56 protein-coding genes, 1 riboswitch and 2 other annotated features (1 of these 59 running past the window's edge) are annotated in these 57,671 nt (G+C 28.9%); of the genes, 19 read left to right on the top strand and 37 right to left on the bottom strand.

What is annotated here, in order from left to right; translation table 11 throughout:
- From Q0W06_RS08420 to purR, 6 genes are all read right to left on the bottom strand, one after another.
- On the bottom strand, positions 1-724 hold the 5' portion of the coding sequence (locus tag Q0W06_RS08420; RefSeq protein WP_297633791.1) for a S1C family serine protease. It extends 341 nt beyond the left edge of the window; the window shows 724 of its 1,065 coding nt (coding positions 1-724); it begins with the start codon at positions 722-724; its stop codon lies beyond the left edge, outside the window.
- 16 nt (positions 725-740) lie between these two features.
- Entirely contained in the window at positions 741-2,159 is a 1,419-nt protein-coding gene (locus tag Q0W06_RS08415; protein ID WP_297633789.1) for a HAMP domain-containing sensor histidine kinase, read from the bottom strand.
- A gap of 2 nt (positions 2,160-2,161) precedes the next feature.
- Positions 2,162-2,848: a response regulator transcription factor gene (locus Q0W06_RS08410; protein WP_297633786.1), complete on the bottom strand. Its 687-nt coding sequence runs from the start codon at positions 2,846-2,848 to the stop codon at positions 2,162-2,164.
- Positions 2,849-3,073: 225 nt separating this feature from the next.
- Complete coding sequence (locus tag Q0W06_RS08405) at positions 3,074-4,033, bottom strand: ribose-phosphate diphosphokinase (protein ID WP_297633784.1); 960 nt, start codon at positions 4,031-4,033, stop codon at positions 3,074-3,076.
- A gap of 30 nt (positions 4,034-4,063) precedes the next feature.
- Entirely contained in the window at positions 4,064-5,434 is a 1,371-nt protein-coding gene (glmU, locus tag Q0W06_RS08400; protein ID WP_297633782.1) for a bifunctional UDP-N-acetylglucosamine diphosphorylase/glucosamine-1-phosphate N-acetyltransferase GlmU, read from the bottom strand.
- 218 nt (positions 5,435-5,652) lie between these two features.
- The gene (gene purR, locus Q0W06_RS08395) at positions 5,653-6,468 is read right to left on the bottom strand and encodes a pur operon repressor (protein ID WP_297633780.1); all 816 of its coding nucleotides are present in this window, start codon (positions 6,466-6,468) and stop codon (positions 5,653-5,655) included.
- A gap of 268 nt (positions 6,469-6,736) precedes the next feature.
- Here purR and murC point away from each other — a divergent pair, with 268 nt between their 5' ends.
- From murC to Q0W06_RS08380, 3 genes are all read left to right on the top strand, one after another.
- Entirely contained in the window at positions 6,737-8,113 is a 1,377-nt protein-coding gene (gene murC, locus Q0W06_RS08390) for a UDP-N-acetylmuramate--L-alanine ligase (RefSeq protein ID WP_297633778.1), read from the top strand.
- A 317-nt stretch (positions 8,114-8,430) separates the two neighbouring features.
- Positions 8,431-9,669: a NupC/NupG family nucleoside CNT transporter gene (locus Q0W06_RS08385; protein WP_297633776.1), complete on the top strand. Its 1,239-nt coding sequence runs from the start codon at positions 8,431-8,433 to the stop codon at positions 9,667-9,669.
- Positions 9,670-9,885: 216 nt separating this feature from the next.
- Entirely contained in the window at positions 9,886-11,535 is a 1,650-nt protein-coding gene (locus Q0W06_RS08380; RefSeq protein WP_297633774.1) for an alpha-keto acid decarboxylase family protein, read from the top strand.
- A gap of 86 nt (positions 11,536-11,621) precedes the next feature.
- On the opposite strand, the gene Q0W06_RS08375 is transcribed toward Q0W06_RS08380, so the two are convergent.
- The 4 genes from Q0W06_RS08375 to Q0W06_RS08360 all read right to left on the bottom strand — a co-directional run bounded on the left by Q0W06_RS08375 (position 11,622) and on the right by Q0W06_RS08360 (position 14,817).
- Entirely contained in the window at positions 11,622-11,993 is a 372-nt protein-coding gene (locus Q0W06_RS08375) for a hypothetical protein (RefSeq protein ID WP_297633772.1), read from the bottom strand.
- Between the two features lie 89 nt (positions 11,994-12,082).
- Complete coding sequence (locus tag Q0W06_RS08370) at positions 12,083-13,084, bottom strand: DUF4179 domain-containing protein (protein WP_297633770.1); 1,002 nt, start codon at positions 13,082-13,084, stop codon at positions 12,083-12,085.
- Entirely contained in the window at positions 13,074-13,604 is a 531-nt protein-coding gene (locus Q0W06_RS08365; protein ID WP_297633768.1) for a sigma-70 family RNA polymerase sigma factor, read from the bottom strand. The genes Q0W06_RS08370 and Q0W06_RS08365 overlap by 11 nt, the downstream gene beginning before the upstream one ends.
- Positions 13,605-13,737: 133 nt before the next feature.
- Positions 13,738-14,817 carry a Xaa-Pro peptidase family protein gene (locus Q0W06_RS08360; RefSeq protein WP_297633766.1) on the bottom strand — a complete coding sequence of 360 codons (1,080 nt, stop codon included), beginning with the start codon at positions 14,815-14,817 and terminating at the stop codon, positions 13,738-13,740.
- 130 nt (positions 14,818-14,947) lie between these two features.
- On the opposite strand from Q0W06_RS08360, the gene Q0W06_RS08355 reads away from it, so the two are divergent.
- On the top strand, positions 14,948-15,652 hold the full coding sequence (locus Q0W06_RS08355) for a metallophosphoesterase family protein (protein ID WP_297633764.1): 705 nt from the start codon (positions 14,948-14,950) through the stop codon (positions 15,650-15,652).
- Positions 15,653-15,749: 97 nt separating this feature from the next.
- Here Q0W06_RS08355 and Q0W06_RS08350 read toward each other — a convergent pair whose 3' ends face one another.
- Complete coding sequence (locus Q0W06_RS08350) at positions 15,750-16,145, bottom strand: cytochrome b5 domain-containing protein (protein ID WP_297633762.1); 396 nt, start codon at positions 16,143-16,145, stop codon at positions 15,750-15,752.
- A gap of 99 nt (positions 16,146-16,244) precedes the next feature.
- Positions 16,245-16,500, top strand: a binding site (T-box leader).
- Positions 16,501-16,557: 57 nt separating this feature from the next.
- Here Q0W06_RS08350 and asnS point away from each other — a divergent pair.
- On the top strand, positions 16,558-17,949 hold the full coding sequence (gene asnS / locus Q0W06_RS08345; protein ID WP_297633760.1) for an asparagine--tRNA ligase: 1,392 nt from the start codon (positions 16,558-16,560) through the stop codon (positions 17,947-17,949).
- Positions 17,950-18,095: 146 nt separating this feature from the next.
- The gene (locus tag Q0W06_RS08340; protein WP_297633758.1) at positions 18,096-18,656 is read left to right on the top strand and encodes a hypothetical protein; all 561 of its coding nucleotides are present in this window, start codon (positions 18,096-18,098) and stop codon (positions 18,654-18,656) included.
- A 72-nt stretch (positions 18,657-18,728) separates the two neighbouring features.
- Here Q0W06_RS08340 and Q0W06_RS08335 read toward each other — a convergent pair whose 3' ends face one another.
- A complete protein-coding gene (locus Q0W06_RS08335; RefSeq protein WP_297633755.1) occupies positions 18,729-20,213 on the bottom strand; it encodes a leucyl aminopeptidase in 1,485 nt (494 codons plus the stop codon).
- 318 nt (positions 20,214-20,531) lie between these two features.
- Here Q0W06_RS08335 and Q0W06_RS08330 point away from each other — a divergent pair, with 318 nt between their 5' ends.
- Positions 20,532-22,043 (top strand): amino acid permease, encoded by a 1,512-nt coding sequence (locus Q0W06_RS08330; RefSeq protein ID WP_297633754.1) that lies wholly within the window; start codon positions 20,532-20,534, stop codon positions 22,041-22,043.
- Between the two features lie 32 nt (positions 22,044-22,075).
- On the opposite strand, the gene nrdG is transcribed toward Q0W06_RS08330, so the two are convergent.
- Entirely contained in the window at positions 22,076-22,582 is a 507-nt protein-coding gene (nrdG, locus tag Q0W06_RS08325) for an anaerobic ribonucleoside-triphosphate reductase activating protein (protein ID WP_297633753.1), read from the bottom strand.
- Positions 22,583-22,774: 192 nt separating this feature from the next.
- Here nrdG and Q0W06_RS08320 point away from each other — a divergent pair, with 192 nt between their 5' ends.
- Entirely contained in the window at positions 22,775-23,944 is a 1,170-nt protein-coding gene (locus Q0W06_RS08320; protein ID WP_297633751.1) for an MFS transporter, read from the top strand.
- Positions 23,945-24,011: 67 nt separating this feature from the next.
- On the opposite strand, the gene Q0W06_RS08315 is transcribed toward Q0W06_RS08320, so the two are convergent.
- Both Q0W06_RS08315 and Q0W06_RS08310 read right to left on the bottom strand, forming a co-directional pair.
- Positions 24,012-24,482, bottom strand: a complete 471-nt coding sequence (locus tag Q0W06_RS08315) for a hypothetical protein (protein ID WP_297633749.1) — start codon at positions 24,480-24,482, stop codon at positions 24,012-24,014.
- Between the two features lie 8 nt (positions 24,483-24,490).
- Positions 24,491-25,150, bottom strand: a complete 660-nt coding sequence (locus tag Q0W06_RS08310) for a DUF975 family protein (protein ID WP_297633747.1) — start codon at positions 25,148-25,150, stop codon at positions 24,491-24,493.
- Between the two features lie 140 nt (positions 25,151-25,290).
- Here Q0W06_RS08310 and Q0W06_RS08305 point away from each other — a divergent pair, with 140 nt between their 5' ends.
- Both Q0W06_RS08305 and Q0W06_RS08300 read left to right on the top strand, forming a co-directional pair.
- Complete coding sequence (locus tag Q0W06_RS08305) at positions 25,291-25,734, top strand: EamA family transporter (protein WP_297633745.1); 444 nt, start codon at positions 25,291-25,293, stop codon at positions 25,732-25,734.
- Between the two features lie 61 nt (positions 25,735-25,795).
- On the top strand, positions 25,796-26,224 hold the full coding sequence (locus Q0W06_RS08300) for an EamA family transporter (RefSeq protein ID WP_297633743.1): 429 nt from the start codon (positions 25,796-25,798) through the stop codon (positions 26,222-26,224).
- An 82-nt stretch (positions 26,225-26,306) separates the two neighbouring features.
- Here Q0W06_RS08300 and Q0W06_RS08295 read toward each other — a convergent pair whose 3' ends face one another.
- From Q0W06_RS08295 to nrdD, 3 genes are all read right to left on the bottom strand, one after another.
- Positions 26,307-28,229 (bottom strand): aconitate hydratase, encoded by a 1,923-nt coding sequence (locus tag Q0W06_RS08295; RefSeq protein ID WP_297633742.1) that lies wholly within the window; start codon positions 28,227-28,229, stop codon positions 26,307-26,309.
- Between the two features lie 15 nt (positions 28,230-28,244).
- Positions 28,245-29,402 (bottom strand): homocitrate synthase, encoded by a 1,158-nt coding sequence (nifV, locus tag Q0W06_RS08290; protein ID WP_297633740.1) that lies wholly within the window; start codon positions 29,400-29,402, stop codon positions 28,245-28,247.
- A 252-nt stretch (positions 29,403-29,654) separates the two neighbouring features.
- Complete coding sequence (gene nrdD, locus Q0W06_RS08285; protein WP_297633737.1) at positions 29,655-31,772, bottom strand: anaerobic ribonucleoside-triphosphate reductase; 2,118 nt, start codon at positions 31,770-31,772, stop codon at positions 29,655-29,657.
- Positions 31,773-32,032: 260 nt separating this feature from the next.
- On the opposite strand from nrdD, the gene Q0W06_RS08280 reads away from it, so the two are divergent.
- A complete protein-coding gene (locus Q0W06_RS08280) occupies positions 32,033-33,028 on the top strand; it encodes a DUF3048 domain-containing protein (protein ID WP_297633735.1) in 996 nt (331 codons plus the stop codon).
- 45 nt (positions 33,029-33,073) lie between these two features.
- On the opposite strand, the gene Q0W06_RS08275 is transcribed toward Q0W06_RS08280, so the two are convergent.
- A complete protein-coding gene (locus Q0W06_RS08275) occupies positions 33,074-34,192 on the bottom strand; it encodes an NADH:flavin oxidoreductase (RefSeq protein ID WP_297633733.1) in 1,119 nt (372 codons plus the stop codon).
- Positions 34,193-34,364: 172 nt separating this feature from the next.
- Here Q0W06_RS08275 and Q0W06_RS08270 point away from each other — a divergent pair, with 172 nt between their 5' ends.
- The 4 genes from Q0W06_RS08270 (at position 34,365) to Q0W06_RS08255 (ending at position 36,380) form a co-directional block, all read left to right on the top strand.
- Positions 34,365-34,694, top strand: coding sequence for a helix-turn-helix domain-containing protein (locus Q0W06_RS08270; protein ID WP_297633731.1), 330 nt, complete (start codon positions 34,365-34,367; stop codon positions 34,692-34,694).
- A 98-nt stretch (positions 34,695-34,792) separates the two neighbouring features.
- A complete protein-coding gene (locus tag Q0W06_RS08265) occupies positions 34,793-35,641 on the top strand; it encodes a DegV family protein (protein WP_297633729.1) in 849 nt (282 codons plus the stop codon).
- Between the two features lies 1 nt (position 35,642).
- Positions 35,643-36,116 carry a PadR family transcriptional regulator gene (locus Q0W06_RS08260; protein ID WP_297633727.1) on the top strand — a complete coding sequence of 158 codons (474 nt, stop codon included), beginning with the start codon at positions 35,643-35,645 and terminating at the stop codon, positions 36,114-36,116.
- Positions 36,117-36,200: 84 nt separating this feature from the next.
- Positions 36,201-36,380 (top strand): hypothetical protein, encoded by a 180-nt coding sequence (locus tag Q0W06_RS08255; RefSeq protein WP_297633725.1) that lies wholly within the window; start codon positions 36,201-36,203, stop codon positions 36,378-36,380.
- 64 nt (positions 36,381-36,444) lie between these two features.
- Here the strand turns inward: Q0W06_RS08255 and Q0W06_RS08250 are convergent, their stop codons facing one another.
- From Q0W06_RS08250 to Q0W06_RS08215, 8 genes are all read right to left on the bottom strand, one after another.
- A complete protein-coding gene (locus Q0W06_RS08250) occupies positions 36,445-36,633 on the bottom strand; it encodes a ferredoxin (RefSeq protein WP_297633723.1) in 189 nt (62 codons plus the stop codon).
- Positions 36,634-36,664: 31 nt separating this feature from the next.
- On the bottom strand, positions 36,665-37,504 hold the full coding sequence (locus tag Q0W06_RS08245; protein WP_297633721.1) for an Mrp/NBP35 family ATP-binding protein: 840 nt from the start codon (positions 37,502-37,504) through the stop codon (positions 36,665-36,667).
- Positions 37,505-37,540: 36 nt separating this feature from the next.
- Positions 37,541-38,401 carry a hypothetical protein gene (locus tag Q0W06_RS08240; RefSeq protein WP_297633816.1) on the bottom strand — a complete coding sequence of 287 codons (861 nt, stop codon included), beginning with the start codon at positions 38,399-38,401 and terminating at the stop codon, positions 37,541-37,543.
- Positions 38,402-38,537: 136 nt separating this feature from the next.
- A complete protein-coding gene (locus Q0W06_RS08235; RefSeq protein ID WP_297633719.1) occupies positions 38,538-39,518 on the bottom strand; it encodes a hypothetical protein in 981 nt (326 codons plus the stop codon).
- Positions 39,519-39,586: 68 nt separating this feature from the next.
- Positions 39,587-40,438: a 16S rRNA (adenine(1518)-N(6)/adenine(1519)-N(6))-dimethyltransferase RsmA gene (gene rsmA, locus Q0W06_RS08230; RefSeq protein WP_297633717.1), complete on the bottom strand. Its 852-nt coding sequence runs from the start codon at positions 40,436-40,438 to the stop codon at positions 39,587-39,589.
- Positions 40,439-40,987 (bottom strand): ribonuclease M5, encoded by a 549-nt coding sequence (gene rnmV, locus Q0W06_RS08225; RefSeq protein ID WP_297633715.1) that lies wholly within the window; start codon positions 40,985-40,987, stop codon positions 40,439-40,441.
- A gap of 242 nt (positions 40,988-41,229) precedes the next feature.
- Positions 41,230-42,300, bottom strand: coding sequence for a G5 domain-containing protein (locus Q0W06_RS08220; protein WP_297633713.1), 1,071 nt, complete (start codon positions 42,298-42,300; stop codon positions 41,230-41,232).
- A 239-nt stretch (positions 42,301-42,539) separates the two neighbouring features.
- Positions 42,540-43,313, bottom strand: coding sequence for a TatD family hydrolase (locus tag Q0W06_RS08215; RefSeq protein ID WP_297633711.1), 774 nt, complete (start codon positions 43,311-43,313; stop codon positions 42,540-42,542).
- Between the two features lie 97 nt (positions 43,314-43,410).
- Here Q0W06_RS08215 and Q0W06_RS08210 point away from each other — a divergent pair, with 97 nt between their 5' ends.
- Entirely contained in the window at positions 43,411-44,082 is a 672-nt protein-coding gene (locus tag Q0W06_RS08210) for a Crp/Fnr family transcriptional regulator (protein ID WP_297633709.1), read from the top strand.
- A 179-nt stretch (positions 44,083-44,261) separates the two neighbouring features.
- Here the strand turns inward: Q0W06_RS08210 and Q0W06_RS08205 are convergent, their stop codons facing one another.
- The gene (locus Q0W06_RS08205; protein ID WP_297633707.1) at positions 44,262-45,629 is read right to left on the bottom strand and encodes a class I tRNA ligase family protein; all 1,368 of its coding nucleotides are present in this window, start codon (positions 45,627-45,629) and stop codon (positions 44,262-44,264) included.
- Between the two features lie 118 nt (positions 45,630-45,747).
- Positions 45,748-47,703: a methionine--tRNA ligase gene (gene metG / locus Q0W06_RS08200; protein WP_297633705.1), complete on the bottom strand. Its 1,956-nt coding sequence runs from the start codon at positions 47,701-47,703 to the stop codon at positions 45,748-45,750.
- 67 nt (positions 47,704-47,770) lie between these two features.
- Positions 47,771-48,006, bottom strand: a binding site (T-box leader).
- A 130-nt stretch (positions 48,007-48,136) separates the two neighbouring features.
- Between metG and Q0W06_RS08195 the strand changes: the two genes are divergently transcribed.
- Complete coding sequence (locus Q0W06_RS08195; RefSeq protein ID WP_297633703.1) at positions 48,137-48,682, top strand: aromatic acid exporter family protein; 546 nt, start codon at positions 48,137-48,139, stop codon at positions 48,680-48,682.
- 41 nt (positions 48,683-48,723) lie between these two features.
- Here the strand turns inward: Q0W06_RS08195 and Q0W06_RS08190 are convergent, their stop codons facing one another.
- The 8 genes from Q0W06_RS08190 to Q0W06_RS08155 all read right to left on the bottom strand — a co-directional run bounded on the left by Q0W06_RS08190 (position 48,724) and on the right by Q0W06_RS08155 (position 56,742).
- Entirely contained in the window at positions 48,724-49,164 is a 441-nt protein-coding gene (locus Q0W06_RS08190) for an Hsp20 family protein (RefSeq protein WP_297633701.1), read from the bottom strand.
- Between the two features lie 46 nt (positions 49,165-49,210).
- Positions 49,211-50,959 carry a Na+/H+ antiporter NhaC family protein gene (locus Q0W06_RS08185; RefSeq protein ID WP_297633699.1) on the bottom strand — a complete coding sequence of 583 codons (1,749 nt, stop codon included), beginning with the start codon at positions 50,957-50,959 and terminating at the stop codon, positions 49,211-49,213.
- Between the two features lie 129 nt (positions 50,960-51,088).
- A riboswitch (Lysine riboswitch) is annotated at positions 51,089-51,262 on the bottom strand.
- Between the two features lie 79 nt (positions 51,263-51,341).
- Entirely contained in the window at positions 51,342-52,589 is a 1,248-nt protein-coding gene (locus Q0W06_RS08180) for an aminopeptidase P family protein (protein WP_297633697.1), read from the bottom strand.
- 49 nt (positions 52,590-52,638) lie between these two features.
- Positions 52,639-53,079: an ACT domain-containing protein gene (locus Q0W06_RS08175; protein WP_297633695.1), complete on the bottom strand. Its 441-nt coding sequence runs from the start codon at positions 53,077-53,079 to the stop codon at positions 52,639-52,641.
- Positions 53,080-53,220: 141 nt separating this feature from the next.
- The gene (locus tag Q0W06_RS08170) at positions 53,221-54,798 is read right to left on the bottom strand and encodes a hypothetical protein (protein ID WP_297633693.1); all 1,578 of its coding nucleotides are present in this window, start codon (positions 54,796-54,798) and stop codon (positions 53,221-53,223) included.
- Entirely contained in the window at positions 54,791-55,513 is a 723-nt protein-coding gene (locus Q0W06_RS08165; RefSeq protein WP_297633691.1) for an ABC transporter ATP-binding protein, read from the bottom strand. Before Q0W06_RS08165 ends, Q0W06_RS08170 begins: the two co-directional genes overlap by 8 nt.
- A gap of 117 nt (positions 55,514-55,630) precedes the next feature.
- Positions 55,631-56,155 carry a nucleoside recognition domain-containing protein gene (locus tag Q0W06_RS08160; RefSeq protein ID WP_297633689.1) on the bottom strand — a complete coding sequence of 175 codons (525 nt, stop codon included), beginning with the start codon at positions 56,153-56,155 and terminating at the stop codon, positions 55,631-55,633.
- A gap of 11 nt (positions 56,156-56,166) precedes the next feature.
- Positions 56,167-56,742: a nucleoside recognition domain-containing protein gene (locus Q0W06_RS08155; RefSeq protein WP_297633687.1), complete on the bottom strand. Its 576-nt coding sequence runs from the start codon at positions 56,740-56,742 to the stop codon at positions 56,167-56,169.
- Between the two features lie 120 nt (positions 56,743-56,862).
- On the opposite strand from Q0W06_RS08155, the gene Q0W06_RS08150 reads away from it, so the two are divergent.
- Both Q0W06_RS08150 and Q0W06_RS08145 read left to right on the top strand, forming a co-directional pair.
- Entirely contained in the window at positions 56,863-57,048 is a 186-nt protein-coding gene (locus Q0W06_RS08150) for a hypothetical protein (RefSeq protein ID WP_297633685.1), read from the top strand.
- A 151-nt stretch (positions 57,049-57,199) separates the two neighbouring features.
- On the top strand, positions 57,200-57,671 hold a 472-nt coding region (locus tag Q0W06_RS08145), incomplete at its 3' end, for a hypothetical protein (RefSeq protein WP_297633683.1).

Genomic DNA, 57,671 nt, shown 5'->3' with positions numbered 1-57,671 from the left:
AATAAGAGCTACTAAACCCTATCATTTGTCCTGCTGAATTACATAAAATCCCACCAAAATTTTGATTGTTTAGTACTGCATTAGTTTGTATTACATTTTCTTTTTCACTACCTGCTGATATAGTGAAATTTGTTGATGTTACTATACCTGATGTAATTGTTCCAATATAACTAGAATTATCTGCATTCCCTATTGCAACAACTGTTACTCCCGGTTTCAACTCTAGATTGCTTGATATTTGTATAGGCGTTAAATTTTTACTGTTTATTTTAAGGACTGCTATTCCTGTGTTTTCATCAAATCCCAGAAGAGTAGCTTTTTGGGCTTTAACTCCTTTCGCAGGCAATTTAACATATATTTCTTTCATATTTTTTACTAAATCATAATTAGTAATTATTAAACCATCTTTGCTAATTATAGCTCCAGTTGTATTTTGCTGATTTATCTCTATTCGCTCTAAATCATTAGGCGATGGCCCAATAGTAACTAGAGACGGTCCAACATCTTTAATAATATTATCTATAACAGAATTACTTTGAGCTGAATTAATTGCAGTTCCAACTACATTATTTAACTTATTAGTTATATATTTAGTTGTTATAATTCCTGTTATTATAGCTGTTATTATTATTATTATAAATATATATAAATTGTTCCTCGTGAATAACGGAGTTTTATTTTTTATATTTATTTGTCCTTGCTTTTTTTCAGTCTTTTTTCCCATTTTTTACCACCATACATTACACTTTCTTTAATGTAAACGTAAATACAACGCCTTTGTCTTTGAAGTTTTCAACCCAAATATCTTCACCATGTTCAGTTAGTATAAGTCTAACTATTGGTAGACCTAACCCTGTACTTACTTTATTTGTTCTTGATATATCTGCTTTATAGAATCTATCCCAAATTTTAACTAATTGTTCTTGAGTAAGTGTTGGTCCTTCGTTATAAATACTAACGTATAACTTATCACCTTTTGATTTTGTATCTATCTTAATATGACCATTCTCATTACCATATTTTATAGCATTATCAATCAAGTTAGTTAACACTTGAATTATCTTATCATTGTCAGCGTAAACATATTGATGTGCCATTTCTAATGTTACATCCATGTCTACTCCTGCATCTTTTATCTTACCTTCAAATTTAGCTACACATAATTTTATTAAACTATTAATATCTAATTCTTGAATTGTAAGTTTTACTTTTCCAGCTTCCATACTTGATATATCCAACAAATCATTAATCAATCTAGATAATCTTTCTGTTTCATCATAAACTATTTTTAAATAGTATCCTTCTTTATCTCTTGGAATAACTCCATCTAAAATTCCTGAAATGAATCCCTTTATAGATGTTATTGGTGATCTTAATTCATGTGATACATTTGAAATAAACGCTCTCCGATTTTCGTCTACAGTTTTTAAGGATTCTGCCATAACATTAAATGAATTGGCTAATTCTCCAATTTCATCATTTCTTTCCATGTCAATTTTTTCATTAACTTCCCCACGAGCTAGTCTTCTAACCGCATTGTTAATCTTATCTAAAGGTTCAATCAACCTTCTTTTTCCATAGAAATAAACTATTATCGCACCTATTATTACTCCTATTATAGCTGTAGCCCAAATTGTTTCAATAGCTTTTATTAATGATGCATTAATACTATTCAACGGAGTTATCATTACTATTATCCCACTAAAGTAATTCCCTTTAAAAACAGGTTTCAAATATACATACTCATTTCCATTATTACCGGCTATATTATTATAAACGATAGATTTTCCAGATTTTAAAATATCCATTTCTTTTTGTGGTATATCTAAATTAGAAAATTTATAATCTTCATGAGTTATGCTTGATACAGCATATGTATATCCTATTTGGTCTGTTATTAGTATATCTGCATTTATAGATTTACTAACAAAATCCATTACATTTTTAAGAGTTGATAAGTGGGCATGAGTATCAGCAGCTAAATACGTTATTGCAGCATTTTCTATAATTGCACTTTGGCTATTAAATTGTTCCTTTTTTTGGTTGAAATAATAACCTTTAAACCATATAGATAAAGTACCTGCGACTAGTATGCTTATAGCGGCTAAAATTAAGGTAAATGTTATGATCAGCTTATATACTAAGCTATTTTTCTTCATAATTATTTCACCTCGAATTTATAACCTACCCCCCAAACAGTCTCTATTTGCCATGTATCTCCTGAATGAAGTTTTTCTCTTAATCTCTTTACATGAACGTCAACTGTTCTTGAATCTCCTGGGTAATCATATCCCCATACTTCACATAATAATTGTTCTCTAGTAAATACTCTATTTTTATTGCACGCTAAGTAATATAATAGTTCGAATTCCTTAGGTGGCATTTTTATTTCACTATTTTTATAAATTACTCTATATGAATTAGCATCAATTGTTAAATCATTATATTGAATAACTTCTTTATTAGTATTGTCTGCTGTATATCTTCTCATAACAGCTTTAACTCTTGCTAATAATTCCTTTGGTTCAAAAGGTTTTACTATGTAATCATCTGCTCCTAACTCTAAAGCTAAAACTTTATCAAAAGTATCACCTTTAGCAGTTAACATTATTACAGGAGTTGTTCCTTCTTTTCTTATCCATTTTAAAACATCTATTCCATCTATGCTTGGTATCATAACATCTAAAAGTACGATATCTGGTTTATATTCTAAGAATATTTCCTCAGCTTCCTTACCATTATTTGCAACTTTAGTGTCATACCCTGCGCTTTTTACATACATATTAATAACTTCGCAGATATTTTCATCATCATCTACGATTAGGACTTTTCCTAATACACCTTCCATAATTGGCACCTCCATCTATTTTTGTTAACATCATAATAATATTAAATTATTATTGTAAACTATCAATTATAAATTTATCACTTTTTGACTTTTATTAATATAGTCTTCTCTAATAAGTTACAAATTATTAACCTATCTCCAAATTTTTTTCTTATTTTTCAATCTAAACTAAAAATATATATATAAAAGTCATTACTTCTTTGTAATGACTTTTATTTATTTAATTTATACCTCAAATAATTTACTTAAAGGTTTATCATCATATATTCTTTTTATTGCTTCTGCAAAAAGTCCTGCTACAGATAAAGATTTAAACTTTTCTTTATCTATATCTTCTGGCAATTTAATAGTGTTAAGCATAACTAACTCTTCAATTGCTGAACTTTGAATCCTCTCAAAAGCTGGACCTGATAAAACTCCATGAGTACAGCATGCATAAACATTTTGTGCTCCTAAATCTTTTAAGGCATTTGCTGCATTTGTTATAGTTCCTGCTGTATCTATCATATCATCTAAAAGAATACATTTTTTCCCTTTTACATCACCAATGATATTCATTATTTCAGAAACATTTGCTTTTGGTCTTCTTTTATCTATTATAGCTATCGGTGCATGTAATTTGTCTGCAAACTTTCTAGCTCTTGTAACACTTCCTAAGTCTGGCGAAACTACAACTACATCTTCATCTTCATCTAATCCTTTATCAATAAAATATTGTGCTAGAATAGGTGAACCTACTAAGTGGTCTACAGGAATATTAAAATATCCTTGAATTTGTGAAGCATGTAAATCCATAGTTAAAACACGATTTGCTCCTGCTGTCGTTAAAAGATCTGCTACAAGCTTTGCTGTAATAGGATCTCTTGACTTTGCTTTTCTGTCTTGCCTTGCATACCCATAATAAGGAATAACTGCAGTTATTCTTCCTGCCGATGCTCTTTTAAATGCATCAATCATTATTAATAATTCCATCAAATTATTATTAACTGGTGAAGATGTTGATTGCACTATAAATACATCTGAGCCTCTAACCGTTTCATTTATATCTACTGATATTTCTCCATCACTAAAAGTTCCTACTTTTGATAATCCTATATCTAAGTTTAATAAATCCGCAATTTCTTTTGCTAATTCTGGATGAGAGTTCCCTGTAAATATTTTTATGTTATTTCCATGTGTTACCATTTATGAAGACCTCCTAACATTTAGCTTATTTTATTTTTTTAACCCTTTTTTTTCAACCCAACCTGGAATATTTCTTTGTTTTGCTCTAGCTACTGCTAAATCCCCTTCTGAAACTTCATTAGTTATAGTTGAACCTGCTGCAATATAAGTATTATCTCCAACTTTTACTGGTGAAACTAAATTTGTATTACATCCTATAAAGCTATGATTTCCAATTATAGTTTTATTTTTAGTTTTTCCATCATAGTTAACAACTACTGTTCCACAACCAAAATTACACTCTTCACCAACTTCAGCATCTCCAATGTAAGTTAAATGAGCTACTTTAGTTCCATTTCCAATGCTAGCTTTTTTGATTTCTACGAAATCTCCAATTTTAACATCATTTCCAATATTACTTTCTGGTCTGATGTAAGCAAATGGACCTACGTTTGTATTCTCTCCAACTTTACTCTCTAATATAACAGATGATTCTATACTTGCACCATTCTCTATTAAACTATCTTTGATTCTTGAATTTTGAAGTATTGTACATCTTTCTCCAATTTTAGTATTTCCTTCTAAAATAACATTTGGATATATTATTGTATCTTTTCCTATAATTACATCTGCTCCAATATAAGCTGATCTTGGATCTATTAATGTTACACCATTATCTAAATGGATTCTATTTATTCTACTTCTTAAAATTTCTTCCGCTTCTGCTAATTGTGCTCTTGAGTTAACTCCTATAGTATCCTCATAATCAGTAACTACTGCACCTACTCTTTTACCAGTAGCTTTAATTATTTCAATAGCATCTGTTAAATAGTACTCTCCTTGAACATTATCATTTGATATTTTATCTAACGCATCTAATAACGCTTCTATATCAAAACAATACATTGCTGCATTCATTTCATTTACTTTTAGTTCTTCTTCATTACAATCTTTATGTTCAACAATTTTTAAAACATCATTGTTCTCATCTCTAATAATTCTTCCATATCCTGTTGGATCTTCTACTAATGCACTTAATAAAGTTGCTGCATTTCCATTTCCTTCATGATACTCTATTAATTCTCTTATAGTGGCTTCTTTTGTTAATGGAGCATCTCCAGCAAATATTAATACAGTTCCTTTCTTTCCTTCTAAAAAGTTTACTGCACACTTAGCTGCATGCCCTGTTCCTAATTGCTCTTCTTGTACTGAGTATGAAACACTTCTTGAGTTTGTTTCATTTTTAACTAGTTCTGCGCCTTTTCCAATGATTACATTGACATCCTCTATACTAGCCTTTCTCATATTATCTATAACATGATTAACCATTTCTTTTCCACAAACTTTGTGTAAAACCTTTGGCATGTCAGATTTTATTCTTGTTCCTTGTCCTGCCGCTAGTATTAACGCACATCTATACATTTTACCACCTCTATTAAATATTATTTTCCGAATTGAAATATCTAACTACTTCTATATCTCTATAATTATATTTCATCAATGTCCCTATTTCAACCTTACTATATCTTAATTTAGCATTAATAAATAAGGTATTTTATTTTAATATAAAAGAACTCGCTTTTATACGAGTTCTTACTACAAATTTCAACGTTTTTCTAAAGCTTTATATCTCTTATAATTTATTGAAACATTTGTGATGGTCTTATATCTGATATTATTGATTCTTCTACTGAATGAAGTTCTACTATTGAGATATATTCATCCACTAATTTTTTATTAGTTTCTTTGCTATCTACTAAAACTCCAATTCCTATAAGCTCACTATCAAATTCTTTTAAAAGATCTTTTATTCCAAGTGCAGTTCCTCCACCCTTCATAAAATCATCTATAAACACACATCTTGAATTACTTTTCATAGCTTTTTTAGAAAGAGACATCTGCTGTAATCTCTTACTTGTTCCTGATACATAATTTATAGTCATAGTTGGTCCTTCTGTAACTAAACTATCTCTTCTCGCTATTACTAGTTGAATTCCTAAATTTCTAGCAACTTCATATGCTAAAGGAATTCCCTTTGTTTCAACCGTTATAATATAATCAACTTCTTTATCATCAAACCATGCTGAAATTATTGTTCCTGCTCTACTTATTATTTCAGGATTATACATAAGATCTGTCATATAAATTCTATTTCCCGGAATAACTCTATCCTCATCTTTTAGTATTTCACATAAATTCTGTGCAAATTCTTTTGCCATAGCTGTTCCTATTATAGGAATATATTTTATTCCACCTGACGCTCCTGCAATAGTTTCGACTTTTCCCATCTCTAATTTATTTAATATTTCTCTAACAATAACTATATCTTCACTTATTGTAGATTTTGCTGCATTTAATAACTCCGAAAATCTATTTAATCCTATAATTTTATTTGGGTTTTCTGTTAATATCTTAGTAATAGCTACAACTCTGCTATTTCTACTTAATTTCTCCATAAAAAAATCACCTTCATTTTTATATTTATACGAATTATTCTTCACATTTTACCGTTTAATATTCATATTTTATTCTATATTCTTTTTTTTATCAAGGTTTTAATATATTATTTATATTAAATTCCTTTATTTTTCCCATTCTTTTATAAACTAATCCGTGGAATTTCTATAAATAAAGGAAATTTTTTTAAATAATCTTATTTTTGTTGTGTTCAATTTTAAAAAAATGTATATAATTATAAATGAATTAATAAGGAGAGGTGATTTTATGTCATTTGATTTTATAAAAGATAAACAAAAGAAAATTCACTTTATTGGAATTGGTGGTATAAGCATGAGCGGACTTGCTGCTGTGCTTTTAAATAATGGATTTAAAGTTTCTGGTTCAGATTCAAAAGAATCTAAAATTACAGAAAGTCTTAAGGAAAAAGGAGCCGAAATTTATATCGGTCATAAAAGAGAAAATATTCAAAATGTTGATTTAGTTGTATATACTGCAGCTATTCCAAGTGATAACCCTGAAATTTTAGAAGCTAAAGAAAAAAATATTCATTTAATGGATAGAGCTGAATTCTTAGGATTAATAATGAAAGGTCATAAATACAATGTAGCAGTTGCTGGAACTCACGGAAAAACTACATGTACTTCTATGATAACTAATGTATCTTTAAAGGCTGAACTTGATCCTACTATATTAGTTGGTGGAGAAGTTGATGTAATTGGAGGAAACTATAGAATAGGTAGTAGCGAATATTTCGTTACTGAAGCTTGTGAATACAAAGAATCATTCTTAAAGTTTTATCCTTATGTTGGAATAATTTTAAATATTGATGCAGATCATTTAGATTACTATAGAGATTTAGATCATATTGTTCAAACATTCAAGAAATTTTCAACTTTAATTCCTGAAGATGGTTATCTAATTGGATATAATGGTGATAAAAATGTAAGAACTATTCTTTCTGAAGCTAAATGTAATACTTTAAGCTATGGTTTAGAAGATGCAGATGTAACTGCTAAAAATGTAGTATTTAACAATAAAGGTTGTGCTACTTTTACAGTTAATAAAAATGGGCAAGATCTTTTTGAAGTAAGCCTTAATATGCCTGGAACTCACAACGTTCTAAATGCACTTTCAACAATCTGTGTTGGATTAATTTTCAATTTATCATATGATAAAATCTCTGAAGGTCTACATGAATGTGTTGGAGCTCACAAGAGATTTGAATATAAGGGTGACAAAGATGGTATAACAATTATTGATGATTATGCACATCATCCTGTTGAAATCCAAGCAACTCTTAATACTGCAAAAAAAATACCTCACGGTAAAACTTATGTTGTATTCCAACCACATACTTATACAAGAACTAAAACTCTTTTTGATGAGTTTACTACTGCATTTAAAGGAGCAGATGAACTAATCCTAATGGATATTTACGCTGCTAGAGAAAAAGATACTGGACTTGTAAACTCAACTGAACTTGGAGATGCTATAAGAAATACAGGATTAAAATGTACTAATGTACACTCTCACGATGAAGCTGTTAACTACTTAAAATCAATTGCTAAAACTGGCGATATGATATTAACAGTTGGTGCTGGTGATGTAGTTATCGTTGGTGAAAAATTCTTATCTCTTTAAAATAAAAGAAATAACATATTTCAAAATATTTCAAAAGCTGTTTGAAAATTCTTATTCAAACAGCTTTTTCTTTATTTATTTTCTAAAAATGCCCACTTTTTAATATTTTATTCATCTTTTTTCTACATTTTATTAATTTTTTTATTATTTTTATTTAATTTTATTCAAATTTAGTTTATAATTTAAACATAAAGTTAACTTTTGAAACATTTTATATAAATTGTACTTGTTTTAGACATGCTATTATCATCATTTAGTTCTTCACTTATATAAAAGGTTTCATTTCATAAAAAAATATATATAAAAGGAGAAATCAAATGAACAGATTTATTGGTCTGCTTGGTGTTGCTGCAATTATAGGTATTGCCGTTCTATTCTCAGAAAATAGGAAGAAAATTAACTGGCGTCTTGTTGGTACAGGAATCGGTCTTCAAGTAATTTTTGCTATTTTCATACTTAAAGTTCCTGCTGGAGAAAAGTTTTTCTCATTTATTAGTCAGGGAATAACTAAAATTCTTGATTTTACTGCTGAAGGATCTACCTTCTTATTTGGACCTTTAATGGATACAAATACTATCGGTTCAATTTTCGCATTACAAGTATTACCTACAATCATTTTCTTCTCAGCTTTAATGGGGATTCTTTACTACTTAGGAATTATGCAATTTGTTGTTAAAATAATAGCTAAATTCTTCTGTAAGATTCTTGGTACTTCTGGAGCTGAAACTTTAAGTGCTGTTGGAAACATTTTCTTAGGACAAACTGAAGCACCACTTTTAGTTAAACCTTTTATAGGTGAAATGACACGTTCTGAGCTTATGGCAATAATGGTCGGTGGAATGTCAACGGTTGCAGGTGGAGTTATGGCTGGATATGTTGCAATGGGAGTTAATGCTGGTGATTTATTAGCTGCTAGTATTATGGCTGCTCCTGCTGGTTTAATCTTAGCTAAAATTTTAATTCCTGAAACTGAAGTTCCAAAAACTAAAGATGTTACAGATATTAAAATTGAAACTTCAGCTTCTAATGTTGTTGAAGCAGCTGCTAATGGTGCAAGTGAAGGATTAGGCCTAGCTTTAAATGTTGCTGCTATGCTTCTTGCATTCGTTGCTCTAATCGCTTTATTCAATTTTGTAATTTCTTCAATCGGTGGATTATTTGGAGCTCCATGGCTTAGCTTCCAATGGCTTTTAGGTAAATTATTCTCACCTCTTGCATTTGTAATGGGTGTACCTGCATCGGATGTTACTACAGCGGGTAGTTTACTTGGACAAAAAGTTATGCTTAATGAATTCGTAGCATATTCAGAGTTATCTAAAAACATTGCACATGCTGCTGGATATCAAATACTTCAACCAAAAACAATTCTTATAATGACTTACGCATTATGCGGATTTGCTAACATTAGTTCTGTAGCAATTCAAATAGGTGGTATCGGATCACTTGCTCCAGAGAAAAAAGGACTAGTTGCAAAATTAGGATTTAAAGCTCTATTAGGTGGAGCGCTAGCAACTTGTTTAACTGGAACAATTGCCGGAATCTTATTTGTAGTATAAATATTGATACAAAGACCTTTGGTTAATCCAAAGGTCTTTATTTTTATCCTTATAAAATTCTTTCATTTACAAATAATATATATTATTAAATCACAATGTCTTTTTTGTAAATATATCTTTTCTATGACTTGTGTCAAAGATTTCTTTACTATAAGATGTTACTATCATTACAGAAAATGAATAACATAAAATCAAAAATAAAAGGAGCTGTTACATATGAAAAAAACTGTTGGAGATTATTTAATTGAAAGTCTAAAATCTTATGGTGTTGAACACATCTTTGGTGTTCCTGGTGACTATAATTTAAGCTTTTTAGATCAAATTGATGATGCTGAAGGAATTGATTGGATTGGAAATTGTAATGAACTTAATGCCTCTTACGCTGCTGATGGTTATGGAAGAATAAAAGGAATGGCTGCTATTGCAACCACTTTCGGTGTTGGTGAACTTAGTGCTGTAAATGGTATTGCTGGTTCATATGCAGAAAGTGTTCCTGTTGTAAAAATAGTTGGTATCCCATCTGCAAATGCTGTTGAAAACAGAAAATTAGTTCATCATACTTTAGGTGATGGAGACTTTTATAGATTTAATGAAATGTTTAAAGAAGTTACTATTGCTCAAACTATGTTAAATGAAATAAATGCTAAAGAAGAAATCGATAGAGTTCTTAGAGAATGTTATTTACATAAAAAACCTGTATATATAGGAATGCCTGTAGATTTAGCTAAAAAAGAAATTTTCGTTTCTGAAAAAACTGAATATAAATTCGAAAGTGATAATGCTAATTTAGCTAAGTTTATTGAAAAAATACAGTCTTTAATGACAAACTCTAAAAAACAAATGATTTTAGCAGATTTTGAAGTTAACAGATTAAATCTTAATAATGATGTAGAAAAATTTGTTGAAAAATCTAATTTACCTATTGCCTCTCTTGCTATGGGAAAAGGTGTTATAGATGAAACTCATAAAAACTTTGTTGGTATTTATAATGGTGCCTTAAGTAATGAAAATATAAATGCTTTAGTAAAAGAATGTGATTTAGCTTTCCTATTCGGAGTAAAACTTACAGATTCTTTAACTGCTGGATTTAGTTTTATAAATCCTAATATAACTTTAATAGAAGTACATCCTTTATTCTCTAGAATAGGTGATGTTGTATTCACTAATATTTTTATGAAAGATGTTTTAAAAGCTCTATCTAATTTAGATATTAAGTATTCAGAAAATACAACACCTGCTATTAAAGCTATAAGAAGCTTTACTGCAACTGATGATGTTTTAACTCAAAATAGATTTTTCCAAGGAATTGAAAGCTTAATTAATAAAAATGATGTTCTAATCGCTGAACAAGGAACTTCATTCTTTGGTGCATGTACTGTCAACTTACAATCTGGTTGTACTTTCGTAGGTCAACCTTTATGGGGTTCAATTGGATACACTGTGGGTGCTACTTTAGGAACTCAAATGGCTGATAAAACTAGACGTAATATACTTTTAGTTGGTGATGGTTCATTCCAATTAACAGCACAAGAAATTTCTACAATGATTAGAGAAAATCTATCACCAATAGTTATGGTTGTGAATAATGATGGATATACTGTAGAAAGACTTATCCATGGTCCTAACAGAAAATATAATGATATAAATATGTGGGACTACTCTAAATTAGTTTCTGTATTCGATATGGAAGGTAATAAGAGTATCAGTTTAAAAATTAAAACTGAAAAAGACTTAATAAACGGCTTTAAAACTGCTAACGAAAATAAAGATAAATTAATCTTTATGGAAGTTTATATGGGTAGAATGGATTCTCCACAACTTTTAAAAGATTTAGGTGAATTATTCTCAAAACAAAATAGTTATTAATACACTCTTTTAATATAGAAGAGATGTTGCACTAGTACAGTCCAACATCTCTTTTTCATGTATTGAAAATTCATTTATTAAATTTCTTAATCTATATTTCTATATACTAAACTCTTAACTACAGTCTTCTTATCTTTACTAACTTCTATAGTATACTCATAAGGTTTTTCTTTCTCACAGTTCTCTAAATTATAAAGGTTAAAATACTCATCATTTCCACCAAATAACTCTCCTTCAAACACAACCTTATCAAACTCTTTTAATACAACCTCTACTGCCCCTTTATATTGAATATCAACAATTATAACTTTTTTCTTATTAACTTCATTAATCCCTATTGTCACACTTTCATCCGTAAGTTTTAATTTAGGATCAACTTCTTTATTATTTGCTCCACACCCAACCATAAGCATAGCTATTAATAATAATCCCATCATAAATATTTTATTTTTTCTCATAAACTCTCCTTTTAACCCCTTCAGCTTTTCTTAATTATTTTCTCTACATTTGTTGCTTATTAAAATGTCAAATATAACCATTCTCATTCTTAATTCTCCGCTTCATGAACATTTCCCTCTTTATCTAAAATTATTTTTTTATCTTTTCCTTGAATTTCAATCCCCTCAAGTTCGTCTCCTTTATTTTCATAAACAAATATGAAATTATCTCTTATTCCAAATCTAGAAGTATTAGTTAAACTTTTTACAGGTATTTTCTCTCCCCCTTTTTCTTTAACTTCAAACATTTCATCTTTAATTGAATCTTTTTCCCCATATCCATCTATATAAATGTTCATCGGCGTTATTATTATATTTTTTATTCTTACTCCATTGATATTCCTATTTACTTTTACTTTCCTTATATTTTCTTTTAAATGATTTGTTCTTATCATTTCTTTTACCTCAAACCATTCTTCATCTATTTGTGCTCTTAATGTAATTTCAAACTCCTTTGCTCTCTTACCTATATATTTATTTATCCTATTTCCCCTTAATTTATTATCTGCAAATAACTGAAAAGTTCTTATAGTAATAGTTTTACCTTCCTCATTAACATACGATGTAGCATAACCATTTCCATCATATATTTCTCCATCTATTTCAAGCATAATTGATGGAACTTCAATAGCTTCATTAATTTCATATCCTACAGTTAATGTATATCCATCATATACTAGTGCTTCTAACCTAAAATCATATTCTTTTTTCTCAATCTTTTTATTACTTTCATTAATCACATTTCCTTCTACAGCTATATTCTCAAATTTCTTATTGGATTCATATCCTATATTTTTATAATTTTCTGTTAACTGAAAACTATTAAAAATATTACTATAAACTTTATTTCTATCTGCATTACCTTTTATAGAATAACTTCCTATACAAATGCAAATAGCACTAACTAAAATAATTACTTTTTTATAATTCTTTTTCTTTTTTCTTTTCTTCAATATTTTTAGTGTGTTTTCTATACTGTCATCTATATTTTTAGGAAGTTCATTTACATTATTTAATCTATTCTTTATCTCTCTATCTTTGTTATTGCTCATATACATAATCCTCCCCTAAAATCTTATACAACTTCTTCTTAGCTCTAGAAAGCTTCGTTCTAACAGTACTACTATTTAAATTAAGCTTTTTACTTATCTCTTCTTGCTTCAAATCCTCAAAATAATATAAAATAACTATCTCTTTAGATTCATTATCCAGCTCATTTATTGCTTCAATAATATCTACATTTTCATATCTTTCTTCAAAAGCCTCATTGTTAAATTCATGTACTAAAACTAATTTTTTATTTTTTTTCAATATTCTTTTACATTCATTAATGAGTATTGTTATAAGCCATGATTTAAAATTTTTCTCTTCTCTTAGATTTTTTATATTTTCAAAAGCATTAATTATAGTTTCTTGAATTGCATCATCTATATCACATTCTCTTTTAATCATATTTAATGCAACCTTATACATTAAAAGTTTATTCTCTCGTATAAGCTCCATAAAAGCTTCTATATCACCATCTTTAGCTTTATAAACTAACCCCTTTTTACTAAAATGTAGTAGTTTCACTAGAGTTCCCTCCTATACCATTACTGACCTCTATCTTTAAGAGTCCTTTATCTTAAAGAATGTTTCACTTAAAATAAATAAAAAAAATGAGAATGCATTTTGCATCCTCATTTCTTATCGAAAAATATATTATTTACTTTATAACAGTTGCTTCTTTGCTTACACTGTTTAATACTTCATGTCCGTCTTTTGTAACTAAAACCAAGTCTTCTATTCTTACACCAAAATCATCTCTTAAATAAATTCCTGGCTCTACAGAGAATATCATCCCTGGTTCAAGAACCTTATCATTTATTCCACTTACATCACCAAAATCATGACAATCTATTCCTATACAATGCCCTGTTCTGTGAGTAAAGTATTCTCCATATCCATTATCTACTATATAGCTTCTTGCTGCATTATCTATATCACTAAATTTAGCTCCTGGCTTAACCATTTTTATAGCTCTTTCGTTAGCTTCCTTAACTATTCCATATATAGAAGCATGTCTTGCTTCTGGTTCTTTTCCAAAGAATACTGTTCTTGTCATATCTGAGCAATAATTTTTATAAACACATCCCATATCAATAACTATGCTATCACCAAATTTTAATTTAGTATCATCTGTTCCATGATGTGGATCTGCTCCATTTGGACAGAATGCTATAATAGGGCTGAATGAAAATTTCTTTGAACCATTTTTTTCATATAACTCTTTTAAAAGATTTGCACACTCTATTTCTGTCATTCCCTCTCTTAAGTTTGCCCAAAGTTCTTTCATTGTTTTATCATTTATTTTTGATGCATCTTTCATAAACTCAATCTCTTCAGCATCTTTAATCATTCTAAGTTCATCAATTATTAGAGAGCCATTTTTATATCCTTTTGCTGCATTTAACTCCATAAGTGAAATTAAAAAATGTGCAGGCCATGTTTTATCTATACCTAAATCATTATTTTTATCTATAAACTTTGATAAAATTTCTATTGAATCATCAGTGTCCTCATACCAAACTATATCTACACCTAAATCTTCTGTTACTGGGAAAAGCTTATTATTTATTAATTTATGTTCTCCATTTTCTTTTATCAGTAAAGTAATCATTCTATTTCCTGGATGAAACCATTTCCCTGTCAAATAAAATAGTGATGATGGAGATGAAACTAATATTTGAGTCAATCCTTCTTCTTTCATTTTTTCTATTACTTTTAAAATTCTGTTCTCTTTCATATTTGTCCTCCTATTGTTTTATTATTTTATTCTTAATTACTATTATAACATCTTTATCCCTTTTTAATATAATGTTAAAATATATATAGTTATAAAAGTTCTATCATTAGAATTTTAGGAGGATTTTAATATGAAAATTGCAGTAATATCAGACGTTCATGGAAATATCTATTCTCTAATGAAAGTGTTTGAAGATATAGATGATAATAAAGTCGATAGGATTATTTGTCTTGGAGATTTAGTCGGTTATGGTCCTCATCCAAATGAAGTTATTGCTCTTATACGAAGAAGAGAATTAACTTGTCTTAAAGGAAATTATGATGCATCTGTTTGTGATGGTGATTTCACTTTCATAAGAGATAATGAAATAAACTCATTTATTTTACCTTGGACAGTTGAAGAAATTCGAATATCTAATAAATATTTCTTAGAAAGCTTACCTACTGAATATAAATTAACAGTAGGCAAAAGAAAAATTCTATTTGTTCACGGAAGTCCAACCTCTATAAATGAATATCTTTTTGAAGATAAAGAAAATACAGAAGAAGCTATGAAAAATCTTGATGCAGATATACTTGTATGTGCACATACTCATATACCTTCATGCAAAATGTTTGGTGACAAACTTTTTATCAATGATGGTAGTGTTGGAAAACCAAAAAATGGTTCACCTGATGCAACTTATTGTATTTTAGATATAAATAAAGAAACTGGTGAAGTGAAAGTTAATTTTAGACATATTGAATATGAAGTAAAAAGAATTATTAAAGATATGACAATGCTTAAGTTCCCAAATAAATTAATTCAATCCTATGAAACTGGAAGAGAAGTTTAATTTTAAGTAAGAGGTAATAAGGAAAAGAGAAAAGGTAGTACACTTTCTTTACTTTTCCTCATTACCTCTTCTCTATTACTTCTTCTCTATTACCTTTTTACTCATAAAGTATTCCTACTGTTCTAGCTTTTTTTAAGATGTTTTTATTTATAAAGTTACAACTATTAAATTCTTTTGTTATATCTGCTCCTATTTTAAAATTACATTTTTTATCTGTAAACTCTGGAATTCCTGTAACATCATAAACCGTTCCATTTATTATTACATAAGCTAAATTATCCCCTGTTCCATCATATTTTGCTACTTCTTGTGTAGTAAATTTCTTTAATCTTTCCATAAATTGAATTTGCGCATTTACAATTTCTTCTAATTCTTCTACTACATATTTCAATTTCTCAATTATATATTCTTTATCACTATCTCTATTATATAAAGCTGATTTCAAATAATTTATCTCATTATTTTTTCTTAAAATCAAATTATCAAGTAACATATTTCCTCTCTTTTTAATATTATTATATAAATATTCTATGTTAATTTCTTGATTTTGCCTTAAAAGTATTGTAAAATCATCTTAATGTAATATTTTTAATAAGAAGCGTTGATGAGAAGAGTAAATTTAGGACGTAGTCTTAGCGAATAAGGGATGGTGTAAGCCTTATACGAAAACTATTTTGAAGAACATCTCGGAGCATCTAACTGAAAGCTTTTTTTGCAAGTAGGCTTAGACGGATTTTCCAAACCGTTATAAATTTGGAGGGCATAAATTTGTGCTTTAAAGCTGGCTTTTATTTTATTATAAAAGCAATTTGGGTGGCACCGCGTAGAGTAATCCTTTCGTCCCATATTCTTGGGAATTGAAGGGTTTTTTTTATATATTTTTTTAATAATGAGGAGGAAAAATAATGAAAAATGTATTAGTTAAATCACTATACAGAGAAACTTCTGATCATTTAGGAAAAGAAGTAATGATAACAGGATGGATAAGAACATTAAGAGCTTCAAATGCTTTCGGGTTTATTGAAATAAACGACGGTTCTTTCTTTAAAAATATTCAGGTTGTATTTGATAATAACCTAGATAACTTTAAAGAATTAGCTAAATTACCAATAAGTTCATCATTAAGAGTAATTGGTACTTTAGTAGAAACTCCAGAATCAAAACAACCATTTGAAATTCAAGCTAAAGAAATAATTATTGAAGGTATGTCAGATTCTGATTACCCACTTCAAAAGAAAAGACATACTTTTGAATATTTAAGAACTATAGCTCACTTAAGACCAAGAAGTAATGCTTTCTCAGCAGTATTCAGAGTTAGATCAGTTGCAGCTTATGCTATTCATAAGTTCTTCCAAGAACAAAACTTTGTATACACTCACACTCCAATTTTAACTGGAAGTGATGCTGAAGGTGCTGGAGAAATGTTTAGAGTTACAACTTTAGATTTAAACAACACTCCAACTAATGAAGATGGTTCAATTGATTATTCAAAAGATTTCTTCGGAAAAGAAACTAACCTTACAGTTTCAGGACAATTAAATGGAGAAACTTATGCTTTAGCATTCAGAAACATTTATACTTTCGGACCTACTTTCAGAGCTGAAAATTCAAACACTGCAAGACATGCAGCTGAATTCTGGATGGTAGAACCTGAGATATCATTTGCTGATTTAAATGACAACATGAAATTAGCTGAAGAAATGTTAACTTACGTTATAAAATACGTTATGGCTGAATGTCCTGAAGAAATTCAATTCTTCAACCAATTTATCGATAAAGGTTTAGTAGAAAGATTAAACCACGTTGCAAATGCTGATTTTGGAAGAGTTACTTATACAGATGCAGTAGAAATACTTAAAAACTGTGGAAGAACATTTGAATATCCAGTTGAATGGGGAATCGATTTACAAACTGAACATGAAAGATATCTTACTGAAGAACACTTTAAAAAACCAGTATTCGTTACTGATTATCCAAAAGATATTAAAGCATTCTATATGAGAATGAATGAAGATAATAAAACAGTTGCTGCTATGGATCTTCTAGTTCCTGGTATAGGAGAAATCATTGGAGGAAGCCAAAGAGAAGAAAGATTAGATCTTCTTAAACAAAGAATGGCTGAACTTAACTTAAATGAAGAAGACTACTGGTGGTATTTAGAACTTAGAAAATATGGAGAAACTAAGCATTCTGGATTTGGATTAGGATTCGAAAGACTAATAATGTACATTACAGGTATGACAAATATTAGAGACGTAATCCCATTCCCAAGAACTACAGGACAATCTGATTTCTAATAAACAAACGACTTTTAGATTCTATCTAAAGGTCGTTTTTTTTATATCATCACTATATTTTCATAGTTTTACATTTAATTAATTAGTAATATCTTTTCATAATGCTATAATAGTACTTATTACATAAAACCAAGGAGGAATTTTTTATGGCAATTCTTATTGCAGAAATAATTTTAATATTAATTTTAATTTTAAACATTCCATTAGCTTTAAACACTCAAAAAAAGTTTATCAACTCTTGTAATGGAGAATGTAAAAAATTTAATGATGCTAACTTAAAGAAATTTAGTATTCTATTTATTGTTGTACTAGTTCTTGCAATACTTTTAGTTTTTCTATCTAATAAAGACTTTTTCTTATTAGCACCAGCTCTAATGTCATTTTTACTAGTTGGTTCTGTTAAAAATGCTATGCTTATTGGTAAAACTAAGTTATACTTCAGAGAATGTGTAGTTCCTTTAACTGAAATAAAAGCTGCCGAACTTACATATACAGGAAAAGGTAAAATTATGATTCTATTTATAATGAATAATGATCATAAATTCGGATATGCTCACAATAAACCTGATGTTCCTCAAGCTATTGCAAATACTATTGAAGAACTAGGTATTCCTGTAACAGATAAAATTCATAAGAAAGTTAATTCCGATGTTAATATTCCTGAAGGGGATGCTGCAACACCAATTGAGGATACTTCAGAAGAATAAACTTATTTAGAATTATATTTCTAAATAAAAAATGTCTAAACTTCAAAAGTTTAGACATTTTTTATTATTATATTATTTTGAACTTCTTTCTTTTAACATTTCATATAAAGTGTTAACAGGAATTCCTGTACCACCTTTAGCTTTATATGGTTTTGGTGAATCAGTCCATGCAGTTCCTGCTATATCCATATGGATCCATGTATTTCCTTCATTTATGAATTTCTCAATAAATAATCCTGCTGTTATAGTTCCAGCATATCTTCCACCAATATTTTTTAAATCAGCTATATCTGATTTTATTAAATCTCTATATTCATCAAATGCAGGTAATCTCCATAATTTTTCTCCAGCTTTTAATGATGCATTTTCTATTTCATTAAAGAATTTATCATCATTTGAAAGAATGGCTGTAGTAGTATCTCCAAGTGCAACTAAAGCTGCTCCTGTTAATGTTGCTAAATCTATAACTTCTTTTACATTTTCTTTTTCTTGAATATAAGTTACAGCATCTACTAAAGTTAATCTTCCTTCTGCATCTGTATTAAGAACTTCTATTGTAGTTCCTTTCATACTTCCAATTATATCACCTGGTTTATATGCATCTCCTGAAATAGCATTTTCACAAGAAGCAATTACTGAAACAACATTAACCTTAAGTTTTCTTTTTGCTATTAATGCCATTGTTCCTACTACTGCAGCTGCTCCACCCATATCTGATTTCATTGTATCCATACTATTTGATGGTTTTAATGAATATCCACCAGTATCAAAAGTTAGTCCTTTTCCTACTAATCCAATAGTTTTTTCTCTATTAGCTTCATCTCCGAAATATCTCATAACTATTAATCTTGGTTTCTTTTTTGATCCTTTTGCAACAGCTAAAAATGCTTCCATTCCTAACTCTTCTATTTTATCTTTTTCAAATACTTCTACTTGGAAACCAAATTCTTTTCCTAGTTTTGAAACTTCTTTTGCTAAAACTTTTGGATACATTATATTTGCTGGTTCATTAACTAAATCTCTAGCTATTATTATACCTTCAGCCATATCTATTGCTTCTTCTACAGCTGCTGATACTACTTCATCACCTTCAGTTTTTATAACACATCCTGAGAATGAAACTTCTACTTCCTTCTCTTCTTTTCTATCAGATTTATACTTATCAAATTTATAATCAGTTAAAAGTAATGCTATAGTAACCGCTTTAGCTACTTCACTAACTTTTATTTCTTCTGTAGCAAACATTTTTACTACTAAATCACTAATTTTAAGCTCTTGTGCTTTTTTATAAGCTTTTGCCATATTAACTTTTATTTTTTCTGAATCTAAATCTGATTCTTTTCCTAACCCTAAAAGAATAACATCTTGAATTGATCCTTCTATTTCACGAGTAAAAGTATATACTTCCCCCGCCTTTCCTAAGAATTTTTCATTATCTTTTAAGTGAGATACCATTTTATTTATTGTTGGATTTTTCACTTCTAATCTATCTTCAAAAAGAGAAAGTATCAATCCTTGCGCTTCTCTACATTTTTTAGCTCTTACATTTATTTTCATCTTCTTTCCTCCTCTGTTAATCGTTTTTATTTAATAATAATTATTATAACATAAAACCTTTATTTATTTTTATCTATATTTATTAATTTACATCTTTTTTGTTAATTTATTTTTTTATCCATAATGATATATTTATCATTATTCTTTATTTCTTTAATACTTTATCAATGTGAAGTGTTTATTTTTACTTTTCTCACTCTTTGTCCATTTTTTTTATTAAGATGATAATTTTTCTTTTACTTATATTTAATATTTATAATATTGATTATCTCTTCTCTTTCATTTAATATAGAATAAGATTAAAAGAGAGGTGTTTTTATGTCAGAAAATAAAATAAATACAAAAAAAATATCAACCTTTGGATTTTTCTCTTTTTGTATAGTACTTGTTTACTCAATCGCTAATAGTGAACAAATGTATTATCAAATGGGTTATGCATCCATTGTATATGTTATAATTGCCGGATTAATATTCTTTATACCCTACTCTTTTGCTGTAACTGAAATCGGTTCAGCCTATAGTGATAAAAAAGGTGGAATCTATTCTTGGTTATCTGAAATTATCGGTGAAAAATATGCATTAGTTACCACACTAATTTGGTTTTCAACTAAATTATTAAGCGGTCTAGCACTTAGTGCCATCTGTATAACTTTTTCAACACTTTTCTTTGGAAAAGATATTTCTGAAACTTGGCGAATTTTTGGATTAAGTAACCAAATGACTACGACTTTAATTGGTTCCATTTGGGTTATTTTTTGGATTTACATAACAACTCGCGGTATTAAAACTGTTGAGTTACTAAGCAAAATTTCAATGGGATTATTCTTTTATGGTAATCTTTTTATAATATTAGTGAGTTTTTTAGTATTTGCTAAAAATGGCTTTCACTTTGCACAACCTATAGATTTACATAGCATTGGTGCATTTTTCACTAGTCCAAATCCTCAATATCATAGTATATTTAGTGTTTTAGGTTTTCTAGTATTTGCTATTATGTCTCTTGGTGGAATGGAATCCGCTGTAGGTTTAATTGATCAAGTTGAAAATCCTCACAAAACTGTTCCAAAAGCAATATTTTTAACAGTTATAATAATGTTAGTTTTAACTATAGTAGTTATTATTGGAAATGGTATGGTTATAAATTGGCATGATGTTTATAATAACGGAAATATAAATTTATATAACTTTTCAGTTTATATGACTTTAAAATATAGTTACTCTTTAGGAACTCTTATAGGTTTAACTCCAGTTCATGCAATTGTTTTTTCTAAATGGTATCTGATAGTTAACTCTTGGATAGGTGCACTTGCATTTTTACAATTACCACTTGGTTTCTATTATCCAATTAAACAATTGATAGAAGGTTTACCTGAAGGAATGTTACCTAAAAAATTTACAAAAATAAATAAGCATGGTTTTCCTGCAAATGCACTTTGGGCTGAAGGAATATTCATGATAATTTTTGCTTTTGCTGTTGTTTTAATATTTAGAAATAATGCAAATCAAATTTATAACTATACTATGTTTATGGTTACAATATCTTCTGTTATTCCATGGGGATTTATTACCTTTGCTTATATTAAATTTAAACTAAATGACAATATACCTAAGCAATATGAGTTTTTCAATAAAAAAATAGGTGTTGGCTTAAATATTCTTTCTCTTTGTGCTATTATTTTTTCAATAGTATTTTCAATTATCCAACCATGGACTCAACCTGGTGGTGCTGAGCAAGGAATATTAATGATATTTGGTCCTATTTTATTTGGACTTCTTGGATTCTTAATTGCTTATAGATATCAAAAGGCTAAAAATCGTAATTCTATATAAAAATAGAGGTGGAAATTTTTCCACCTCTACTTTTATTCTACTAATATAATTTTATTTTGTTTTAAAGTTTCTCTTACATCTATTGTTCTTTGATTAGAAGAACCTTTAAATTTAAGCCCCTCTTCCATTAAATCCTTTTCAAATTTTCCATCTATAAGTACATCTAAATTTTCAAAAAGCTCTTTAACACCTTTCATTTCCTCCAAATGTTCTAATAAATATTCCATCGTATATCCTGTAAATGACCATACACTTAGTCCATTTTCTTTAAACTTTTTTGCCATATAAGAAAACTCTTCCGCTCTCTCTATAGGATCTCCACCACTAAATGTTACTCCCTTTAAAATAGGATTATCTAAAACATCTTCTATCAGTTCATCCATATCCATTTCTTCTCCACTTGAGAAGCTATGAGTATCCGGATTAAAACACCCTCTGCATTTGTGTTTGCATCCTTGTGAAAAAAATACACGCCTCATTCCAGGCCCATTTACAAGACTTTCATATGCTATTCCTGCTAATCTTATTTTTTTACCCAATTCACTCAACTCCTTTACTGATAGTATATTTTGTATCTTCTTTAATTATATATTATTTTTTTATTTTAAAGACAATAAATTAACTTATTTTTAATATTAAGTCTTATTCATATTTATTTATTCTCTAGGTGTATAATATAGCCGTCAAATATTTTTAATGATTAAAATTTTATTTTTTATAGGAGTTTTTTTATGGACAAGAAGAAAATTTTCATGCCCCTTCTTATGGCCATTCCAAGCTTTGGTTTAGGCTTTATTTGGAACATGAAAAGTACCTTATTATCTTTATTAGTTAGAACAGTTACACCATCTGATATTAAATTAGGAATAGTAGCTGCTTTATGTTCTTTCACAGGAGTATTTTTCCCATACATTGGAGGAGTATTAAGTGAAAAAAAATATTTTAAAATAGGCCGTCGTAAACCTTGGACTTTAGTTGGGGGAATATTAGGTTCTATTTTTATTCTTTTATTAGGTTTTGCCGATAGTTATATTACTATTGTACTTTGTGTTTTCATAGCATGGTCATCCTTTAACTTTTTCCAAGGTGCTTATTATGCTTGGATGCCAGAAAGTGTTGAAGCAAATCAAGTTGGAACAGTAAATGGACTTGGAAAACTATTTTATTCTTTTGGAGGACTTTTATTTTATTTTTTTGCAGTATTTCTATTTAATATAGATAAACATCTTCCATTTATACTTATAGCAATCCTTGCTCTTATTCCAATACTAATAACTTGCTATAAAGTAAAAGAACAGGACATACCTGTATCAACAACCAAATTTAAACTTAATTTAGAGTTTTTAAAAAACAAACCTGCAATGAAAGTTTTCTTAACTGGTTCTTGTTTTTATTTTGCATATGGAATTATAACACCTTTTTGGATACCTTATTATGAAACAACTGATCACTTCACTGGAACTGAAATCAGTCTTGCTTTAGCCTCTTTAACTTTAGTTGGAATGATTTTATCAATTTTCATTGGAGTCTGGTGTGATAAATGGAGAAAAGATAGAATATTTTTAATCTGTTGTATAGTATATGCACTTGCATTTGTTATAGGTTGGAATGTAAAGTCTCTTTCAATGTTATGGTTATTTGCTGTTGTTTCTGGAGTTGCTTTTATAATGTTCCAAGTAGCATATTATTCGTTAATGCCAGAAATTGCGCCTAAAGGACGTGTCGGTGAATATATGGGACTTAACAATGTCTTTATATGTATTCCTCAAATAATAAGTAGCCTTATCGGTGGTGTTTTATTAGATTATAATTTAGGATTTGTAATCTTCCCACTTGCTATTATCGCAATGATAATTGGTGCTTGTGTTATTGCTAGTTATAAAAGAAAACACTTTAATTAAAATATTTAAATAAGACTAAAGACTAAAGAATTTCTCCTTCAGTCTTTAGTCTTATTTACTATAAACTTTATATATTTTTTTCTTTATAATTTTCTATTCTTTTAAGTAATTGCTCATATTCTTGTATATAAATGATTTTTAACATTCCATTTTTCAATGTTAGGCTTATTTTTCCTTTATCATTTTCCTTTTGAATACTTTCTATATCTTTAATTCTTACTGTTAAGAAAAATGTATATAAGTTTTCATCATCTAATAAACTTATAATATTTGTTCTTGTAATAGTCACAGCTATCACTGCAAATATTATAGTCATAAACCCTTGAAAATCTTCATAATTTAAAACTAAACTTATTAACACTAAAATATCTGTTAGCATTATTAATCCAATACATAATTCCCACCATTTATTCTTACATAATACAATTACGCCTTCTCGCTTACTTATCTTATTTATAAATATAAATTTTCTTATTAAACTTATAAGAAATGCAAATAAAACAATTCCTACAATCAAATTCACTATTAAAATAAACATCTTTTCACCTACAAATTATTTTCTTGTAGAATTTTTTCCACTAATAAATATAATGTTGTTTTTATATATGTTAGCTTAAAAATCCCTACTATTCCAAATGTTATTCCTATAAGAAGCATCCAAGGAATAAAAGTTATTTCTAGCCAAAGAATTTTAAAAAAGTATTTAAACCCTAAAGAAACTCCAACATTTACTGCATTTTGTATTGAATAATCTCTATTTATAATTAAATAATACACCGGTAAAAATATTACCGCCACAATTACAGATATAATTTCTGCTATAAGAACACCAACATTTCCTTGAAGAAAAAGAATTTTTATAACTGTTAAAACTTCTAAAACTATAAACATAATTAAAAATAACTTTGTATTAACCTGAAAATCTATTTTTGCCACTTTATTTTTTATTATATTCCCCACTTGCATATAATATAGTGATGTAAATGCTGCCATCACAATTTCTATAGCTGTTAGATATATGATTCCGTCTGAATTAAGTCCAGTGAGTATAGAAATTGAGGATAATAAAAAAGTCATTACTATAAATGGTATATATAATAAAACTCCAACAATTGTATTTTTCTTTACATTTTCACCACTTACTAACTCTTTTGAAATCTCCTTTAACTTACTCGTTCTATAACTCACACCCGTTAAATCTAGCATTTCACTTCCTCCTATGTAATTTTTGGTAATAAATATATTCTATAAGTTATTTATGAACTACATTTGAAAGTTTATTTAAATTTCCTTTTTATGACTTATTTTCACTAAGATACACATAATAAGTATGGAGGTGATATAAAATGTTTAATTGGTTATTTAATGGATGGCTTATTCCTGCACTAGTTGGTTCAATTTGTGCAAGTTTAGTTGCTATATTTACTAAACTTGGTATTACTAATGTTTCTGCTTCTTTAGCTGGAACTATAAAAGCTATTATAACAGCTGTATTTTTTATTCTCTTTTCTTTTTTCTATAAAGATTTTAAAGAACTACCTAGTCTTTTTGCTCATAGAAAAGATTTAATATTTTTAGTATTAACCGGTGTCTTTGGTGGTCTTTCATGGTTTTTTATGAATATAGCTTTAAAAAATACGGATGCTGTTAAAGTAGTTCCAATAGATAAACTATCTATTGCTATTACAGTAGTCTTAGCCGTTATATTTTTAAAAGAACATATTACAATTAAAATAATTATTGGCGTTATTCTAATGACTATAGGTGCTATATTAGTTTCTTTAAAATAATTTATTTTTCATTATTTAATTCATAGTAGTATAATAGGAAATTGAATAGGGGGTGTTTGAAATGCAATTATGGCTAATATACGCTTTATTAGGCGCTATTTCTGCTAGTATGGTAAGTATCTTCACTAAACTTGGAGTTGTTCATCTTAGTCCATCCTTAGCAGGAACAATTAAAGGAATTATTATGGCACTATTTTTAGTGGCAATCTCATCAATCAAAGGTGATTTTAGTAATATTTCATCTATATTTGAATACAAAAAGGATTTTTTCTTTCTTGTATTAACAGGAGTATTTGGTGCATTATCATGGCTTTTTATGAATTATGCTTTTAAATATGGAAGCGTAACTAAAGTAGTTCCAATAGATAAATTATCTATTGTTTTTACAATACTTCTAGCAGCACTTATATTAAATGAAAAGTTAAACTTTAAAATTTTAATCGGTGTTGCATTAGTATTTGTGGGTGCTCTAGTTATAGCATTCAATTAAAATTTTTACTACTTAATCTAAAAAATTATTATTAAAAGTTACTTAACTAAAAAAGCTAGAAGTTTATTTCTAGCTTTTTTAGTTATTTTTTTAATTTTACATAGTTTAATCTACCACCAACTTTTATAATCTGGATTTCTTTCTCAGTTAAATCCACATTAATACTAAAATCTATTCCCTTAGTATTATTTCTAAATATTATTTTTTCCCCTTTTAATCCTTCTAATATATCTATACAAATTATTTCATCATTTAACTCAATTTTTTCATAATCCTTTTTTTCTCTAAATTCTAAAGGAATTATTCCATTGTTAATTAAATTAGCTTTATGAATTCTAGCAAACGATTTTGCTAAAACAGCTTTAATGCCTAAATAAAGGGGAGCAAGTGCAGCATGTTCTCTACTTGAACCTTGTCCGTAATTTTCTCCTGCTATAATTATTCCTCCATTATTTTCTTTACACCTTATTGGAAAGTCCTTATCTACAGTATTAAAACAAAACTCTGAAAGATATGGAATATTAGATCTAAATGGTAATAGCTTTGAATTTGAAGGCATTATATGATCTGTTGTTATATTATCTTCTACCTTTAAAACTACCTTTTCCTTAATAGTTTTTTCTAATATTTTATTTATAGGAAATGGCTTTATATTTGGACCTCGTTTAACTTCCACTTCCTCATTAGTCTTTGCAGGCTTTAAAATCATAGAATCATCTATTAAAAACTTTTTAGGCATTTGAATACTTAATTCTAAATTCATTTCTCTTGGATCTGTTAAATATCCATTTAATGCTGATACTGCAGCAGTTTCTGGGCTTACAAGGTACACTTGTGCTGATAAAGTTCCACTTCTCCCATAAAAGTTTCTATTAAAAGTTCTTAAAGATACTCCTTTACTTGCCGGTGCTTGCCCCATTCCTATACAAGGCCCACATGAATTTTCTAATATTCTCGCTCCTGAACTTATAATATCCGCTAAAGCTCCATTTCTAGCCATCATCTCCATTACCTGTCTTGAACCTGGTGCTATCACCAAACTAATATCTGAATGGACTTTTTTACCCTTTAGGATTGTAGCTACTTTCATTAAATCTTCATATGAAGAATTTGTACAGCTACCTATAGCCACCTGCTCAATCTTTATTTTTCCTATTTCAGATACTTCTAAAACATTATCTGGTGAATGTGGTTTTGCTGCTAAAGGAGTTAATTCATCTAAATTTATAGTTACTTCTTCCTCATAAATAGCATCCTCATCAGCTTTAAATTCTATATAATCTTCCTCTCTTCCCTGTGCTTTAAAAAACTCTAATGTCCTTTCGTCACTTGGAAATATTGAGGTTGTTGCTCCAAGCTCTGCCCCCATATTTGTAATAGTAGCCCTTTCTGGAACCGAAAGAAATTTAACTCCATCACCTCCATATTCAAAAACTTTACCTACTCCACCTTTTACAGAAAACTTTCTTAAAACTTCTAAAATTATATCTTTAGCTGCTACCATTTTATTTAACTTTCCAACTAAATTTATTTTACAAACCTTTGGTGTGCTTATATTATAATCTCCTCCTGCCATAGCTAATGCTACATCAAGTCCTCCAGCTCCCATTGCAAGCATTCCTACTCCTCCTGCTGTTGGTGTATGACTATCAGAACCAATTAAAGTTTCTCCTGGTTTTGAAAATCTTTCTAAAAATACTTGATGACATATCCCATTCCCTGGCTTTGAAAAATAAACTCCATGTTTTGCCGCTACCGTTTGAATAAATTTATGATCATCTGCATTTTCGAATCCTTGTTGTAGCATATTGTGATCAATAAACGCCACAGATTTCTTTGTTTTTACTCTATCTATATTCATGGCTTCAAGTTGAAGATATGCCATAGTTCCTGTTGAATCCTGTGTTAATGTTTGATCTATCTTTAATCCAATAGGATGTCCTATTTCTATCTTACCTTCTACTAGATGATTCTTTAAAATCTTTAAAACTAAATTATCTCCCATAATATCTCCTTAACCCTACATTCTTTTCTTTTCTATTTTATATTCTCTATACAATCTTACTAACTCCTTATCAAAAAGGCTTCTTTTAAGTCTTACAGAAGTTGATCTAATCATCTCTAAAATACTATCAGATTCTTCTTTATCAAGACTTATTCCATACTCTTTAAATTTATTAACTACCGCTGCTTTCCCTGAATGTTTTCCTATAACAATTTGTCTTTCAAGCCCAACAACATTTGGATCAAAGGCTTCATAATTTTTAGGATTTTTTATTGCTCCATCTGCGTGAATTCCTGATTCATGTGCAAACATATTATCTCCGACTATTGCTTTCCAAACTGGAAGCTCTCTCCCCGCTGCCATTGATACATATTCAGATACCTCTCTAAACATTTTTGTATCAAAATGTGTCTCATGATTAAGAAGTATTTTAAATGCCATAATTACTTCTTCTAAAGCTGCATTTCCCGCTCGTTCACCTAATCCATTTACTGTCACTCCAATATGATTTGCTCCAGCCTTAGTTCCAGCTAATGCATTTGCAGTAGCCATTCCGAAATCATTATGTGTATGCATCTCTATATTAAACTTACTTTTCTCATAAATATATTTAATATCATTATAAATTTTAAATGGGTCCATTATTCCCACTGTATCACAATATCTAAATCTGTCTGCTCCAACTTCTTTTGCTGTATTTATAAATTTAACTAAAAAATCCTTATCTGCTCTCGATGCATCTTCTCCATTAACGGATACATAAAGTCCATTTTTTTTAGCAAACTCAACTGACTTAACCATATTTTCTAAAACCCATTCTCTTGAAGTTTTTAATTTATGTTTAATATGAATATCTGATACAGAAATTGATATAGCTACTGCATCAACACCACAATCAATTGATTCTTCAATATCTGATATAACTGCTCTATTCCAAGCCATTATGCTACTTTTTAAATTTCTCTTTACTATATTTTTTATTGCTATCTTTTCATCTCCACCCATAGTTGGAATTCCAACCTCTAATTGATCTACTCCTAATTCACTAAGCATCTCTGCTATTGCGATTTTTTCTTCATTTGCAAAAACTACTCCCGCTGTTTGTTCCCCATCTCTTAAAGTCGTATCAATTATTTTTATCTCATTACCATTCTTAGGATTTATTATTGCCATATTCTTCTCTCCTTTCTTTGTTTTTGTAAATTTATTCCATTTTATCACGCATATAAATCTTAGACAATTATTTTTGCAAGTTTTTTATTTTTAATTGCATTTTACAAATAATTTATTATTATAATTTCATTTTTGTGATAGTTTTCTGCAAGTTACTATAAATTTATTGCATTTATTTTTTATATCACAAACATTTTTTCTTTTTTGTATATAAAAAAGCTGCCACACTTTAGTGTGACAGCTTTTAATTTATTAACAATTTTTATAATAATTCATATGAGAATCTGTATGAGTTATTCTATCTTCTCTTTCATGATGTTTTCCAGCTCCAAATCTTTCATCAAGACTTAAATACCCTGTTACTCTAGATACTCCTTGAATATTATTTCCCTTACATTTCGGACAAACTTTATGTTCATTTTGTAAGTAAGTTCCACAATCTTTGCAATATCTTATATGAAAATTTACTCCTAAATAACTAATATCAGTTTTCTTATATGCATAGTTTAAAATATCCATTATAATCTCACCTGTTGGGCAATCATCAACTTCTAAATAACTGATGTGTCCACCATTACATAAACTATGATACGGTGCTTCAATGTCAATTTTTTTAGTTATTGATATTGAATATCCAACTGGTATATGAAAACTATTTGTATAGTATTCTTTATCTGTAACTCCTTTTATAAGTCCAAACATTTTTTGATCTTGTTTTATAAACTTTCCTGAAAGTCCTTCTGCTGGTGTTGCATAAGCACTCCAATTAAGACTAGTTTCATCTGTTAATCTATCACAGGCTTCTCTTAAATGAGATATTATTTTTTCTCCTAACTCTCTAGCTTCAACAGTTTCTCCATGATGACTACCTAATAAGGCTGTTAAAGTCTCTGCAAGTCCTATAAATCCAATTCCAAAAGTTCCTTGTCTTAATATTGGTTCTATGGAATCCTCTGGTTTTAAATTTTCAGACCCCTTCATTAATCCTTGACCTGCTACAAAAGGTAAATCTTTTACTTTTAATTTTTTAAGAACTTCATATCTATGCATTAACGATTCTTTAGCAATCTCTATTCTTTCATCAAATATTTCAAAAAATCTATCAATATTTCCTTCTGCCTGAATTCCCATCCTTGGAAGATTTAATGTAGCAGGTGCTATATTCCCTCTTCCTTTACATCCTGGTTCTCCATTAATATTCTTCATTAAATAAGTTCTACATCCCATAGTTGCAGGCATATATCCTTTATCATAATATTCTTTATTAAATGATGCATCTATATTCATAAATGTCGGATTCATTCTCTTTGAAGCAACTCTACAAGCTAATTCATAAAGGTAATAATATGGATCTTCTTTTTCTCTATTTACCCCTTCTTTAACTCTAAATATTATATTAGGAAATATAGGTTGCTCTCCTTTACCTAATCCTTTTTCATATTCTTCTAAGAATATTTCACAAACTAATGCTGCATCTTTATTATTTGGTATTCCTAAATTCACTGAAGAAAATGGAACTTGTGATCCTGCACGTGAATGCATTGTATTTAAATTATAAACTACACCTTGCATAGCTTGATGTATTCTCTTTTTCAGTCTTTTTTCAACTAATTCTTCTAATTTATTATCTTCTATTCCAAGTTCTATAAACTCTTCTTTTATTTCATTTCTTGTTGGCTCTACAAAAACGCCCAAATCATTATCATAGTCGGGATGACTTTGTCCACCAAACATATCATTCTGTGTAGATTGTAATAATATACAGCTAAGCTCTGCTGCCGTCTCAATTCTTCTTGGAGATTTGATTGTTCCATATCCAGTATTAAAACCTTTTTCTAAAATCTCTTTAGTTGGAATATGAAGACAATTTACTGTTAGGTTATATGAATCTAAATCATGAAAATATATTTCTCCATTTTCATGTGCTTTAGCTAAATTCTTCGGCATTGAAGCTAAATTGTGCCATTTATTAGATTCCGATGCTATTCTTAATAATTTTGAACTGAAATTATTTCCAACATTTGCATTATCTCTGTCAGTTTCAACCCCAATTTTACTTATAGCTTTCATTAAATCTGATTTTATTTCCCTAACTTTCGTTCTCTCTCTTCTGTAGTTTCTATACGCTATAGCAACACTTTGTAATCCTGTATCACTTAAAGCTTTTTCAACTAAATTTTGTACCTCTTCAACCGATACACCTTCATCCCCAGTCATTTCTATATAGTTTATAACTTTTTGAACAATATCAAAAACCTGACTTATTCTTAGTTTTACTCCTACCTCAGTGGCTGCCTTTTGAATTGCATTGGCAATTTTAGATGAATTAAATTCAACTTGTCTCCCATCCCTTTTCACAACATATAGCATCCAAACTACCTCCATATACAATATATAGTATTAAAATTACTATATCATTATACTTCAATTCATTTTAAATTTCAAAGAGCGATTTTTGAAATTTTATTGTTGTCCTTATCCTTTTGTAGCAAATTATATCAGTTTTTATCTATTTTCCTCACTATTTTGTATATTTTATCGTACGATTTTAATGTTATTTATGTAATGTTTATGTCTATACTTCTAATATACTTAATTGAATATTAGTTTAATTTAAAGAAGGTGTTAAAATGAAAAAATTAATTTCTACTCTAGCTATTTTCTCAACTATATTTTTAATTGGTTGCAACGATAAACAATCTATCGATACTTCAACTAAATCCACTCAAACTCCTGAGAAAATACTTACTTATCCATACACAGGAGAAGTTACTTCTGAAAATTTATCAGACTTAACTCCATATATGACCATTATAGAAAATTCAAAATCTGCAAGACCACAAAGTGGATTATCTGGTGCTGATATTATATATGAAACTTCAGCTGAAGGGGGCATTCCTAGATTTTTAGCTTTATTTCATAAAAACTCACCTAATAAGCTAGGTCCTATTAGAAGTGTTCGTCCATATTTTTTAACTTTATCTAAAGAACACGCTCTTCCTATTGCTCATTGCGGTGGTTCATCTGAAGCTTTAAAAGATATCAAAAATGATTCATCATTGATGAGTTTAAATGAAATGTCTAATAGTAGTTTTTATTATAGAGATACTAAAAGAACTGCGCCTCATAACCTTTATTCTAGTTCTGACTTGATTTTAAAAGGTATAGCATCTAAGAACTATAATGTTTCCTCTAAAAACTTTTTTGACTACTCTCAGGAACCTTTAGCTCATTCAACTGAATCTGCTACTGATATTTCTGTAGTCACTAATAGAACTTATACGACTGACTATAAATTTGAAAATGGTAAGTATATAAAATATATGGATGGTGAGATTGCTATAGATGCAAATAATAATGACCCTCTATCTTTTAAAAATGTTATAGTTCAAAGAACTAATATAAATCTTAATTCTGATGGAACTCACTTAGATATAAACTTAATTGGTTCTGGAGATGGTTTTTTATTCATTGACGGTAAAAAAATGAATATCACTTGGAGCAAAGATTCTGAATATGATAAAACTAAGTTTTATGATTCTGAAGGTAATAATCTAACACTTGCTCCTGGAAATACAATCATAAATATTATTGATACTAATGGAAAAGTTCAAATTAATAATTAACTAAAATAGTACCAACAGAACACTATCTGTTGGTATTATTTCAGTTTATTTTTTTATATTAAATATACATCTTTTCCCATAAGTGTTATAACACATATTACAAGAAACACATTTAGGATTTGTTACTTCTCCACTCATCCATTTATTTATTAAATCTGGTTGACATGTTAATGGTCTTGATAATGTAAATGCCTTTATATTACTGTTCTCATATATGTCTGATAATACATCTAAATGTCTATTTCCTCCAATTAAAATTACAGAAGCATCTATTCTCTTACTTAATTCAATTGCATAATTTTTAAAATATGATTCTTTATCTTTTGACATTACAACTTTCGTTCTTGCCGCACCTAAGTTATTTTCAGCTACATATTTAATAGATTCATTTCCACCCGTAACCTCAACTGCATCTATTCCCATTTTAGATAGAGTTTCTGCTACATACATACTGTCTTCTTCAGTTAAGCCTCCATCCACATAATCTGCTGAATTTAATTTTATCCATATCGGAAAATCCTTTCCAACTGCGTTTCTCATAGCTTCAAATATTTCAAATACTATTCTCCCTCTATTTTCTATACTTCCACCAAACTCATCAGTTCTTTTATTATAATATGGTGATAAGAATTGACTTAATAAGTATCCATGCCCGCAATGAATTTCAACTCCATCAAATCCTGCTTTTTTAACTCTTACAGCTGCATCAGCATATTTTTTTATTAACCATTTTATTTCATCTTTAGTTATTTCTCTTGCCATAGTTCCTGTAACTTCATTCTTAGCTGTTGATGGTCCTAATATTACTCTCTCGCCTACATTAAACTCAGTCATAAACCCACCATAAACTATTTGCATTATTATATTCGCATCATAACTATGAATCATATCTGTAAATTTTTTATATTCATCTATAAAACTATCATTATATATTCCTAACATTCTTGGATTTGGTTGCTCATTTTCTGTTACAAATGCATATCCTGTTATTATCGTTCCTACGCCACCTTTAGCTAGTTCCTCATAAACCTCTGTTATTTCATCTGTAATATGCCCTTTTTCATCTGCTAATGCAGTCCATAAAGCTCCTCTTATAAATTTATTTTTCATTTGTAAGTTTCCAACTGTTGCTTTTTCAAATAATTTCATTTCTCTTTTTTCCATCTTTATCGCTCCTACGTCCTAACTATTCTTATTGACTTCATAATATACTTACCTCCTTAGTATCTACAAGTAGGCACTTTTTAGTAACTAAACTTACCTAGAGGTAAGATTTTAATCAATTTGCCTGTTTTAATGGTATACTATTTATAATATTTTTTTGGAGAGTGACATTATGATTACATATAAAGATAAAAATTACGTTTGCCTTTTAGATTTAGGCTTTGAAATTATACGTGGAAAATGGAAGAGCGTAATTATCTGCCATTTAGCTAAAGGTCCTATGAGATTCTTAGAATTGCAAAGAGTTACATCCGGTGTTAGTCAAAAAGTTTTAACAGAAAAACTTAAAGAACTAGAAACTGATGGTATTATAGAGAAAATTATTTATCCTGAAGTTCCACCTAAAGTTGAATACATACTAACCCCAAAAGGAAAAGATTTATCAGAAGCTATTGAGCTTATTGAAAAATGGTCGATTAAATATTATAAGGATGAAATCTAATATAACTTTTTTTCCCATTTATATTGCCAAACTATATCAGTAGTGATATAGTTTATATTATCAATACTGATATAGTTTATACTCGGAGGGAGTTTAGTATGCAAAAAATTGCTTTAGTAACTGATAGTGGTTCAGATTTAACATTAGAAGAATTAAAAGAAAACAATATAGAGCTTGTTCCTTTCAGAATAATTTACCCTGAAAAGGAATATAACGATATTATAGATATATCACCAGATGACGTTTATGCTAGATTAAAAGAAGTTATACCTTCAACATCATTACCTAGTGTAGATCTTATGGATAATTTAATGATTAGATTAGAAAATGAAGGTTTTACTCATGTTATAATGATTTCAATTTCAAGTCATTTCTCTGGTACTGGAAACTCATTTAGATTAATTGCTGAGGATCATCCAAACTTAACAACTTTTGTTTATGATTCAAAAACTTTAAGTGCTCCTCAAGGAGCTATTGTTTTAATGACAGCACAATTAATTAAAGATGGCCTTTCATATGAAGAAATTATAGAAAAATTACCTGTACTTAGAAGCCAATCTCATGGATATTTTACAATTGATACATTAGAATACTTAAAAAAAGGTGGAAGAATAGGTAAAGTTGCTGGAACTGTTGGTTCTATGCTTAATATAAAACCAATTATTTGGGTTTCTGATGAAGGTGTATATGAAACATATGCAAAAGTTAGAGGTCAAAAACAAGCACTTTCAAGACTTCAAAAAATAGTTGAAGAAGAGTTGGAAAAATACGGAGAATGTACTGCTGCAATTTTATCTGGTGGAGCTGATGATTTAGCACAAAAGCTTCATGGTCTATTAAAAGACTATGATAAAATAAAAAGCTTTAGATTTTCTAAAATTGGACCTGCATTAGGAGTTAATACTGGTCCTGGAACAGTAGGAGTAGTATTACAAGAGGTTCATTAATATGAATTTAAACTCTGAATACACTAGCTTAAAAGATATAAAATCTGAGGAAAAACGACTTTATAATGAATATAAAAAGAGAATGAACGAGCTAAAAAAAGCTCAAAAAGAGAAGGAACAAAAAGCTAATAAAGTTTCTTCTGGGCAAGTTTTCACAAAAGGGCTTTTACCTATTTATGTACTTCACATTCTTAATATAAGTCCTACTAATGGAAATGAAATAGCCCATAAAATAGCTCAAAGAACTTCTGATAAATGGAAACCTAGTACAGGTGGTATTTATCCTATTTTAAAAAAATTAGAATCTGAAGGTCTAATAATTGGCGAATGGGATGATCCAAAAAAGAAATTCAAGAAAATTTATTCTATTACTGAAGAAGGTCGCTTAGATTATTTAAGAAAAAAAACTCTTTTAAAACCACGAATTGAAGAGGCACTAGAAGTATTTAATTTAATATATAACGATATTTATTAAAAGGATGTATTTTTACATCCTTTTTTTTATAAAATTTCGAATAAATTTCTCCATCTTTTCAAATAATAGAAATGGAGGTGTTTTATGTTTGTAAAAATTATAGATTTAAATCATTCAGAAGCATTTATAATATCTCAAGATGATATTATAACAGCTATACCACTATCCTACATAAATGGTGCTAAGATTGGTGAACAAATCTTTATACCTTCTTGCATAAAAACCTCATGCCATTCCTATATTACTACTAACAACTTAATTTAATGTTCTCTTAATACATTTCACACACACACAAAAGACTATAACCTGTTCAGTTATAGTCTTTTTCTTATCCTACAGTTATTGCACTTACAGGACAGCTTGATTCTGCGTCCTTTGCTTTATCAATAACTTCATCAGTTTTTGGTTCAGCCATCACTCCAGCTTTCCCGTCATCTTCCATTTGAAAAACTTCTTCACATATTGATGTACATAATCCACATCCTATACATGTATCTTTATCTACTGATGCTTTCATTTTCATTCCTCTTTTCTTAAGTTTATTATGCTTAGTATAAACCTTCGAAAATTAATGAATATAAAGGATTTTCCACTGAGTATTCTTCAGCCTTACCTTCTTCTAATGCTTCTGTAAGCTCTAGATTTATTGGTAATTCTCCTAAAAGAGGTATTCCTAGATATTCAGCATGTTCTTCAGCAGATTTCTTACTAAACACTCTAAGTTTAGTTTGGCAATTATCACACATAATATACGCCATATTTTCTACTACGCCTTTAATATCTACGCCTACCTTTTGTGCCATTATAACAACTTTTTTAACTATCATTGAAACCATATCTTGTGGTGTTGAAACTATTACTAATTCTTTAACATTAAATTCTTGCATTACTGTTAATGCGATATCCCCTGTTCCTGGTGGCATATCTATTAATAAGTAATCTAATTCACCCCAAGCTGTATCAAAGTACATTTGGTTTAAAACTCCATTTATTACAGGTCCTCTCCATATAACTGGATCTTCTTCAACATCTGTTAAAAGATTCATAGAAATAACCTTTATCCCTGATTTTGTTTCAACAGGAATAAACTTCACTTCATTTTCATCTACAGCCTTAATTCCTGCTCTTTCCTTATTTATTCCAAAGAATCTTGGCATTGATGGTCCTGTAATATCTGCATCTAAAACACCAACTTTATAACCTTTTTTTCTAAGGATTGAAGCCATTATTCCAGTTACCGTTGACTTACCAACTCCACCTTTTCCACTAATAACACCTATTACATTTTTTACGTTCCCATATTTAAGTGCTTTTACTGAAGGACAAATTTCTATACCTTTTGATGAACAAGAATCTTTGCTACTGCATCCATCACATTTGCTACTCATGTTTTTTTCCTCCTGTCTTTAATCTTTAGTATTTTATTATGTTTGAGTTGTAGAACCCACTGTGCTCCAATCTTTAGGCACTTGATTTGGTTTACTAACCTCAATACTCCACTTATTAAAATCATATTTACCTATTACATAATATGTTTGATATATATGATTAACTTTATCATTTACTGTAATTATTGTTTTAAATAAATTTGTACTGTAACCTCTATTTGTAACATTTATGACTACTCCAAATTTACTAAAGTCTCCATTTTGAACAATCTCTGCTCCTGGAACTGCTTTTTGTAATTCCTTATTAAAGTTTTGTAAATCTACTGAGAATAAATATCTTAAACACTCAACGTCTCCTAAAACATTTACTCCAACTTTAATATTATCTTTATCATAGCTTTGTTTTGTTAAATCAACTACTTTCATAATACTGCCATAATAAATTTGATTAAAATCATTTGGTTCCTTCATAGATGAAAGATTATTTATTATAGTTTCATCTAGATTTTTTGGAACTTGGAATGCTTGATTTCCATCCCAGAAGTTACCTTCTCCACTTTGATTTACACCTACAACATAATCATATTTTTTAACCTGATCACCAGTATAAATTTCAAATATGTAATCTGGTTCTAATGAACTTCCCTTTGGTCTAACACTTCCATGAGATAGTGTTTCATACAACTGTTTAATTGTACTTGAATCTGTGATTATATATCTAAATCCTGGGTCTCTATTATTTTGAATAACTACTTTGTTAACATTAGTTTGCATTATGTAATTAAAATCATTATTTCTAAAACCAAACTTAACTAATATTGTATTTATAGGACCAAAACCGATAAATATTAATATTGCAGCTATTATTACAACTACTATAGCTATTACCTTTTTCATACTCACTTCAATATCACCTTCTTATCTTGTAATATTTTTTACAATTAATTAGGAGAAGCCTTATGCTTCTCCTAATTATAATTATTATAATACTTTAAACATTTTAAGGCAATGAGATTAATTTTTATTTAATATTCTACTTTGTAGGAATAACAACAGTTGCTTTCTTATAATCATAGAACATTAACCAATATCCATCTTCATCCCCATTTTGTCCTTTAATCCATGTGACAAAACCTGATTTTCCCATATATGGTTGTTCCTCAGTATTCTTTTTACCTGGAATTGCATAAATTATATGCTTTAACTCACCTTTATTATCACATTTATAACCCATCATAAAATGCTTATGTCTAATTATATAAGGATAATAATTTATCATTGGATTATATACTACAGAATGTACTTCGTGATTATTCATATTGCACATATCATCTATAGCTTTAATTGGGACTTTGTACCACTTACAGTATTTTATTTCCTTAAAGCATTCTTTGATTTCTTCAAAATCTTTAACTATATTTTCAAAAAATCCTCCAATGCCACCTCTTAGTTTAAAGTTATTTGGATCTATCTCTACATCTTCAATTGATCTTTCATAACTTTCAAAGTCTGTTTTACTTTTTACTTTTGGTTTTTCTTCTTTTGGTTTTTCCTCTACCTTTGGTTTAACCGTTGCTTTCTTTTCATCGCTCTTAACTATCGGAGAATCTTTCCATCCCGTTTCTGGTTTTTCACCATTCATAAATCCATATAACATAAAGTTAAGTTTTCCAGATACATTTTTACAAATACCAGCACCTGAAATTTTTTCATGTGACATATTCATTCCAGCTATGTTATCTATAAAATATTCCTTTGTTGCCTCCCCTTTACCGCTGTCAGCGACAACTAGTGGACCCATATCAATTATTTGTTTTTCACCTTTTTTACAACAAATAAGTACTATGGAATGATTATCATCCTTTTTTAGATTTTGAGCATAAAAAGTTATTTTACATTTGTCTCCCTTGGCTTCTATCTTAGAGTATCCTGAAACTGCTTTATCTCCACTTAAAGCATTCCCTTCGTCTTCTTGTAATATTATAAAATTTCTATACAATTTATTATGTGCCAAGCCACTTTACCTCCACATATATATTTATTCCATATATTATATGCGTGAAAGTACCATTTATGATAATACTATTTTATTTTATATGCATAAATTTTATCTGAAAGAGTTGCAAACTCTTCTATAGTAAGTGTTTCCCCTCTTCTTTTAGGATCAACATTTGCTTCTTCAAAGGCTTTTTCTAAGTCTTCTTTATTTACTCCTAGATTTTTAACTCCATTCCATAGAGTCTTTCTTCTCATATTAAATACATCTCTTATTAGTGCAAATAAAAATTCTTCACTTTCAACCTTTACTCTTGGTTCTTCTAATCTATCTAATCTTATTATTATAGATTCAACCTTTGGTCTAGGCATAAATGAACTAGGTGCAACTGTTCTTATAACCTTTGTTTGTGCATAATATTGAACCATTAATGAAAGAGACCCATAATCTCTTGTATTTGGTTTTGCATCCATTCTATCTGCAACTTCTTTTTGAATCATTATAGTTATACTTTGGAATTTAGCTCCACTCTTTAAAAGTTGTGCAATTAATGGTGTTGTTACATAGTAAGGTAAGTTAGCTGCTACTTTAACGCTTTTCTCATCTCCTATAACTTCATCAAAATTAACTTTTAAAGCATCCTTATGTATAAGTTCAAAATTTTCATATCCTTTTAATTCTTCAGTTAAAATAGGAATTAGATCTTTATCTATTTCAATTGATGTAACCTTCTTAGCCTTTTTTAGCATCTCTACAGTTAATGTACCAACTCCAGGACCTATTTCAATAACAAAGTCCTCTGGACCTATCTCAGCGCCATCTACTATATCCATAACAACTTGCTTATCAACTAAAAAGTTCTGTCCTAAACTTTTCGTAAAATTAAATCCATATTTTTTTACTATATCTTGTGTTTTATAATTAGTTATTAAATCCATTTATTTATCAAACTCCTTTTCAACCTTTTTAATTGCTTCCACAAACTCTTCTTTAGATATTCCATAATTATTTAATCTTGAAATCATTTGTGCTCCATTTCCATATCCAATTCCAAGGATTTTTCCTAAAAGAATCCTTCTCTTCTTAGAATCTTTATCTCCTGTTAACTTGAAATATAACATATCTTCAATAGCATATTCTTCTCTTTTTTCTTCAACAGTTACCTTAACATTATTTAGTGCTTTTATTATAGTTTCAGGTGAAGCATTTTCAACACCAATATCTCCATCTTTAAGCCCCTCATCTTGTGAAATATAAGCATGTTTTATTCCCTTGACTCTTTTAGCAATTATACTTCTTATTTTTTCTCCCGCAAAATCTGGATCCGTAAACACTATAACACCTTTTCTTTTTTGCGCTTCTTGTATTCTCTCAATTACTTTTCTATTTATTCCAAATCCACCTACTGCAATGCATTCAGCCTCTACAGCTCTTTTTATAGCATCTATATCATCTCTACCTTCAACTACTATAACTTCTTTAATCACAAACAAAACTTCCTTCCATAAAACATTTCATCTATTTAATTATAATTAAAAATACTAACTTTCTTCCATATTCTTAACTACAATTAGATTTTTTCAAAAATTTAAACTAGCCAATCAGACTAGTTTATTACTCTCAACTTGTATATACATTAAATTTACAGATATATTTTCATTATGTCAAACTCTTTAGGTTTTTAAACAATTGAAAAAGGATGCCTTAAAGCACCCTCTCTCTTTACTTACTATTCGCCTGGATATGAAATTATATAGGCATTTAGCCCATGCTTTCTTCCCCATTGTGTACATTCTGCATTCGAATTAAAATATACATCTATTATATTTCCCTTGATAGCTCCACCAGTATCTGCTGCTCTTGCAAGCCCATATCCTTCTACATATACTAAGCTTCCTAACGGAATAACTCTAGGATCTACTGCAATTGTACTTATTCCACCTGGATTGTAGACAGGCTTTGTACCCGTTGCAGTTATTCCATGTAAGGCATATGCTGTTGATTCTACTACTATTTTCTTCTTATACCCTGTAGGTGCATTGCCACTAGGTGCACTCCCACCTCTATTTGGTATATACTTAATTGGATTTTTAGTACCTTCAACTACTAATGCATTTACTGGTTTTGAAAGTGTTTTTGATTGTACTTCCTTTTTAGAAACTTCTTTTCCATCTTTATAAGTAATCTTATATTTTACTTGTTTCTTTCCATTTGTACCTTCATTTTTAACTACTTTTTTACCTTTCTCAAGGTTTGAATCCCTTTTAACAACTGTTTCGTAAGGTATTGATTTGTCTTCCTTAACAGTCTTAATTTCTACATCTACAATTTTTATAGCTAAATCAGCTATAGCCTTTGTATTTAACCCAGGATTTATTTCATCTAAATCCTTATCGTAGTCAATTCCTTTTGATTTAAGCTCGTCCATATTTTCCGTTAAAACTTGTCCTATAGTTTCTTCTGCTGAGTAAACAGTTGTTTTTTTATTTCCCATTGCAAATTCTATAGGAACTGCATTCTTAACTATAATCTCTTCATTTTCATTAACTTTGGATTCTAAAGCTGGTTGCACCTTATCTTTTTCTTCTACCTCAATACCCTTAGATGTCAACACATCTTCTACAGTCCTACTATAAACAACTACAGTTTCAGTTGCGTCATCTATAGTTAGCGTAATTGTTTTTCTAGCATTCGTAAAAATTATTGTTCCCATTAATAAATATAATGCTAAAAACATTGTTGTTTTTGCTTTAGGACTTTTAGAAAAATTCTCTCTACAAGCTTTCAATTTTTCTACCATTATTCCCTCCTTTGGCAAGAGCACTGACCATAAAGTTATTTCTAACTTAGAGCTCTCTCGCTTTTAAAACCATTGTATTTATCATAATTTTTTTATGATTTTGGCTTTAATTTTCCAATTTCAGTTTCACCCACGGGTTATCCCCATTAAATGGCATACGAACAGTAAAGCTATCCTTTTAAATTTTACCATATTTTCTTTTTTTATACAATCAAATCCATTTCATTTTACTTTATAAACTATAAATTCATCAACTTGTAAAAATTCTCATTTACCTTAATATTCAACTCTTTTTTATCGATTCCTCTTGTTTCCGCTATTTTTTCTATTATTTCTTTTATATAGTCGGATCTATTTCTTTTTCCTCTGTTTGGAGTTGGAGCCATAAAAGGTGCATCCGTCTCTACAAGTATTCTATCTAGAGGTATCTCTTTTGCAACTTGAACTAATTTTTTTGCATTTTTAAAAGTTATAACACCTGTAAAACCAATATAGTATCCAAGTTTAATACATTCTTTTGCAAACTCAACACTTCCTGAAAAACAATGTACTGTTCCAATTACTTCTGGAAATTCCTTTATTATTTCTAAAGTGTCTCCATGTGCATCTCTATCATGAATAACTACTGGTAACCCAAGCTCTTTTGCTAGAGCCATTTGCTTTCTGAAGGTTTCTTTTTGAACCTCTCTTGGAGGGTTTTCTTCCCAATAATAATCAAGTCCAATTTCACCAACTGCAATAACTTTCTCGTTTTTAATTATGAGACTTTTTATCTCTTCTAACCTTTCATCTGTTAACTCATCAGCATTTTCTGGATGAATTCCTAGTGCTCCATATATAAGGTCATATTCTTTAGTTAAAATATCTACGTCTTTAACGCTATCATATGATGACGCACAATCTAATATTCCTATTACGCCGTTATTTTTCATTTCTTCTATAAGTTCACTTCTGTCTTCATCATAATCTTCTGAATCATAATGAGCATGTGTATCAAAAATTCTATATTCCATTTCATCTATCTCCTTACTCAAATTTAACTTTATTTCTCATTATACATTATTATATAATACTAACAAGATTATACTTTAATTAAAGAAGGTGATTTTCATGATCAATACATTAAACATATTAAAAGAAACAGCTCTTTTCTCACATTTCTCAGAAGATGAGCTTGAAAAACTGCTTAATGATACATCTGTTTCATTAAAGAAATATTCTAAAGAAGAAACTATTTTCTTTGAAGGAGATATTTGTACTTGTGTAAGTTTAGTTATATCTGGTGAGGTACATATACAGCAAAATAATTCCCTAGGAAATACTTTAACAATTACTAAGTTATATCCTAAAAGTATGTTTGCTGAAAATATAATTTTTTCTACTAAAAGAAATTATCCCGTAGATGTAGTTGCAATGGCTAATTCTGAAATACTACATATAAATATATCTACAGTTACAAAACTACTAATGTCTAATGAAACATTTTTAGTTAAATTTTTAAATGATCTTTCTAATAAGTCTTTAGTTTTAAGTTCAAAACTAAGACAATTGAACACAAAATCTTTACGTGAGCGAATTTCATTTTTTCTTTTAACAGAATCGAAAAAGCAAAATTCTAATACTATACATTTAAATGCTACTAAAGAAGAGCTTGCTAAAAGCTTTGGTGTTCAAAGACCATCTCTATCACGCGAACTTATAAATATGAAAAAAGAAAGATTAATTTCTTATGATAGAAAAACAATAACTATATTAAATAAAGAATTTCTTCAAGATTTTTAAAATTAATTTTTGCTGTAATATTTTTTTATATTTTTTGACACGAAACTGCCACAATTCTGCCTTATAATAAATCTTGTAAAGTAGTTAAAGCATTATTATTTACCCCTTATAACCATCTTAATTGATTGGTTGCCTAGAATATCTCGTCCCCCTATTGTAGATATTCTAGGTTTTTTATTTTACTTTAACTTTTTCTTTTTTAAATTATTTATCTCATCTATAAAAATATTTTTATCCATAACCCTAAAGGTCTCAATATATTCAATATTTCTATCCACATTTTCTATGTGAATAAACTCAAATGAATTATTTTTCAGTTTAAATATATCTAATATTTTATGACTAAAGCTAGGCATAAACGGTTCTAATAAGTTTGCTATATTTATTAATTTTATAATAGAATATGTCTTATCTCTATTAGTTTCTTTCACAAAAGAAAGAATTAATTTTAGCCCGTCTTTAAATTTTCCCTTTTCTATTAATAACCCAACATCCTCATAATACTCATCCATCTTATTTTTTTCGTATTTATTTTTATATATTTGACAGCGTTCTTTATTATACAAATTAACTGTATTAGTACAAAATCTTTCTAACTCATCTACCAATTCATTATTAGAACTTATAAAGCTTTTCCATCTAAAGTCAGTATCACACTCTTCTGGCGAATTCATAATTAAAAAATATCTAATTAAATCCACAGAATATTTTTCTAAAACCTCATCTATCCACAAGGCCCAGTTTTTTATTGTGGAAAAGTTTTTCCCTTCTAACTTTAAATAATTGCTAGAAAAAACTCTTAAATTTATATCATCATATCCTAATGCCGATATAAGCCCTGTAAAAATTATTGTATGGAATGGTATATTATCTTTTCCATGTATAAGGTAGACCCTGCTATCTCCACCATTAAAATATTCTTTTAAGCTTTCCTCACTTCCTATGCATTCTTTTGCCGCTGTTAGATATCCCATTAAAGCTTCTATCCATACAAATATCCTTTTATCATCAAATCCATCTAAAGGAACTTTAACACCAAAATCAATATCTTTAGTTACCGCTCTATCTCTAAGTCCTTCTCTTATATATTTTTCTGTGATTATCTTTGCATTCTTTCTCCAAAACTCTCCTCTTTCAAAAATATTTTTCACTTCATTTTCAAATTTTGAAAGCTTAAAAAATAAATCCCCTTCATTTTCATATATATAGTCTTTATCATATAATTCCTTTATTTTTGTTTGTACCCATTCTTTATGAAACTCTTTTTCAGTATTTGAAAATAAATCAAAAGAAAAATCTAAAGCTTCAAACTCACGTATAAATTCGCCATGATATTTCTCAACAACTTCTATCGGTGTAATTTTTTCCTCTTCCGCCTTAGATAATATCAAATTTCCATGCGCATCACTTCCTGATATAAAAATAACCTCATCACCTTTTTTTCTATGATATCTAGCTAAAATATCACCTGGAATAAATACTACCACTCTCCCTAGATGCAATTTGCTATTTGCATAAGGCCATGCATTTCCTATTATTACTTTCACTGTTCCACCTCCTATTATTTGTTTTATTTACTTTTTATTATATTAAGTTTTAAATTTTCATATTAAAAAAAGCCACATCAAAATCTAATCTTATCTTTTGATGCAGCTATTATTTATACTATCTTACTTCACTACCTGTTGGTAATTTTCCTGGATTCACTAAGTTTAATATTGTATCATCATTATCTGATGCTGCAAGTATCATACCTTGTGATAACTCCCCTCTTAATTTAACAGGTTTTAAGTTTGCTACAAGAACAACATATTTTCCTACTAAATCTTCTGGTTTGTAATGCATAGCTATTCCTGAAACTACCTGTCTGATTTCTCCACCTAAATCTACTTTTAATTTAAGTAGTTTTTTAGCTTTTTTAATTGGCTCACATTCAACTACTTTAACTACTCTTAAGTCAAGTTTTTCGAAATCTTCTATAGTTATTTCTTCTTTAATTTCTTTCATTTCTTGTGGTTTTTCTAAAGCTTCTTTTTTCTTAACTTCCTCTAATTGAGCAACTCTTAAAGCTTCAAGTTCTTCTAATTTTTTATCAACATCTATTCTTGGGAATAATGCTTCACCTTTTGTAACTTTAGTTCCTGGTGCAGTTCCATCAAATCCTTCTAATGATGCCCAATCTTTAGCAGTTACAGCAAGTTGTTCATTTATTTTTTCAGCTGTAGTTGGTAAGAATGGTGATAATAATACTGATGAGAATCTTAATGTTTCAGCTAAGTTATATAAAACAGTACCTAATCTATCTTTTTTATCTTCATCCTTAGCTAAAATCCATGGTGTTGTTTCATCAATATATTTATTAGCTCTTCTTATTAAAGCAAATATAGCTTCTAATGCATCTGGAATTTTTAATTCATCTATTGCTTCTTCAACTTTTTTAGGAGTTTCTAATGCTAATCCTATAAGTTCAGAATCAACATCTTCTTTATCAAGTGGTGTTGGTAATACTCCATCAAAGTATTTTTCTACCATTGCAACTGTTCTTGAAAGTAAGTTTCCAAGGTCATTACAAAGGTCTGAATTTATTTTCTTTATAAATATTTCATTATTAAATAATCCATCTGAACCAAAAGGAATTTCTTTTAATAAGTAGTATCTTACTGCATCTACTCCAAATCCATTTACTAAAGCAACTGGATCTACCACATTTCCTTTTGATTTTGACATTTTACCACCATCAACTAATAGCCATCCATGCCCAAATACTTGTTTTGGTAATGGTAAATCTAAAGCCATTAACATAATTGGCCAGTAAATTGTATGGAATCTTAAAATATCTTTTCCTATTAAGTGAACATCTGCAGGCCAGAATTTTTTGTATAGCTCATCATTATCACTTCCATATCCTAAAGCAGTAATATAGTTTGATAATGCATCTATCCAAACATATACAACGTGATCTGTATCAAATGTTACTGGAACTCCCCAGTTAAAACTTGTTCTTGAAACACAAAGATCTTGAAGACCTGGTCTTAAGAAGTTATTTAACATTTCATTTTTTCTTGATTCTGGTTGTATAAATTCAGGATGATCTTCTATATATTTTATTAATCTATCTGCATATTTGCTCATTTTAAAGAAGTAAGCTTCTTCTTTTGCTTCATGAACTGGTCTTCCACAATCAGGACAATTTCCATTAACTAATTGAGTTTCAGTCCAGAATGATTCACAAGGTGTACAATATGATCCTTCATATGAACTTTTATAGATGTCTCCTTGATCATATAGCTTCTTAAAGATTTGTTGAACAGCTTTTATATGATAGTCATCAGTTGTTCTTATAAATTTATCATAGCTTATGTCCATCATTTCCCAAAGGCTCTTAATTCCTGCAACTATTTCATCAACGTGCTCCTTTGGAGTGATTCCCTTCTCTTCAGCTATAGTTTGAATTTTTTGTCCATGTTCATCTGATCCTGTTAAGAACATTACTTCAAATCCTGTTAATCTTTTAAATCTTGCTATCGCATCAGCAGCTACAGTTGTATAAGTATTTCCAATATGTAGCTTAGTTGATGGATAATATATTGGTGTTGTAATATAATAAGGTTTTTTACACATAAAAATGTACCTCCTAAAATTAATTTTTATAATCTTTTGCAATAAAAAAGCCCTATGCTATGTTCAGCATAGAGACGAATTACCGTGTTACCACTCTATTTTTTTCTTATCTCACAATAAGAAACTCAATAGGTAAATATTTTACCTTGCACTGTAACGGTTGCATCCGTAAATCTCTAACTTTAAGCTCAAGATTTATGCTCCGAGGCCATCTTCATTCTAACTCCTATCGCAAGCTTTCACCACGCCACTCGCTCTCTTATAGATAGTTTTTAAAATTACTCTTCTCTTCATAGCATTTTCATTTTAACTATATAATATTCTAAATAGTTTTTTCTGTCAATAAATCTAATAATTTTATTTACAATTTATAGAAATTCTTTCTTTTTAGTCTATAATATAATATATTATATTTCTAGGAGGTAATTTAATAATGAAACTTAACTTTCACAAAATTGGATTAAGAAATATAAAAACAGCTTTGGCTGTAGTAATATGTATGCTTATATTTAAATTCATGGGTGGCGAAAACCCTTTCTATGCATGCATAGCTGCTGTTATCTGTATGAAAGATACAGTTTCTAGTAGTTTTACAATGGGAAAAAACAGACTTATAGGAACAGTATTTGGAGCTTTATTTGGTACACTCTTCATATACATTTTAATTAATTTAACCGTTCTTGATACATATATTCCCTTTGTAACAGGGGTTGGAATCGTCCTAGTTATTTACACTTGTAATCTTTTTAATAAACCTGGTTCTGTAACTATCGCTTGTATAGTATTTTTAGTAATCATGGTTAACTATAGTGGTCCTCAATCTTATGCTTATGCTTTAAATAGAAGTATTGATACTGCTGTAGGAATTATAGTTGCAATTTTAGTAAATAAATACGTAAATCCACCTAAAGAAAAACATGAAAAAAACATAGAGTCCGTACCTGCTCCTGCTCCAACTGATGATTCTAATACAAAATAAATTTTTATAAGAAAGAGGTTAGCTACTGCTAACCTCTTTCACTATTCTTCTTCATAATCTACATCTATAATAGTTCCCTCGTCTTCTTTTATAAAATATTTCTTTGGTATTTCTAATCTTAATTTATATTCTTCAAAAGAAAACTGTAAATTTTCTATATCACTATTAGGAATATAAAAGTTCTTTGTAAAATCTCTCGAATCATTAATTACTATCATACACATGCTATTTTCATTAGAAAAAACTTGATTTCTTTTTACTTTCACATGAAGATGATCATTTTTATAGTTTATTTTGATATCCTGTTTTTTTATTCCTGGAAAAGTTCCTTCTAGTAAATATCGATTTTCTTCATTTTTTATTTCTAATTGTATATCTTTATTTTCAACATTTTCCATAAAATCATCATACATATTCATACTATTATTTAAAATTTCAGAATAGAAATTTTCCATAAAACCCATATAGTTTTGATTAAACATACAGATGCTCCCTAAAATTAATCTCTATTTAGAATATTAAATCTACCTAACTAATGATACTCTTTTCGCTCTCTTCTTCATTTATTTTTTCTACTATCTCTTCTGTTAATTCTACTGGCTTTCCTATAAATCTTACCGCTAAAATTATAACCAGTGTTGCCATTGGTAAAATTATATAGACAGGTACTCCAAATCCTGCTGGAATATAACCAAACACTACTGTTGCAGCAGCTATAAAAATTGCATACCACATTTGTGTTCTTACATGTTCTATATGATCGCATCCAGCTCCCATTGATGAAAGAATCGTAGTATCTGATATTGGTGAGCAATGATCCCCAAAAATAGCTCCTGTTAATACTGCACTTGTACAAACTACCACATATGACATTTCCGGTGAAACTGAAAAACCTAACGGAATTGCAAGAGGCATTAAAATCCCCATAGTCCCGTAAGCAGTTCCTGTAGCAAAAGATATTATAGCTCCGAAAACAAATATAATACTTGGTAATAAGAATACTGGTACTGTATCTGATAGTAATGTTACTAAATATTTTGCTGTTCCTAAATCTTTAATTACAGAACTTAAAGACCAAGCTAAAAGAAGTATTACTCCTGTTATTAAAAGTCCTTTCATTCCCTCAATCCAAGTTTCAACTGCTTCTGTTACTGTAAATATCTTTTTCCATACTGCCATAGCTATTGCAACTATTGAAGCTAATACTGCTGATTGAAATAATGCTGTTGAAGCATCTGCTGCTGAAAAAGTTTGTTGTATTGACTCAAATGAAAATGGTGAATTATTTAAAATTGAAATAATTGCTCCATCCTCTCCAGCCATAATTGCTGTATATCCACTATAATAAAAACTTGCTAAAGCTGAAATTATAAGTGTTCCAATAGGAATTATTACATTCCATACACTTAATTTCACACCATCTTTAACTTCCATTTCTGTAGAATCTTCAACTTTCTTTCTTATATCCAATCCTTTTCTAGCATTTAATTCGGCTTTTCTCATTGGTCCAAAATCTCTAAGCATTAATGATGAAACTACTACAAATATAAGAATTAATATATTATAAAATCTAAAAGGTATTGTTTCTAAAAATACCCCAAAGGCATCAACTTCCATTCCTATTAACGTAAATGAATCTTTAATTAATCCAACTTCTAATCCTATCCAAGTTGAAATAATAGCAAGACCTGCTATAGGTGCTGCAGTAGCATCGATTATAAATGCTAATCTTTCTCTAGATATTTTTAATTTATCCGCAACAGGTCTCATTATTGGTCCTACTATTAATGAATTTGCATAATCATCAAAAAATACTAGAAGACCTAAAAACCAAGTTACAATTTGTGCACTTCTAGGTGTCTTTGCTCGCTTTGCAAGTGCCTCTGCAATTGCTCTAGCACCACCCATTTTACTTACTAAACTTATAACTCCGCCAATCGCTAAAACTTGAAGTATTATACCTGCATTCCATGGATCTGCTAATGAATTCAATATTCTTTGAACTAAATCTAGAAATGCTTGTACAAGACCTCCAAAGACATTCATTCCTCCAAGCTGTAACATAAAACATCCCGCTAATGTTCCTACAAACAAAGATATAACAACATTTTTAGTTATAAATGCTAAAACTATTGCTACAAGCGGTGGTATTATTGTCCATAATTGAAATTTTGCTGCATTAGTTGCTCCTAAATCTACTTCTGTTGCAAATGCTGGTACAGAAATGCACATCAAAAGTGTTAGTACCCCTAAAAAAATAACCCCTCTTCTTTTCATAAAAATTCCCCCTATTTTTTATTTATAATTAACTTTAAATACCCAGTAATTCTCTTTAATAATTTGCTTTTATATATATTAAAAAGAACCTTGAGATAACACTCAAGGTTCTACTAATATGCAAAATCCTAGAATGATAGCTCAACACAATTTCTTGTGACAGTCTTATGCATATTCTACACAAGCCCAGAGTTATAAGATTAAAGCAATCTCTTATACTCTTCGGCAAAACTTCCTTTCCTATAGTTTTAATTTGCCTATAAAAACTATATTACTCTTAAGTTTTGCTCCTCTACCGTTTCATATATTTAACTTTAATTTAAAGTTATTATACAATAAATTCCATTTTTTCGCAACACTTTATTCATAATTTGTTTATATTTTATTTACTCATGAAATCTTCTATTTCTTTAACAGTTTTAATCATATCTTTAGTTAAGACTTCATTTCCATTTTCAGTTATTAAAATATCATCTTCAACTCTTATTCCGATTTCTTCTTCTGGAATATAAATTCCTGGTTCTACAGTATAAACCATTCCAGGTTCTAGTATAGTTTTTCTTCCTGGATTATCTATATCATGAGTATCTAATCCTAAACTATGTCCTATACTGTGGAAGTAATATTTTCTTACATCCTTTTTATCTTCTATTAAACCTAATTTTATACATTCTTCTGCTATCCATTCAGTTGCTTGATTATTTAACTCAACAAAGTTTACTCCTGGTTTCATAGCTTCTATGACTCTTTCATTTACACTTAAAACAGCTTCATAAACTTCTTTTTGTCTTTCAGTAAACTTTCCGTTTATAGGAATAGTTCTTGAAATATCACCATTGTAATATTTCCATTGTGCTCCTAAATCAAATAACATTAAATCTCCATCTTTAAGAGTATCATTATTTGCTACATAATGAAGAGTTGTTGCATTTACTCCTGCTGCTGCAATTGTTTTAAATGCGTAATCTCTAACCCCTCTTCTTCTACATTCAAACTCAAAATAAGCTTCTGTTTCATATTCTTTCATTCCAGGCTTAATATTTTTCATTACACTCTCTACACCAGCTATAGTTATTTCTATAGCTTTTCTCATTTCTTCTATTTCACCTTCACTTTTTACAAGTCTAAGTGATGCAAAAAGAGGAAATGCATTTTTAACTTTTACATGAGCATATTTATTTCTTAATTTTTTAGCAAATGTTCCTGCTTCAGTAGGAAGACTTTCAAAATTATCTCTTTCTAAATCTAAATAAATAGTAAATTCATCTCTTTGACCTAAAAGTCTATTTAAATATCCTTTAAGCTCTCCTAAAAATGAAACTTCTTTTATTCCATTAACTTCTTCTACTTCTTCTTTTCTAATAGTTTTTCCAAGCCATCTTTCCATTTCTAAATCTATCTCTTTTATAAACATCTTTTCTGTTACTTCACCATCTATCTTTGAAATAACTAAAATGTGTTTCTCTTCATTTATTCCTGTTAAATAGTAAAAATTTCTATTTGGCGTAAACTCATATTGTTCATCTGCTGTCTTTTTTGGTGCTTCTCCTGCTAAAAGAATTAATAGTGAATTATCATCTAACTTCTCTATTAACTTTTTTCTATTAAGTTCAAATACATTTTTTTTCATAACTATTCCTTCTTTCTTTAGTTTTCTAACTTATCTTTTGTATATATTTTTATTCTACAGCTAGAACTCTTACTTTTATTACTTCATCTATTTCACTTATTTTATATAAAAACTTTTTAACGTCTCCTTTTATCTTAGAAACGTCTAATGTTATTGTAACATTAGCTGTCATGTTTATTGGTATATCTTGATTAATTGTTAAAATATTTAACTCATTTGTTGCAATAAAATCTAAAACTCTAGAAAGAGCTCCTGACTTATGAGATAAAAGTAGTACAATTGTTATCTTTTTGCTGTTAACCCCTTCAGCCATTTGATATACTGTATCCTTATACTTATAATAAGTACTTCTACTTATTCCCACAACTTTAACCCCTTCTGAAATGTCCTTAGCTTTCCCTGTATGAAGAAGTTCTTTTACCTCTAATACCTTATAAAAAACATCAGGTAAAACATCCCCATTTACAATATAAAACTTCTCATCTGCCATTCTTTTGCCCCCTTTTTAATTCTCATAGTATATCCTTATTGAATATATTACCATATTTATTCAACAATTCTACCTTATTTTAAAATTTAAATTTCTATTTCTTTATTGAAAAGGAACCCAGTTTCTGAGTTCCTTTCAATATTACAAATTATTATATGTTTTAACAATTTTTTTATTTAAAATAAAGCTTAAAATCCCAATAGCTACAACTAAAACAATCACATCTATCACAAATACGATTAGTACCTCTTTTACTACAAATGCTATTGCAAGTAAGATACCTCCAAATACAACTGCCACTATCATATTTCCTAAATTCCTAAAGTTTCCTCTATATAAATTTTTCTCTGTTTGCCATGATACTTTAGGATTTGAATAATCAAAAAATATCCCTAACATACTCATGAAGAAACAAGTTAAAATCTGAATTATTATACTTAATATCATAATTTCTAAATTTACATTTTCAAAAATCAACATACCTATCCCTAAAATTATAATCAACGAATTTATTAGAAAACTTGAAATAATTTTTGCTAATGCTTGAGTCTTATAGCTTACTGGTATATATTTAGAAATTAAAATATTATTTCCTTCTCTGCTTAATGCTGTACTTGCAGCTGATCCACTAGACATTCCTAAACTTATTGCTAGAGTAGTTGCTCCAACTACAATAAATCCAAAATGCCAATATTGACTTGTTAATGAGCTTGATGCTATTAAAAAGAAATATATAATTGGTATATAAAATAACATTACAACACTATTAACTAAAAATGTTGGTGTTCTAAATATTACTTTAAACTCTTTTATTACTAGTGCTCTTAAAACAGATGATTCCTTAATAGTAATTTTTTTAGCTTTTTTTACTCTTGTTTTATCTGTTGAATCTTTCAAGCCTCTTAAATATAGTTTCTCTGACACTACATATAATATTCCTATTAATACTATAACTATTAATAGTGAAGCTAGAATATTCAAAATACCACCTGCATTTTCATATCCCACTAATGCACTAGCCTCTAATTTAATATTTATGAATATTAAACTTAAAACATGTATAAATGACTCTTTAGCACTTACTACCGCTGCTGTTTGTATCCCTGGATTATTTCCCTTAAACATGACATTTGATATGATTATTAATGCTATTAATACTACAGTAAAAACTACTTTTAAAGCATCTTTATGCTTACTTAGATTTCCAAGTTTCATCAATATACTAGATATAATAAATGCAAATATCATTGGTATAATTGGATTAAAAATATATGCACATACTACATACACATAAAAAAGCCATCTTGCCCCTGACACTATTCCATAAGTTATTAATGGCATTACAATTATCAATGAATAAATATATAAGTATGCTAATGTACTTATAAGTTTACTAAAAACTATCTCACTAGCTTTAAATGGAAGTGGTAAAAAAGCCTCTACATCCTCTGCCAAGAAAAATGTATTTATAACATTAAAAAATCCTATTACTAACGTTAGCATACTTCCTGATACTAATATCATTTGAATTAATAAGGATTCTTTACCTATTTTATCTAAAATTCCATATGCGCCTCCCACAGCAGCTGCATAACCTGATGAAAGCAATAACATAATAATTGCAAATAATAGATATTTAACTCCTGTTGGGATTTGAATTCCTTTCTTTTTTCGAGGCATTTTAAGATAATATCTAAGTAATAATATTATTCTACTCATTTTCTGTAATCTCCAAGAATATTTTTTCTAAAGACTCATCTTCTTCAAACTTATCTTTAAGTTCTTCTAAGGTACCTACAAAAATAAGCTCACCTTTTTTTATAATTCCAACTCTATCACATACTTTTTCCGCAACTTCTAGTACATGGGTAGAAAAAAGAACTGAATTACCATCATCTGCGTGTTTTCTCATCATATCTTTTAATATGAATGCTGATTTTGGGTCTAATCCCGTTAAAGGTTCATCTAAAATCCAAGCTCTAGGATTATGAATTAAGACTCCTATTATAACTATCTTTTGTCTCATTCCATGGGAATAACTGTCTATAGTTTCCCCTAAGGCATGTTCCATTTCGAAAGTTTTAGCAAGCTCATTGATTCTTCCTTCTCTTTCTTTTTTTGACACTCCATATACGTCTGCCATAAAGTTTATATACTCAATCCCTGTAAACTTTAAAAACATATCTGGACTATCTGGTACATATCCAAACTGTTTTTTTGCTTCTAAAGATTTTTTACAAATATCAAATCCATTTATAGAAACTGTTCCTTCAGTTGGTTCCGTTATTCCTGTTATCATTTTTATAGTAGTAGTTTTTCCTGCTCCATTTGGTCCTAAAAGCCCAAAAATCTCGCCATCTTTAATTTCTAAATTCATGTGGCTTACAGCATTTCCACTACCATAATCTTTACTTACACCTTCAATCTTTATCATTTGTTACACTTCCTTATACTAAGCTAATCTAAGTATACCCCATTAGAAATATTTGTTAAACATCCAATTATTTTTTTTACAAAACTATAATAAACATATATTTTTTAATACTTATCTCTAAAATAATAGTAATTTGACCATGGTTATTGCTGCAAAGATTGCTGCCATATCTGCTAATACAGCACTCCACAATGTATGTCTTATCTTTTTCACTTTAACTGCACCAAAGTAAACTGTTATAGTGTAAAAAATAGTTTCTGTAGTTCCCATTATTACTGAGGATAATATTCCTATAAAACTATCTGGGCCATAAGTTCTAATAAGATCTGTAAATACCCCTATAGCTCCGCTTCCTGATATAGGTTTAATTAAAACAAGCGGAATAATTTCTTCTGGAAATCCTACTGCAGTTGTTATTGGTGATAACATTTTATTTAATAATTCTAAAAGATGTCCACTTTTAAATATTTGAACTGCTACAATCATAGCTAAAAGTGCAGGAAAAATATTCATGCATACTTTTAGGCCTTCTTTTGCTCCCTCAATAAACCATTCATATACCTTTCTTCCTTTTATCATCCCATAAATAAGGATAGCTAAAACTATTATTGGTATTATACTTTTCGTTATATATCCAAACATAAACTATCCTCCTAAAAATATCTTTGCAGAATTTTACAACAAGTTATTCCAACTATTGCGGCTACTGTTGTTGAAAGTATTGCTGGTAATATAATTGCTCCTGCATTTGCGGACCCTTCTGCTGCTCTTATAGATAATATAGTTGTAGGAACTAGCTGAATACACGCTGCATTCATAACTAGAAATAATGCCATATCATTAGATGCCCGTCCTTTTTCTCTATTTAATCTATCCATTTCTTCCATAGCTTTTATTCCAAAAGGCGTTGCTGCATTTGATAAACCAAACATGTTTGCAGTTAAATTCATTACAATTGCCCCTAATGCTTTTTCATCCTTTGCTGCTTCTTTAAATAGTAGTTTTAATATTGGTCTTAAAATTTTTGCAAGTTGTGCTGTTAATCCACTTTTTTCTGCTACTTTCATTACTCCGCACCAAAAACACATGATTCCAACAAGTCCTATTATAAATTTAACAGTGCTATCACTACCTGAAACTATAGCTTCTGTTATTTTATCTGCATTTCCTGTCAATAATGATACTATAATCCCTAAAAAAATCATTCCAAACCAAATATAATTAATCATAAATCCTCCATTTTAACTAATACTATCTTTTAAATATATTCATTGAACTTAACTTTTATTAGTGCTAGTATAAATATATAAATAATATGTTCACAAACATACAATAAAGGAGTTTTACTTATGAAAGATGAAAACATTAAATTAGCTCAACAAGATATTGATGATGCTTTACAAACAGTTGAAGATTTAGAAAAAGTTATTGATACAGATGGAATATCTAAAGATGATTTAAAAGAAAAATTTGTTACATTAAGTGAGAAACTTCAAAAATTAGAAGATATCTTAAAAAGTGAAGGTATCATATAATTTTTACTATAAATTGATATTAGCCCTAATCTCTCTATGAGATTAGGGTTAAATTTTTATTATTTCATATCTATTAGTAAGAATTAATGGTAAACTATATTGTAAAAAACTCCGTAGCTATAATGCTAATGGTTGAAAGGATTTATATAATATGATAAAAAACTCAAAACTAATTCCATTAAAAAAAATGGAAACAATAACTGGGAAAAAAGATTCTAGAGATTTAATTTACACTTATTTAGATTTCAATTTTAAATTACATAGACTTGGGGATAATTCTGAAGGAAACGGAATGTATAGACTATCACCTTTAAACTTTGACCCTAAACTACTAAGATTATACAGTCAAAAAAATACTAATTTAAAAGATGCTTGTACGCTTCAACTTAACGATCCAAAAGAAGATTTATTAACTATTTTTAACTCTGTAATTGAAGCTAAAATGAAAAAAGAACTTGCTAGACTTGCTTACGAAAAAGCATTAAAAGATGGTACTCTACCAGTTAAAGAAGAAGTTGTAGCTGAAAAACCTAAAAAAGAGTTTAATAGAAATACTGATTTCAGAAAAAATTCTTTCTCAAGAGATAACAGAAACAATGATTCTAGAAATGGTTCTTTCTCAA

Origin of the sequence: uncultured Clostridium sp. (assembly GCF_947072515.1) — a bacterium.
GTDB lineage: Bacteria > Bacillota > Clostridia > Clostridiales > Clostridiaceae > Clostridium.
This window is presented reverse-complemented; position numbering and strand designations above follow the sequence as displayed.

Bases quoted from the DNA above. Each gene is read 5' to 3' on its own strand.
- Q0W06_RS08370 (WP_297633770.1), bottom strand. From the start codon at position 13,084: ATGAGCAATAACAAAGATAGAGAGATAAAGAATAGATTAAATAATGTA.
- Q0W06_RS08180 (WP_297633697.1), bottom strand. From the start codon at position 52,589: ATGAAAAAAAATGTATTTGAACTTAATAGAAAAAAGTTAATAGAGAAG.
- Q0W06_RS08405 (WP_297633784.1), bottom strand. From the start codon at position 4,033: ATGGTAACACATGGAAATAACATAAAAATATTTACAGGGAACTCTCAT.
- murC (WP_297633778.1), top strand. From the start codon at position 6,737: ATGTCATTTGATTTTATAAAAGATAAACAAAAGAAAATTCACTTTATT.
- Q0W06_RS08250 (WP_297633723.1), bottom strand. From the start codon at position 36,633: ATGAAAGCATCAGTAGATAAAGATACATGTATAGGATGTGGATTATGT.
- Q0W06_RS08355 (WP_297633764.1), top strand. From the start codon at position 14,948: ATGAAAATTGCAGTAATATCAGACGTTCATGGAAATATCTATTCTCTA.
- asnS (WP_297633760.1), top strand. From the start codon at position 16,558: ATGAAAAATGTATTAGTTAAATCACTATACAGAGAAACTTCTGATCAT.
- Q0W06_RS08185 (WP_297633699.1), bottom strand. From the start codon at position 50,959: ATGAAAAGAAGAGGGGTTATTTTTTTAGGGGTACTAACACTTTTGATG.
- glmU (WP_297633782.1), bottom strand. From the start codon at position 5,434: ATGTATAGATGTGCGTTAATACTAGCGGCAGGACAAGGAACAAGAATA.
- Q0W06_RS08175 (WP_297633695.1), bottom strand. From the start codon at position 53,079: ATGGCAGATGAGAAGTTTTATATTGTAAATGGGGATGTTTTACCTGAT.
- Q0W06_RS08220 (WP_297633713.1), bottom strand. From the start codon at position 42,300: ATGGTAGAAAAATTGAAAGCTTGTAGAGAGAATTTTTCTAAAAGTCCT.
- nifV (WP_297633740.1), bottom strand. From the start codon at position 29,402: ATGGCAATAATAAATCCTAAGAATGGTAATGAGATAAAAATAATTGAT.
- Q0W06_RS08360 (WP_297633766.1), bottom strand. From the start codon at position 14,817: ATGAAAGAGAACAGAATTTTAAAAGTAATAGAAAAAATGAAAGAAGAA.
- Q0W06_RS08320 (WP_297633751.1), top strand. From the start codon at position 22,775: ATGGACAAGAAGAAAATTTTCATGCCCCTTCTTATGGCCATTCCAAGC.
- Q0W06_RS08260 (WP_297633727.1), top strand. From the start codon at position 35,643: ATGAATTTAAACTCTGAATACACTAGCTTAAAAGATATAAAATCTGAG.
- Q0W06_RS08375 (WP_297633772.1), bottom strand. From the start codon at position 11,993: ATGAGAAAAAATAAAATATTTATGATGGGATTATTATTAATAGCTATG.
- Q0W06_RS08265 (WP_297633729.1), top strand. From the start codon at position 34,793: ATGCAAAAAATTGCTTTAGTAACTGATAGTGGTTCAGATTTAACATTA.
- Q0W06_RS08210 (WP_297633709.1), top strand. From the start codon at position 43,411: ATGATCAATACATTAAACATATTAAAAGAAACAGCTCTTTTCTCACAT.
- Q0W06_RS08270 (WP_297633731.1), top strand. From the start codon at position 34,365: ATGATTACATATAAAGATAAAAATTACGTTTGCCTTTTAGATTTAGGC.
- Q0W06_RS08340 (WP_297633758.1), top strand. From the start codon at position 18,096: ATGGCAATTCTTATTGCAGAAATAATTTTAATATTAATTTTAATTTTA.
- Q0W06_RS08350 (WP_297633762.1), bottom strand. From the start codon at position 16,145: ATGTTACTTGATAATTTGATTTTAAGAAAAAATAATGAGATAAATTAT.
- Q0W06_RS08275 (WP_297633733.1), bottom strand. From the start codon at position 34,192: ATGGAAAAAAGAGAAATGAAATTATTTGAAAAAGCAACAGTTGGAAAC.
- Q0W06_RS08240 (WP_297633816.1), bottom strand. From the start codon at position 38,401: ATGAAAAAGGTAATAGCTATAGTAGTTGTAATAATAGCTGCAATATTA.
- Q0W06_RS08380 (WP_297633774.1), top strand. From the start codon at position 9,886: ATGAAAAAAACTGTTGGAGATTATTTAATTGAAAGTCTAAAATCTTAT.
- Q0W06_RS08315 (WP_297633749.1), bottom strand. From the start codon at position 24,482: ATGTTTATTTTAATAGTGAATTTGATTGTAGGAATTGTTTTATTTGCA.
- Q0W06_RS08300 (WP_297633743.1), top strand. From the start codon at position 25,796: ATGCAATTATGGCTAATATACGCTTTATTAGGCGCTATTTCTGCTAGT.
- Q0W06_RS08410 (WP_297633786.1), bottom strand. From the start codon at position 2,848: ATGGAAGGTGTATTAGGAAAAGTCCTAATCGTAGATGATGATGAAAAT.
- nrdD (WP_297633737.1), bottom strand. From the start codon at position 31,772: ATGCTATATGTTGTGAAAAGGGATGGGAGACAAGTTGAATTTAATTCA.
- Q0W06_RS08305 (WP_297633745.1), top strand. From the start codon at position 25,291: ATGTTTAATTGGTTATTTAATGGATGGCTTATTCCTGCACTAGTTGGT.
- rsmA (WP_297633717.1), bottom strand. From the start codon at position 40,438: ATGGATTTAATAACTAATTATAAAACACAAGATATAGTAAAAAAATAT.
- metG (WP_297633705.1), bottom strand. From the start codon at position 47,703: ATGTGTAAAAAACCTTATTATATTACAACACCAATATATTATCCATCA.
- Q0W06_RS08195 (WP_297633703.1), top strand. From the start codon at position 48,137: ATGAAACTTAACTTTCACAAAATTGGATTAAGAAATATAAAAACAGCT.
- Q0W06_RS08150 (WP_297633685.1), top strand. From the start codon at position 56,863: ATGAAAGATGAAAACATTAAATTAGCTCAACAAGATATTGATGATGCT.
- Q0W06_RS08310 (WP_297633747.1), bottom strand. From the start codon at position 25,150: ATGCTAGATTTAACGGGTGTGAGTTATAGAACGAGTAAGTTAAAGGAG.
- Q0W06_RS08330 (WP_297633754.1), top strand. From the start codon at position 20,532: ATGTCAGAAAATAAAATAAATACAAAAAAAATATCAACCTTTGGATTT.
- Q0W06_RS08245 (WP_297633721.1), bottom strand. From the start codon at position 37,504: ATGAGTAGCAAATGTGATGGATGCAGTAGCAAAGATTCTTGTTCATCA.
- Q0W06_RS08335 (WP_297633755.1), bottom strand. From the start codon at position 20,213: ATGAAAATAAATGTAAGAGCTAAAAAATGTAGAGAAGCGCAAGGATTG.
- Q0W06_RS08255 (WP_297633725.1), top strand. From the start codon at position 36,201: ATGTTTGTAAAAATTATAGATTTAAATCATTCAGAAGCATTTATAATA.
- Q0W06_RS08160 (WP_297633689.1), bottom strand. From the start codon at position 56,155: ATGTTTGGATATATAACGAAAAGTATAATACCAATAATAGTTTTAGCT.
- Q0W06_RS08190 (WP_297633701.1), bottom strand. From the start codon at position 49,164: ATGTTTAATCAAAACTATATGGGTTTTATGGAAAATTTCTATTCTGAA.
- Q0W06_RS08155 (WP_297633687.1), bottom strand. From the start codon at position 56,742: ATGATTAATTATATTTGGTTTGGAATGATTTTTTTAGGGATTATAGTA.
- Q0W06_RS08215 (WP_297633711.1), bottom strand. From the start codon at position 43,313: ATGGAATATAGAATTTTTGATACACATGCTCATTATGATTCAGAAGAT.
- purR (WP_297633780.1), bottom strand. From the start codon at position 6,468: ATGGAGAAATTAAGTAGAAATAGCAGAGTTGTAGCTATTACTAAGATA.
- Q0W06_RS08170 (WP_297633693.1), bottom strand. From the start codon at position 54,798: ATGAGTAGAATAATATTATTACTTAGATATTATCTTAAAATGCCTCGA.
- Q0W06_RS08415 (WP_297633789.1), bottom strand. From the start codon at position 2,159: ATGAAGAAAAATAGCTTAGTATATAAGCTGATCATAACATTTACCTTA.
- Q0W06_RS08165 (WP_297633691.1), bottom strand. From the start codon at position 55,513: ATGATAAAGATTGAAGGTGTAAGTAAAGATTATGGTAGTGGAAATGCT.
- Q0W06_RS08295 (WP_297633742.1), bottom strand. From the start codon at position 28,229: ATGGGAGATAATTTAGTTTTAAAGATTTTAAAGAATCATCTAGTAGAA.
- Q0W06_RS08280 (WP_297633735.1), top strand. From the start codon at position 32,033: ATGAAAAAATTAATTTCTACTCTAGCTATTTTCTCAACTATATTTTTA.
- Q0W06_RS08385 (WP_297633776.1), top strand. From the start codon at position 8,431: ATGAACAGATTTATTGGTCTGCTTGGTGTTGCTGCAATTATAGGTATT.